The organism is Cupriavidus pauculus (assembly GCF_008801835.1).
Classification (GTDB): Bacteria; Pseudomonadota; Gammaproteobacteria; order Burkholderiales; family Burkholderiaceae; genus Cupriavidus; species Cupriavidus pauculus.
The window spans coordinates 1-57,097 of record NZ_VZOW01000019.1 but is presented as its reverse complement, the minus strand read 5'-3'; the positions used below and the strand labels follow the sequence as shown (position 1 = coordinate 57,097).

Annotated in this window: 50 protein-coding genes and 2 tRNA genes (1 of these 52 cut by a window edge); 37 read left to right on the top strand and 15 right to left on the bottom strand. The window is 63.9% G+C overall.

All coding sequences use genetic code 11. The annotated features are described in order from the left end of the window. Positions 1–4, bottom strand: partial view of a creatininase family protein gene (locus tag F7R19_RS18995; RefSeq protein WP_150981626.1) — the 5' portion only. The gene continues 746 nt to the left of window position 1, outside the view; only the first 4 of its 750 coding nucleotides appear in the window; it begins with the start codon at positions 2–4; the stop codon falls past the left edge of the window. 69 nt (positions 5–73) lie between these two features. Further along, entirely contained in the window at positions 74–1,360 is a 1,287-nt protein-coding gene (locus tag F7R19_RS18990; RefSeq protein WP_150981625.1) for an MFS transporter, read from the bottom strand. Positions 1,361–1,526: 166 nt separating this feature from the next. Here F7R19_RS18990 and F7R19_RS18985 point away from each other — a divergent pair, with 166 nt between their 5' ends. Next, positions 1,527–2,444: a LysR family transcriptional regulator gene (locus tag F7R19_RS18985; RefSeq protein WP_150981624.1), complete on the top strand. Its 918-nt coding sequence runs from the start codon at positions 1,527–1,529 to the stop codon at positions 2,442–2,444. A 72-nt stretch (positions 2,445–2,516) separates the two neighbouring features. On the opposite strand, the gene F7R19_RS18980 is transcribed toward F7R19_RS18985, so the two are convergent. Then, the gene (locus F7R19_RS18980; RefSeq protein WP_150981623.1) at positions 2,517–5,651 is read right to left on the bottom strand and encodes an efflux RND transporter permease subunit; all 3,135 of its coding nucleotides are present in this window, start codon (positions 5,649–5,651) and stop codon (positions 2,517–2,519) included. 434 nt (positions 5,652–6,085) lie between these two features. Here F7R19_RS18980 and F7R19_RS18975 point away from each other — a divergent pair, with 434 nt between their 5' ends. The 5 genes from F7R19_RS18975 (at position 6,086) to F7R19_RS18955 (ending at position 12,879) form a co-directional block, all read left to right on the top strand. Then, positions 6,086–7,378 carry a dicarboxylate/amino acid:cation symporter gene (locus F7R19_RS18975; protein WP_150981622.1) on the top strand — a complete coding sequence of 431 codons (1,293 nt, stop codon included), beginning with the start codon at positions 6,086–6,088 and terminating at the stop codon, positions 7,376–7,378. 4 nt (positions 7,379–7,382) lie between these two features. Next, positions 7,383–8,285: an amino acid ABC transporter substrate-binding protein gene (locus F7R19_RS18970; protein WP_150981621.1), complete on the top strand. Its 903-nt coding sequence runs from the start codon at positions 7,383–7,385 to the stop codon at positions 8,283–8,285. A gap of 252 nt (positions 8,286–8,537) precedes the next feature. Next, a complete protein-coding gene (locus F7R19_RS18965) occupies positions 8,538–10,844 on the top strand; it encodes an FdhF/YdeP family oxidoreductase (protein WP_061959521.1) in 2,307 nt (768 codons plus the stop codon). A 191-nt stretch (positions 10,845–11,035) separates the two neighbouring features. Further along, on the top strand, positions 11,036–12,463 hold the full coding sequence (locus tag F7R19_RS18960; RefSeq protein ID WP_150981620.1) for an aminotransferase-like domain-containing protein: 1,428 nt from the start codon (positions 11,036–11,038) through the stop codon (positions 12,461–12,463). Between the two features lie 5 nt (positions 12,464–12,468). After that, positions 12,469–12,879: a helix-turn-helix domain-containing protein gene (locus F7R19_RS18955; RefSeq protein ID WP_150981619.1), complete on the top strand. Its 411-nt coding sequence runs from the start codon at positions 12,469–12,471 to the stop codon at positions 12,877–12,879. A gap of 117 nt (positions 12,880–12,996) precedes the next feature. Here F7R19_RS18955 and F7R19_RS18950 read toward each other — a convergent pair whose 3' ends face one another. The 3 genes from F7R19_RS18950 to wrbA are packed head-to-tail and all read right to left on the bottom strand — an operon-like array spanning position 12,997 to position 15,427. Further along, positions 12,997–14,430: an FAD-binding oxidoreductase gene (locus tag F7R19_RS18950; protein ID WP_150981618.1), complete on the bottom strand. Its 1,434-nt coding sequence runs from the start codon at positions 14,428–14,430 to the stop codon at positions 12,997–12,999. A gap of 5 nt (positions 14,431–14,435) precedes the next feature. Then, complete coding sequence (locus F7R19_RS18945) at positions 14,436–14,834, bottom strand: DUF2069 domain-containing protein (protein ID WP_150981617.1); 399 nt, start codon at positions 14,832–14,834, stop codon at positions 14,436–14,438. After that, positions 14,831–15,427: an NAD(P)H:quinone oxidoreductase gene (gene wrbA, locus F7R19_RS18940; protein ID WP_061959524.1), complete on the bottom strand. Its 597-nt coding sequence runs from the start codon at positions 15,425–15,427 to the stop codon at positions 14,831–14,833. Before wrbA ends, F7R19_RS18945 begins: the two co-directional genes overlap by 4 nt. Before the next feature lie 200 nt (positions 15,428–15,627). Between wrbA and F7R19_RS18935 the strand changes: the two genes are divergently transcribed. Next, complete coding sequence (locus F7R19_RS18935) at positions 15,628–16,974, top strand: YihY family inner membrane protein (protein ID WP_150981616.1); 1,347 nt, start codon at positions 15,628–15,630, stop codon at positions 16,972–16,974. A gap of 40 nt (positions 16,975–17,014) precedes the next feature. On the opposite strand, the gene F7R19_RS18930 is transcribed toward F7R19_RS18935, so the two are convergent. The 3 genes from F7R19_RS18930 to F7R19_RS18920 all read right to left on the bottom strand — a co-directional run bounded on the left by F7R19_RS18930 (position 17,015) and on the right by F7R19_RS18920 (position 19,588). After that, positions 17,015–17,332, bottom strand: coding sequence for an Mpo1-like protein (locus tag F7R19_RS18930; protein ID WP_150981615.1), 318 nt, complete (start codon positions 17,330–17,332; stop codon positions 17,015–17,017). A 107-nt stretch (positions 17,333–17,439) separates the two neighbouring features. Then, positions 17,440–18,264: an alpha/beta fold hydrolase gene (locus F7R19_RS18925; RefSeq protein WP_150981614.1), complete on the bottom strand. Its 825-nt coding sequence runs from the start codon at positions 18,262–18,264 to the stop codon at positions 17,440–17,442. 13 nt (positions 18,265–18,277) lie between these two features. Then, entirely contained in the window at positions 18,278–19,588 is a 1,311-nt protein-coding gene (locus tag F7R19_RS18920) for an O-acetylhomoserine aminocarboxypropyltransferase (protein WP_150981613.1), read from the bottom strand. Between the two features lie 292 nt (positions 19,589–19,880). Between F7R19_RS18920 and F7R19_RS18915 the strand changes: the two genes are divergently transcribed. The 5 genes from F7R19_RS18915 to F7R19_RS18895 all read left to right on the top strand — a co-directional run bounded on the left by F7R19_RS18915 (position 19,881) and on the right by F7R19_RS18895 (position 25,637). After that, entirely contained in the window at positions 19,881–20,336 is a 456-nt protein-coding gene (locus tag F7R19_RS18915; protein ID WP_061959763.1) for a CBS domain-containing protein, read from the top strand. 131 nt (positions 20,337–20,467) lie between these two features. Next, positions 20,468–22,372, top strand: coding sequence for an MFS transporter (locus F7R19_RS18910; RefSeq protein WP_150981612.1), 1,905 nt, complete (start codon positions 20,468–20,470; stop codon positions 22,370–22,372). Between the two features lie 2 nt (positions 22,373–22,374). Then, positions 22,375–23,154 (top strand): glutathione S-transferase family protein, encoded by a 780-nt coding sequence (locus tag F7R19_RS18905; RefSeq protein WP_150981611.1) that lies wholly within the window; start codon positions 22,375–22,377, stop codon positions 23,152–23,154. Between the two features lie 183 nt (positions 23,155–23,337). After that, the gene (gene aroC / locus F7R19_RS18900; RefSeq protein WP_061959766.1) at positions 23,338–24,441 is read left to right on the top strand and encodes a chorismate synthase; all 1,104 of its coding nucleotides are present in this window, start codon (positions 23,338–23,340) and stop codon (positions 24,439–24,441) included. Then, positions 24,435–25,637, top strand: a complete 1,203-nt coding sequence (locus tag F7R19_RS18895; protein WP_150981663.1) for an MFS transporter — start codon at positions 24,435–24,437, stop codon at positions 25,635–25,637. The genes aroC and F7R19_RS18895 overlap by 7 nt, the downstream gene beginning before the upstream one ends. A 174-nt stretch (positions 25,638–25,811) precedes the next feature. Here F7R19_RS18895 and F7R19_RS18890 read toward each other — a convergent pair whose 3' ends face one another. Both F7R19_RS18890 and F7R19_RS18885 read right to left on the bottom strand, forming a co-directional pair. Further along, a complete protein-coding gene (locus tag F7R19_RS18890; RefSeq protein WP_150981610.1) occupies positions 25,812–26,915 on the bottom strand; it encodes an NAD(P)/FAD-dependent oxidoreductase in 1,104 nt (367 codons plus the stop codon). Positions 26,916–26,955: 40 nt separating this feature from the next. Continuing rightward, positions 26,956–27,657, bottom strand: coding sequence for a FadR/GntR family transcriptional regulator (locus tag F7R19_RS18885; RefSeq protein WP_150981609.1), 702 nt, complete (start codon positions 27,655–27,657; stop codon positions 26,956–26,958). Between the two features lie 304 nt (positions 27,658–27,961). Between F7R19_RS18885 and F7R19_RS18880 the strand changes: the two genes are divergently transcribed. The 3 genes from F7R19_RS18880 to F7R19_RS18870 all read left to right on the top strand — a co-directional run bounded on the left by F7R19_RS18880 (position 27,962) and on the right by F7R19_RS18870 (position 31,106). Beyond that, positions 27,962–28,867, top strand: a complete 906-nt coding sequence (locus F7R19_RS18880) for a flagellar brake protein (RefSeq protein WP_150981608.1) — start codon at positions 27,962–27,964, stop codon at positions 28,865–28,867. A 141-nt stretch (positions 28,868–29,008) separates the two neighbouring features. Continuing rightward, positions 29,009–30,073: an esterase/lipase family protein gene (locus tag F7R19_RS18875; RefSeq protein WP_150981607.1), complete on the top strand. Its 1,065-nt coding sequence runs from the start codon at positions 29,009–29,011 to the stop codon at positions 30,071–30,073. Beyond that, positions 30,060–31,106, top strand: a complete 1,047-nt coding sequence (locus F7R19_RS18870) for a lipase secretion chaperone (protein WP_223505686.1) — start codon at positions 30,060–30,062, stop codon at positions 31,104–31,106. Before F7R19_RS18875 ends, F7R19_RS18870 begins: the two co-directional genes overlap by 14 nt. Positions 31,107–31,281: 175 nt before the next feature. Here the strand turns inward: F7R19_RS18870 and F7R19_RS18865 are convergent, their stop codons facing one another. Beyond that, entirely contained in the window at positions 31,282–32,961 is a 1,680-nt protein-coding gene (locus tag F7R19_RS18865; RefSeq protein WP_150981606.1) for an electron transfer flavoprotein-ubiquinone oxidoreductase, read from the bottom strand. 415 nt (positions 32,962–33,376) lie between these two features. On the opposite strand from F7R19_RS18865, the gene F7R19_RS18860 reads away from it, so the two are divergent. The 5 genes from F7R19_RS18860 to F7R19_RS18840 all read left to right on the top strand — a co-directional run bounded on the left by F7R19_RS18860 (position 33,377) and on the right by F7R19_RS18840 (position 37,614). Continuing rightward, positions 33,377–34,162, top strand: coding sequence for an SDR family oxidoreductase (locus F7R19_RS18860; RefSeq protein WP_061959772.1), 786 nt, complete (start codon positions 33,377–33,379; stop codon positions 34,160–34,162). 91 nt (positions 34,163–34,253) lie between these two features. Continuing rightward, positions 34,254–34,844: a TRAP transporter small permease gene (locus tag F7R19_RS18855; protein ID WP_061959773.1), complete on the top strand. Its 591-nt coding sequence runs from the start codon at positions 34,254–34,256 to the stop codon at positions 34,842–34,844. Continuing rightward, positions 34,841–36,145: a TRAP transporter large permease gene (locus tag F7R19_RS18850; protein ID WP_200899102.1), complete on the top strand. Its 1,305-nt coding sequence runs from the start codon at positions 34,841–34,843 to the stop codon at positions 36,143–36,145. The genes F7R19_RS18855 and F7R19_RS18850 overlap by 4 nt, the downstream gene beginning before the upstream one ends. Before the next feature lie 39 nt (positions 36,146–36,184). Then, a complete protein-coding gene (locus tag F7R19_RS18845; RefSeq protein ID WP_150981605.1) occupies positions 36,185–37,213 on the top strand; it encodes a DctP family TRAP transporter solute-binding subunit in 1,029 nt (342 codons plus the stop codon). Next, positions 37,213–37,614: an acyl-CoA thioesterase gene (locus F7R19_RS18840; RefSeq protein ID WP_061959775.1), complete on the top strand. Its 402-nt coding sequence runs from the start codon at positions 37,213–37,215 to the stop codon at positions 37,612–37,614. Before F7R19_RS18845 ends, F7R19_RS18840 begins: the two co-directional genes overlap by 1 nt. 140 nt (positions 37,615–37,754) lie before the next feature. Here the strand turns inward: F7R19_RS18840 and F7R19_RS18835 are convergent, their stop codons facing one another. Continuing rightward, the gene (locus tag F7R19_RS18835; protein WP_061959776.1) at positions 37,755–38,300 is read right to left on the bottom strand and encodes a PAS and helix-turn-helix domain-containing protein; all 546 of its coding nucleotides are present in this window, start codon (positions 38,298–38,300) and stop codon (positions 37,755–37,757) included. A gap of 201 nt (positions 38,301–38,501) precedes the next feature. Here F7R19_RS18835 and F7R19_RS18830 point away from each other — a divergent pair, with 201 nt between their 5' ends. Continuing rightward, positions 38,502–39,200 (top strand): CoA transferase subunit A, encoded by a 699-nt coding sequence (locus tag F7R19_RS18830; protein ID WP_061959777.1) that lies wholly within the window; start codon positions 38,502–38,504, stop codon positions 39,198–39,200. A gap of 11 nt (positions 39,201–39,211) precedes the next feature. Further along, positions 39,212–39,850, top strand: coding sequence for a CoA transferase subunit B (locus F7R19_RS18825; RefSeq protein ID WP_150981603.1), 639 nt, complete (start codon positions 39,212–39,214; stop codon positions 39,848–39,850). Between the two features lie 128 nt (positions 39,851–39,978). Here F7R19_RS18825 and F7R19_RS18820 read toward each other — a convergent pair whose 3' ends face one another. Continuing rightward, positions 39,979–40,461 carry a DUF411 domain-containing protein gene (locus F7R19_RS18820; protein ID WP_150981661.1) on the bottom strand — a complete coding sequence of 161 codons (483 nt, stop codon included), beginning with the start codon at positions 40,459–40,461 and terminating at the stop codon, positions 39,979–39,981. 11 nt (positions 40,462–40,472) lie between these two features. Beyond that, entirely contained in the window at positions 40,473–41,249 is a 777-nt protein-coding gene (locus tag F7R19_RS18815) for a 3-hydroxybutyrate dehydrogenase (RefSeq protein WP_061960092.1), read from the bottom strand. A gap of 169 nt (positions 41,250–41,418) precedes the next feature. On the opposite strand from F7R19_RS18815, the gene F7R19_RS18810 reads away from it, so the two are divergent. From F7R19_RS18810 to F7R19_RS18740, 15 genes are all read left to right on the top strand, one after another. Then, complete coding sequence (locus F7R19_RS18810; RefSeq protein ID WP_150981602.1) at positions 41,419–42,300, top strand: alpha/beta fold hydrolase; 882 nt, start codon at positions 41,419–41,421, stop codon at positions 42,298–42,300. A 25-nt stretch (positions 42,301–42,325) separates the two neighbouring features. Next, positions 42,326–42,688 carry a RidA family protein gene (locus tag F7R19_RS18805; protein ID WP_061960094.1) on the top strand — a complete coding sequence of 121 codons (363 nt, stop codon included), beginning with the start codon at positions 42,326–42,328 and terminating at the stop codon, positions 42,686–42,688. Between the two features lie 16 nt (positions 42,689–42,704). After that, positions 42,705–44,936 (top strand): RelA/SpoT family protein, encoded by a 2,232-nt coding sequence (locus F7R19_RS18800; RefSeq protein WP_061960095.1) that lies wholly within the window; start codon positions 42,705–42,707, stop codon positions 44,934–44,936. Between the two features lie 21 nt (positions 44,937–44,957). Continuing rightward, positions 44,958–45,034 (top strand) — tRNA-Val (locus F7R19_RS18795). A 411-nt stretch (positions 45,035–45,445) separates the two neighbouring features. Further along, positions 45,446–47,353, top strand: coding sequence for a threonine--tRNA ligase (gene thrS / locus F7R19_RS18790; protein WP_150981601.1), 1,908 nt, complete (start codon positions 45,446–45,448; stop codon positions 47,351–47,353). A 47-nt stretch (positions 47,354–47,400) separates the two neighbouring features. Beyond that, the gene (infC, locus tag F7R19_RS18785; RefSeq protein ID WP_084004318.1) at positions 47,401–47,922 is read left to right on the top strand and encodes a translation initiation factor IF-3; all 522 of its coding nucleotides are present in this window, start codon (positions 47,401–47,403) and stop codon (positions 47,920–47,922) included. A 179-nt stretch (positions 47,923–48,101) separates the two neighbouring features. Continuing rightward, a complete protein-coding gene (gene rpmI / locus F7R19_RS18780) occupies positions 48,102–48,299 on the top strand; it encodes a 50S ribosomal protein L35 (protein WP_006575466.1) in 198 nt (65 codons plus the stop codon). Positions 48,300–48,327: 28 nt separating this feature from the next. Continuing rightward, positions 48,328–48,684 (top strand): 50S ribosomal protein L20, encoded by a 357-nt coding sequence (gene rplT, locus F7R19_RS18775; protein ID WP_008650487.1) that lies wholly within the window; start codon positions 48,328–48,330, stop codon positions 48,682–48,684. A gap of 237 nt (positions 48,685–48,921) precedes the next feature. Further along, the gene (pheS, locus tag F7R19_RS18770; protein ID WP_061960098.1) at positions 48,922–49,953 is read left to right on the top strand and encodes a phenylalanine--tRNA ligase subunit alpha; all 1,032 of its coding nucleotides are present in this window, start codon (positions 48,922–48,924) and stop codon (positions 49,951–49,953) included. A gap of 80 nt (positions 49,954–50,033) precedes the next feature. Continuing rightward, complete coding sequence (gene pheT / locus F7R19_RS18765) at positions 50,034–52,481, top strand: phenylalanine--tRNA ligase subunit beta (RefSeq protein ID WP_150981600.1); 2,448 nt, start codon at positions 50,034–50,036, stop codon at positions 52,479–52,481. A 77-nt stretch (positions 52,482–52,558) separates the two neighbouring features. Further along, a complete protein-coding gene (locus F7R19_RS18760; protein ID WP_061959708.1) occupies positions 52,559–52,975 on the top strand; it encodes an integration host factor subunit alpha in 417 nt (138 codons plus the stop codon). 194 nt (positions 52,976–53,169) lie between these two features. Continuing rightward, positions 53,170–53,601 carry a MerR family transcriptional regulator gene (locus F7R19_RS18755; RefSeq protein ID WP_150981599.1) on the top strand — a complete coding sequence of 144 codons (432 nt, stop codon included), beginning with the start codon at positions 53,170–53,172 and terminating at the stop codon, positions 53,599–53,601. A gap of 55 nt (positions 53,602–53,656) precedes the next feature. Continuing rightward, positions 53,657–53,733: transfer RNA gene (locus F7R19_RS18750), tRNA-Pro, on the top strand. Between the two features lie 761 nt (positions 53,734–54,494). After that, complete coding sequence (locus F7R19_RS18745; RefSeq protein ID WP_150981660.1) at positions 54,495–56,843, top strand: type VI secretion system Vgr family protein; 2,349 nt, start codon at positions 54,495–54,497, stop codon at positions 56,841–56,843. Between the two features lie 7 nt (positions 56,844–56,850). Then, positions 56,851–57,097: hypothetical protein (locus tag F7R19_RS18740; protein ID WP_150981598.1), on the top strand; the 247-nt coding region annotated here is incomplete at its 3' end.

Below are 57,097 nucleotides of genomic sequence, written 5' to 3'. Positions count from 1 at the left end.
GCATGAAAGGCTCCTTTTTGCGGGGGAGTGAATCGTTATTGGCGGCCGGCGCGCGGCCTTGAACGGGCGCGCTTCAGCGCCGCGTCGGCATCTTGTTTGCCAGCAGGATCAGCGCGGCCACCAGCGGCATGACCGCCATGATCAGTACGCCGGGATGGAGGCTGCCGGTGGCGGTCTTGGCCCAGCCGATGATGGCCGGCCCCCAGAATCCGCCCGACAGGCCGATGGTGTTGATCAGCGCAATGCCGCCAGCCGCGGCCGGGCCCTTGAGGTATTCGGAAGGCATGGCCCAGAACACGGTGTAGGTCATCCACAGCGACGCGGTGCCCAGTGTCAGCAGCGCGAGCGTGACGGCGAGATGGCCGTCGGCCAGCGTGGAGCCGGCCAGCAGCGCGGCCGCGGCCAGCGCAGGGATCGCGGCGTGATAGCGGCGTTCGCGCTTGCGGTCGGAGCGGCGTCCCATGTAGACCATGCCGATGGCGCCGCCGACATAGGGCAGGGCGGTGTACCAGCCGAGCTGCACGGTGTCGGCCACGCCCTGCGCCTTGATCAGCGTCGGCAGCCAGAAGCTCAGCGCGTAGATGGCCGCGATCACGCAGAAATAGGCGAACGCCAGCACGTAGATGCGCGGGTCGCGCGCCACGGCGCCGAACGAATGCTTGTGCGCGACGGGCACGGCCAGATCCTGTTCGAGTCGGCGCTTTTCGTCGGCGCTCAGCCAGTCGGCGTCGGCGGGCCGGTCCGGCACCAGCTTGAGCGCCAGCACGCCCAGCAGCAGGCAGGGCAACCCTTCGATCAGGAACATCCATTGCCAGCCGGCCAGGCCGCCGTGACCGGCTAGCGAAGTCATCAGCCACGCGGAGGCCGGGCCGCCGACGATGCCCCCGATCGGCCCCGCCAGGAACACGATCGCGATCGCCCGCGCCATGCGCTGCGGTCCGTACCAGCGCGACAGGTAATAGATCATGCCGGGCGCGAAACCGGCCTCGAACACGCCCAGCAGGAAGCGCATCGCGTAGAACGTCGGCACGTCGCGCACGAACAGCATGCTGGCCGATGTGATGCCCCACAGCACAAGAATGCGGCTAAATGTCTTGCGCGCCCCGACGCGCGGCAGCATCAGATTGCTCGGAATTTCGAACAACACGTAGCCGATGAAAAAGATGCCCGCGCCCACGCCGTAGGCGGCGTCGGAGAACCCGAGATCGCCCTGCATCTGCAGTTTCGCGAAGCCGATATTGACGCGGTCCAGATACGCAAACAGGTAACAGACCAGCAGGAACGGCAGCAGCCGCAGGTTGATCTTCCGATACAGCGCGGCCGTATCGTCGATCGCGACGGGGTTCGACATCACTAACATTTGCCAGTCTCCAGAGCGTTTTGTAATCGATGTGGATGAGCTCGATAGTGGCAGCGCGAACCATTTACACCAACAGCAACAAAGTCCACACTTCGTTCTTCCCAGGGCAACGCAGGTGCGGGTTTTCAGTGGAAAAGTGACTTTTGGTCGATAAAAAGGCGTTTCGATGCGAGAAATCAATCAGCAACGGCTGCGGTATTTCCGGGAAGTGCTGGCGCACGGCACGATCCGCGGCGCGGCGGAAAGCCTCAACACGTCGCCGTCGGTGATCACCCGGCAGATTCGTCTGCTAGAGGACGAACTCGGCACCACACTGTTCGAGCGGCAGGCGCGCGGTGTGCGCCCCACCGAGGCCGCCGTGCATCTGCTGGAGTTCTGGCGTGGCTACCGCTCGCACCAGGAAAAGCTCGAAGACCAGCTCCACGCGTTGAAGGGCCTGCAGCAGGGGCTCGTGCAGATCGCGCTCAGCGAAGGCTATGTCGACGCGCTGATCAACGAAGTCATCGCGCCGTTCTGCGCGCAATATCCGATGGTCGATATCCGCATGGAAACGCTGCCGGTTGACGATGTGCTCAACGAAGTGGCCGAAAGCCGCGCGCACATCGGGCTGGCGTACAACCCGCCACTGCATCCGCGCATCGAATATCGCGCCAGCGCGGCGCAGCCAATCGTGCTGCTGACGCGCCACGATCATCCGTTGGCGCTGCGCGGCACCGCAGTCAGCGTTCACGACCTGATGACCTATCCGCTGGCGCTGATGCCGGAGTCCTACGGCATCGGACACGCCGCCAAAATGCTGGAATTTGCCGAAAACGTCCGCATCCGGCCCACGCTCGTCACCAATTCGCTTGCGGCGCTCAAACAGTTCGTGGCGTACGACAATTTCGTCACCCTGATCGGGCAATTCGCGGCCTATCGAGAGGTGGCCGCCGGGACGCTCGCCACGGTGCCGATCGACCATCCGCTGTTTCGCGGCACGCAGGCGCGGCTGCTGGTCAAGGCCGGCCGCCCGCTGCCGGCCGCGGCGCTGGAAGTGCTGGCCTTCATCCGGCAGCGGATGGCGATGTTTGCCCAGGCCGCCTGAATCACGTAGCCGCCGTCGATGGTGCGGCGGTACTTCCTACGTGAGCGGCTCGAACGATCTCGCTGCCCGGGGTCACGCCGCGCCATTCGCGCTGTCCGTGCCTGCCGTTGCGGCGTCGGCCGACCGCGTTGCGGACCATCGCGCAATCCAGGCGTAGAGCAGCGGGATGGCCAGCGTGCCGAGGACGGTAGCGCCGAGCATGCCGCCCAGCACGCCGGTGCCGACCGCGCGTTGTGCACCCGCGCCCGGGCCGGTGCTGATGGCCAGTGGCACCACGCCGAGAATGAAAGCCAGCGATGTCATCACCACGGGGCGCAGACGTTGCCTGGCGGCCTGCGTGGCCGCTTGCACGCGGTCGAGGCCGTCGCGGCGCAACTGCTCGGCATATTCGACGACGAGGATCGCGTTCTTGGCGGCGAGTCCCATGATGACCACCACGCCGACCTTGAAGTACACGTCGTTGGGCAGGCCGCGCAGCCACACTGCCGCAGCGGCGCCGATCAATCCCGCCGGCACGATGGCCAGCACGGCCAGCGGCAGCGTCCAGCTTTCATAGAGCGCAACCAGGCACAGGAAGATGAACAGCAGCGACAGCGCGAACAGCCACGGCGCCTGCGATCCGCTCTGCTGCTGCTCGAAGGCCCGGCCGTTCCAGCGCACTTCGTAATCGGGCCCGAGCTCGCGCACCAGCGCCTCGAGCCGCGCCATGGCCGTGCCGGTGCTGACGCCCGGCGCGGTGTCGGCGTTGATGCGAACCGATGTCAGGCCGTTGTAGCGTTCCATCGTCGACTCGCCGTTGCCCCATTCCAGCGTGGCGAAGGCGCCCAGCGACACCATCTTGCCCTGGGCGTTGCGCACGTGAACGCGCGACAGATGCTCGGGCTGCATGCGGAAGCGCGCATCGGCTTGCAGGATCACGCGGCGTACGCGGCCTTCGCGCGCGAGTTCGTCGATATAGCGCGATCCGATCGTGGCCGACAGCGCATGGTGGATCGCTTCCGCATCGACGCCGAAGCTCTCGGCCTTGCGATAGTCGATCGCCAGATCCAGTGCCGGCGTTGGCAGGCCGGCGGGCGCGCGGACCTCGGCGAACAACGGATCGGCCTTGGCACGCTCGATCAGCTTGTCGCGCGCGGCGTAGAGCGCCTGGCGCCCGCCTTCCTGCCGCGTGACCAGTCGCATGTCCAGCCCGCTGGTGCTGCCCAGTTCCGGTAACGCCGTGCCGTTGTAGGGATAGAGCTGCGCATCGCCGCGGCCCGGCCAGTGTTCGAGACCCTTGGTCAGCCGCGCCAGCACGATGTCCGCCGAGGCGGCGCGCCCGCGCTGCTGCCAGTCTGTCAGCGAAAGAAATACGCTGGCGCGTTGCTCGCCCGAACCGCCGTTGTTCCAGCCAAGCAGCGAAAACGTCGTCCTGATCGGAAACTTCTCGTGCTGCAGCCACTGTTCGAGGCGCGCGATGGTGTCGCGCGTCAGCGCCTGCGTGCTGCCCGGGGGCAACTCGACGTCGATCACCAGCTCGCCGGTGTCCTCCTCGGGCAAAAAGCCGCCCGGCAATTGCCACAGCATCAGCGCGCACGCCGCCGTGATCGCCAGATAGACCGCCAGCCAGCGCAGGCGTCGGCGCTGCAGGCGCTGGATCCAGCCCGCGTAGCGCGCGGTGAACGCGGCGAAACGCGCCTCGAACCAGGCCAGCGGCCCGCGCGCCGGGGCTGCGCCATGGCGCAACAGGCTCGCGCACATGGCCGGCGCCAGCGACAGCGCGAAGAACAGCGAAAAGGCAATCGAGATGGCGAGCGTCATCGCGAAATGGCGATAGATCACGCCCACCGCGCTGTCCATGAATGTCATCGGCACGAACACGGCGCACAGCACCAGCGTGACGGCCAGCAGCGCGCCGGACACCTCGCGCATCGAGCGCGCCGCGGCGGTGAAGGCGTCGACGTGTTCCTCGCGCATGATCCGCTCGACGTTTTCCACCACCACGATGGCGTCGTCGACGAGGATGCCGATGGCCAGCACCACGCCGAACAACGTGATGACGTTCATCGACAGCCCGAACGCATACAGGCACGCCACGGTGCCCAGCAGCGAAACCGGCACCACGATGCACGGGATCAGCGTCGCCCGCAGGTTGCCCAGGAACAGGTACAGGATCAGGAACACCAGCACCGTGGCTTCGCCGAGCGTAAGCAGCACGCGTGTGATCGAGTTCTGCACGAAGTGAGCCGAGTCATAGGAGATCTCGTAGGCCACGCCGGCGGGAAAGCCGCGCGCGGCCTCGTCCAGCGCCGCGCGCACCGTGCGCGAGGTGGCCAGCACGTTGGCGCCATCGGCCAGCTTCAGCCCCATCGACGCCGCCTCGCGGCCATCGACCGTGGAGCTGTAGCGGAAGTCGGCCGCAGCCATTTCGACACGGGCCACGTCGCGCAGCAGCACGGCCGAGCCATCGGCCCCCGCGCGCAGCACGATGCGTTCGAACGCGTCGGCGTTGGCCAGCGGGGCCGGTGGACGCACGATGGCCTGAAACGATTGCCCGGTCCGGGCGGGCGCGCCGCCGAGCTGGCCCGGCGTGACGCTGCCGTTGCGGGCGCGGATGGCGGCCTCGACGTCGGCCGTGGTCAGGCCGTAGGCGTGGAGCTGATCCGGATCGAACCAGACGCGCAGCGCGTATTCGGCGCTGTAGGGTTCCACCTTGCCGATGCCGGGCAGGCGCCGCAGCATCGGCAGCACGCTGCCGGCCGAGTAGTCGGCCAGGGCGGTTTCGGACATCGATCCATCCGACACCAGCGACACATACATGAACGGGCTGGCGCTGGCCTGATCGACGTAGACGCCACTGCGGCGCACCACTTCGGGCAGCAGCGGCTCGGCCTGCGCCACGCGGTTGCGCACATTGACCTGCGCCAGTTGGGGATCGGTGCCCTGGCGAAAACCGATGGTGACCGTGGCCGTGCCGGCTTCGCTATTCGAATCGATATAAAGCAGGCCCGGAATGCCGTGCATCTGCTGCTCCAGCACCGCGGTCACGCGGTCTTCCACGGTGCCGGCGGTCGCGCCCGGGTAGTCCGCGTAAAGGATCACCATCGGCGGTGCCACCGCCGGGTATTGCGCCACAGGAATCCGTTGTAGCGCGACCAGGCCGGCGACCATGGTCAGGATGGCCAGCACCCACGCAAAGGCGGGGCGGCGGAGGAAAAATTGCGCCATGTGTTGACGATTGACGATTGACTGCTGGCGCCGGCGGGTCGCGCCGCATGCGGCGGCGCACCGAGGCTCGGCGCGGATGGATAGGCGGTTCTATTAACTGCCGCCGTGGGAGGGCGGCGGGCCGGTGTGGCCCTGTGCGACGCTAGGGGCGCGGTCGGCGGGCCCGATGGCTCGTCGGGCGGGCGCTGCGCGCGCTTGTGGGTATGTCGCCCCGGCCGCGCTGGATGGGCGGTGGGCGAGTGTGGCGGATTATAAACATTGCACGTCATTGGTGCAAAGCCGATGCATGTGTGAGCGGCCGGCATCGACATCGCTGCGCCGCCCGATGCGTGCATGACGTTTTCGGTTTGCGCAATCGCGCACTGGCGAACTATCGTTGTTGAGGTGCAGACCTCGGCGCAGGACATCGATCAGGCCGCCCCCAAGGAGACGTCATGAGCAAGAAGTCAAATATCACGACCTGGATCCTGATAGCCATGATCCTCGGCGCGGGAGTGGGATACGCCTGCAACACCGCTTTTCCCGATCCGAAGGTGGCCAAGGAAATCGCCGGCTATATCTCGATCATCACCGACGTGTTCCTGCGGCTGATCAAGATGATCATTGCGCCACTGGTGTTCTCGACGCTGGTGATGGGCATCGCGCACATGGGCGATGCCAGCACGGTCGGGCGCGTGGGGGTCAAGGCGCTGGGGTGGTTCATCACGGCGTCGCTGGTGTCGCTGACGCTGGGCCTGATCATGGCCACGCTGCTGCATCCGGGCGTGAATATCGGCTTGCCGCTGCCCGACGTCGGCGCCGCTACCAATCTGAAAACCAACGCCTTCACGCTCAAGGATTTTGTCGCGCATCTGGTGCCGAAATCGGTGGCCGAGGCGATGGCCAACAACGAAATCCTGCAGATCGTGGTGTTCTCGATCTTCTTTGGCACCGCGCTTTCCACGCTGGGAGAACGCGGCGCGCGCATGGCCGGCGTCATCGAGGATCTGGCGCAGATCATGCTGAAAATCACCGGCGCGGTGATGTGGATGGCGCCAGTGGCCGTATTTGCGGCGATCGCCTCGACGGTGACCACGCAGGGACTTGGCATCCTGATCACGTTTGCCAAATTCATGGGCAGTTTCTATCTCGCGCTGGTCGTGCTGTGGGGCTTGCTGACGCTGGCCGGCTTCGTCTTCCTGGGCCGGCGTGTATTCGATCTGGTCCGGCTGATCCGCGAACCGTTCCTGCTGTCGTTCTCGACCGCCAGCTCCGAGGCGGCGTATCCGAAGATGCTCGATTCGCTGGACCGCTTCGGCGTGAATCGCAAGATTTCGAGCTTCGTGCTGCCGCTCGGCTATTCGTTCAATCTGGACGGGTCGATGATGTACTGCACGTTTGCCGTGCTGTTTATCGCGCAGGCGTATGACATCCATCTGCCGCTGGCCACGCAGATCACCATGCTCCTGCTGCTGATGCTGACCTCGAAGGGCATGGCGGGCGTGCCGCGCGCATCGCTGGTGGTCATCGCCGCCACGCTGAACCAGTTCGGCATCCCCGAGGCGGGGCTGCTGCTGATCATGGGGGTGGATCAGTTCCTGGACATGGGGCGCTCGGCTACCAACGCGGTCGGCAATTCGATTGCGGCCGCCGTGGTGGCCAAGTGGGAAGGGCAGTTGACCACCGGGCCCGTACCGGAAACCGAGCCCGATATCCCCGGGCCCGGACCTGACGCCGCCAAGGCGTGAAGCCATGCGCGCCGCCATTTCGAAAATCCTCGCGGCATGGTTAATCGCCGCGGTGTGGGCGCCGCTGGCCATGGCGCAGGATGCCGGCGCGCTGCACGGCACGTTGCGCAAAGCCAAGGATTCGGGCGTGCTGATCATCGGCTATCGGGAATCGTCGTTGCCGTTTTCCTACCTGAACCAGGCCCAGCGTCCGATCGGCTATTCGATCGATATCTGCAAGGCCATCGTCGAGACCGCGGGTGCGGAAATCGGGCGTGACCTGACTATTCAGTGGGTGCCCGTGACCTCGGAGAATCGTTTCGATGCGATGACGTCGGGCAAGATCGATCTGGAGTGCGGATCCACTACGCGCAATGCCGATCGTATGCGCACCGTGGCGTTTTCGCCGGTGATCTTTATCGCCGGCACCAAGCTGATGGTGCCGCACGGATCGCGCATCAAGACATTCCGCGACCTGAAAGGCAAGACCGTTGTGGCAACCGCCGGCACGACCAACGCCGACGCCATCGAAAAGCTCTCGACCCGCTTCAGCCTCGACATCAAGCTGATCCGCGCGCGCGATCACGCCGATGCATTCGAGATCCTGCGGCGCGGCGGCGCCGATGCCTATGCGGGCGACGATGTGCTGCTGTACGGATTTCTGGCGCGCTACGCCGCCGCCAAAAGCTTCGACATCACCCGCGATTTCCTGTCCTATGACCCGTACGGCGTGATGCTGCGCAAGGATGATCCGCAGTTTGCCGCCGTGGTGGACCAGGCGGTGCGCGGCCTGATGACTTCGGGCGAAATAGAGCGGCTGTACAAGCAGTGGTTTCTGGACAGGCTGCCGACCGGCGAGCGCATCGGCATCCCGATGAGTCCGCAGCTGGAAGACATCATCAACGCCACCCCCGAGCAGCCCGATTGAGGCGTGCCAGAGGCCGGAGCCCGCAGGTGTGTCATGCGCCACACGCATCAATTCATCGAATATCGCCGAAAAATGAAAGTACAGTTTCATGATTGTGCACTGCGATAGTGCAAACTGTACTCTTCTTCGTCTTGCCGTTCTGTACGCCCACAGCATCACTTGGGCGACCTAGTCTGCAACCATCGCATCGAGTGGCCGGACACCACAAAAACGGGCCGGACGCTCGGGCTCCCGTTCAGAAAGTCGCCCCCGATGAGTACTCCGACGCCCGAAAAGGGCCATGTTGCCCCCTATACGCACGCCGCCGCCGGTTGGGGTGCGCTCAAGCAGGTCGCCATCAATCTGGTCAAGGAAAAGGTTGCCGGCGGCAAGTACAAGACGCTGTTCAAGCAGAATCAGCCGGACGGCTTTGACTGTCCTGGATGCGCGTGGCCCGATCGCCAGCACGCGTCGACCTTCGAATTCTGCGAAAACGGCGTCAAGGCGGTGGCCGCAGAGGCGACCAGCAAGCGCGTGACCAACGCGTTTTTCGCGCAATACACGGTCGCCGAGCTGATGCGGCAATCGGACTACGAACTGGAACAGCACGGCCGGCTCACGCATCCGATGAAGTACGACGCCGCCACCGACAAGTACGTGCCGGTGGACTGGGATGAAGCGTTCCGCCTGATCGCCGATCACCTGCGTCGTCTGGACGATCCCAACGCCGCCACGTTCTATACCTCGGGCCGCGCCAGCAACGAAGCCGCGTTCCTGTTCCAGTTGTTTGTGCGGATGTATGGCACCAACAATTTCCCCGACTGCTCCAACATGTGCCACGAGGCCACCAGCCGTGGCCTGCCGGTGACGGTCGGCGTGGGCAAGGCGACGGTGCTGCTCGACGATTTCCAGCTGGCCGACACGATCATGGTGTGGGGCCAGAACCCCGCTACCAACCATCCGCGCATGCTCAACGAATTGCGCGACGCGTCGCGGCGCGGTGCGACCATCGTGTCGATCAATCCGCTCAAGGAGCGGGGACTGGAGCGTTTCGTCAGCCCGCAGCACGTCACCGAGATGCTCGGCGGCGGCGGCACCCGGATCGCGTCGATGTTCGTGCGTCCGAAGCTTGCGGGCGACTTCGCGCTGCTCAAGGGCATCGGCAAGCGCGTGATCGAACTGGACGACGCGGCCGTCGCCAGCGGCGGCAAGCGCGTGATCGACGTCGATTTCATCGCGGCCCACACTGCGGATTTCGACGCTTTCGCCGCTGACCTGCGCGCCGAAAGCTGGCCCGACATCGTGGCCGAATCAGGCGTGCCGCGCGACGAGATCGATGCGCTGGCGAACGTCTATGTCAATAGCGAGCGCACCATCATGTGCTGGGGCATGGGTCTGACGCAGCATAAGGAGTCCGTGCGCACCATCCAGCTGTTGTCCAACGTGATGATGATGCGCGGCAATATCGGCCGGCCCGGCGCCGGGCTGATGCCGGTGCGCGGCCATTCGAACGTGCAGGGCGACCGCACGATGGGCATCGAGGAGCAGCCGGACGAGGCATTTCTCAAGCGGCTGGGCGAAGTGTTCGATTTCGAGCCGCCGCGCGAGCACGGCCAGGATGTGGTGGGCGCGATCAATGCGATGTTGGCCGGCAAGGTCAAGGTGTTTGTCGGGCTGGGCGGCAATTTCTCGATCGCCACGCCCGACACCCCGCGCACGTGGCAGGCGCTGCGCCAGTGCGATCTGACCGTCAATATCGCCACCAAGCTCAATCGCAGTCATCTGGTGATCGGCAAGGATGCGCTGCTGCTGCCCACGCTGGGCCGCACCGAGATCGACGAGCAGGACGGCGTGGCGCAAGGCGTGACGGTCGAGGACTCGGTGTGCATGGTGCATATTTCGTACGGCATGAACAAGCCGGCCTCGCCGCACCTGTTGTCCGAAACGATGATCGTGGCGCGCATGGCCGAGGCCACGCTGGGCACGGCTAAGGTGGACTGGCGCTGGTACGCGCAGGACTATTCGCGCATTCGCGATGCCATCGGCAAGGTGATCCCTGGCTTCGAGGGCTATAACGAGCGCGTGGCCGTGCCGGGCGGATTCCACCTGACGCCGGCGTCGCGCAATCGCGTCTGGCGTACGGCCAGCGGCAAGGCGCAGTTCCTGGTGCTGCCGATCGACAAGGACACGCCGATCAAGCGCGCCCGCGACAAGTATGGCGACGACTTGCTGGTCATGATGACCACACGTTCGCACGATCAATACAACACCACGATCTACGGCCTCGACGATCGCTATCGTGGCGTGTTCGGGTTGCGTCGCGTGGTCTTTATCAACCGCGCCGATCGCGAGCGGCTTGGGTTTGCCGACGGCGAGCGCGTTGACATCACCAGCGTCTGGGAGGATGGTGTGACGCGCCGCGTGCAGGACTTCCTGCTGGTCGACTACGACATCCCCGCCGGTTGCCTCGGGGCGTACTATCCGGAAACCAATCCGCTGGTGCCGCTGGAAAGCATCGGCGACCGCTCCGGAACGCCGACGTCGAAGTCGATCCCGGTGCTGCTGCAGCGCGCCGCCTGAGCGGCCATCACCAAGCGCCGCGCGCGCCAGCCGGCGCGGCCGGCATCGCCTTTGCCTTCGCCTTCGCCTCCGGAACGGTAGGGTCGAATACACTTCGGCTGTTCAAACCGTATTAGCATCGCATCCGCTGGTGGCGCAGGCTGACGCCTGGGTTGCCGGTGCGTTCCGGACAACCCTGAAAGCGAACCTTGGTGACCCTGTACGAAAAGCTTGCCGCCGATATCGAAGCGCTGGTGCAGCAGGGCGTGCTGCTGCCGGGCGAGAAAATTCCCTCGGTACGGCAGGCCGCGCAGCATCATCGGCTCAGTATCACCACGGTCATTCGGGCCTATCTGCTGCTGGAATCGCGCGGCATTCTGGAAAGCCGGCCGCAATCGGGCTATTTCGTGCGCGCACGGCCCGGCGAGCCGGCCATCGAACTGCAGCCCTCGCGCCCGGCCGCCCGGCCGTCGGCGGTCGATGTCAGCGCGCTGGTGCTCTCCACGCTGCGGTCGATCCGGGCCGACGACGCGGTGCCGCTCGGGTCGCCGTATCCGGATCCCAAACTCTATCCGTGGCAGCGCATCATCCAGTACGCCAATGCCATCGGCAAGCGCTTCGATACATGGAGCGTGCTCGACGATCTGCCGCCCGGATCGCCGCAACTGATACGGCAGATCACGCGGCGGTATCTGGAAAACGGCTGCACCGTGGATCCGCACGAGGTGATCGTCACGATTGGCGCCACGGAAGCGATCAACCTGTGCCTGCAGGCGGTGGCCCGGCCCGGCGACACGATTGCCGTCGAATCGCCGACCTACTACGCGATGCTGCATGCCATCGAACGTCTGGGCATGCGCGCGGTCGAGGTGGCCACCGATCCCGTTGAAGGCATCGACGTGCAGGCGTTGGCGCGGCTGCTCGATGAACGCCGTGTCGCTGCCTGCATGGTGATGCCGAATTTCCAGAATCCACTCGGTTTCCAGATGTCCGACGCGCGCAAGCAGGCGCTGGTGGAACTGCTGACGGCGCGCGATACCCCGGTGATCGAGAACGATGTGTATGGCGAACTGTATTACGGCGATGCGCACCCCACGTCGCTCAAAACCTACGATACGGCGGGTATCGTCCTGCATTGCTCGTCGTTCTCGAAGACGCTGACCAACGCATACCGTATCGGCTGGGCGTTGCCGGGGCGCTACAAGGAGCAGGTGGAGCGGCTCAAGTTCCTGAACACGTTGACCACGTCGACGGTGCCGCAACTGGCCATCGCCGAGTTCCTGCGCAAGGACGGCTACGACTACCATTTGCGGCGCGTGCGCAAGACCTATGCGCAGCAGGCCAGCATCATGGCGGCGGCGGTGCGGCGGTTTTTTCCTGCCGGCACGCGCGTGTCGCGCCCCGCCGGTGGGTATGTGCTGTGGGTGGAACTACCGGAAGAAGTCGACGCGATGATGCTCTATCACGCGGCATTGGAACGGCGCATCACCGTGGCACCGGGACACATATTCTCGCCGGTGCCCACCTATACCAATTGCATCCGCCTCAATTACAGCGGCGCGTGGTCGGCCGAAATGGAATCGGCGGTCATCACGCTGGGCAAGCTTGTGGCGACCTTGCAGCAACGGGAGGAGACATGACCGATATGACCGACGACGATGCGGCGCAAGCGGAAAACGAAGCCCTCGATCCGGTTCTGGCGGCGATCTTGCGCGTGCTTTGGGAGCATGCGCGGCAGCATCGCGCGTCGACACCGGAATCCGATGCCGAACCTGACCGGCGCCGCGCCCCGACGGCAGATCCGTCAGCCGAAGACGGCAAGGCCCCCGACAACGGCCTGTCGCTGGCCCGTATCAGCAAGCGCGCCGGCGTTCAGATGAGCGTGCTGCGACGTGTGCTGACGCAACTTGCCGACGCAGATCTGGCAAGGGTGGCAATGGAAGAGGACGGGCGTGGTGCGGCGCGTTTGACAGAAGAGGGCGGCGCGCTATGCGAGCAATTGTTTGACGCGCCCGACCCGGGTGACGCGCGGGGTCAGGCGCCGGTTCGCCATTAGGCTGGCATCGCCGAAGGTGAGCGCCGACTGGCTGGCCGGAGCCGCGCCGGGCGTGGTGCGGTGTCGCCAAGTGCGGAGCGGTGGTGCGGGATCGGCGCGTCGCTCGCGTCCTGCGCGTCAAACCACCTTTCCGGGATTCATTAATCCTTGCGGGTCCAGGGCCGTTTTGATGGCGCGCATCATGGCCAGTTCGACTTCGCTCTTGTAGCGCCGGTTTTCCTCTCGCTTGAGTTGCCCCAATCCGTGTTCGGCCGAGATCGATCCATTGTGGGCGTGCACGCTGTTGTGGACGATCAGGTTGATGGCGTCCTGATGCGACAGGAATTGCTCGTGATCGACGCCAACCGGCGGCGACACGTTGTAGTGCAGGTTGCCATCGCCAAGATGGCCGAACGTGACCATGCGCGCGCCGGGATAAGCATCTTGCAGCAGCGCGTCGGTGGTCTCGATGAAATCGGCCACGCGCGAAATCGGCACGGCGATATCGTGCTTGATGTTCTTGCCTTCCTCGACCTGCGCCAGCGGGATATGTTCGCGCAGATTCCAGAAGTCGCGCGACTGCTGCACCGATTCCGCCACGACCGCATCGGTGACGACTCCCGCCTCGAAAGCGGCCTCCATCATTTTCTCGAAGATCGCGCGGGCGTGCTGCTCGCTTTCGCTGTCGGACAGTTCCAGTAATACCAATTGCGGATGCTGCGCCGTGAACGGATAGCGCAATTGCGGGAAATGCTTTGTCACCAGGCCGATGCACATCGCCGACATCAGTTCGAAACCGGTCAACATGGCGCTGGCGTGCGATTGCGCGATGGCCAGCAGAGCCAGCGCGGCGCGCGGGCTTTCCACGGCGGCAAGTGCCGTCACGCGTGCGCGCGGCGCCGGGTACAGCTTCATTACGGCGGCGGTGATGACGCCAAGCGTGCCTTCCGCGCCGATAAACAGGTCGCGCAGGTCGTAGCCGGTGTTGTCCTTGCGCAGGCCGCGCAGGCCGTTCCAGATTTCGCCCCTGGCGTTGACCACTTCCAGCCCCAGGCAAAGCTCGCGGGTGTTGCCATAGCGCAGCACCGCCGTGCCGCCCGCGTTGGTGGAAAGATTGCCGCCAATCGTGCAACTGCCCTCGGCAGCGAGCGAAAGCGGAAACAACCTGCCATGCTCGGCGGCCGCTTCCTGCAACTGCTGCAGGATCACGCCGGCTTCGACGGTGATCGTGTTGTTGAGCGGATCGACCTGGCGGATACGGTTCATGCGCTGCAGCGACAGGACCACCGCGCCGCGCGCCGCCACATTGCCAGCCGGCGGCGTGGCACCGCCGCATAGCCCCGTGTTGCCGCCCTGGGGCACCACGGCCAGCTTGTGCACATGGCAGGCCTGCATGACGGCGGCGACTTCCTCGGTACTGCCCGGGCGCAGCACCGCTAGCGCGTCGCCGGTGTAGCGGCCGCGCCAGTCGGTCAGGTAGGGCGCCTTGTCGGCGGCGTCGGTCAGCACGTTGTTCGCGCCGACGGCGGCGCGGCAAAGATCGAGAAAGGATTCGAGGTGCGCAGCGGTCATGACGGTCAGGATGGTTGGGCCGGGCGGGCGGCGGCCTTGGCGCGGCGCTTGTAGGGCCGCAGGTAAAGGATCGTGCTGAGGAAGAACAGCAGCGTCAGTGCCACCTCGCCCCAGGCCAACCAGACCGACGGCCCGCGGTCACTGGTGGCGCGCACGATGCCTTCCGTGAAATAAAGCAGGATCAGCATCGACGACCACTGCATCGTGTAACGGTTGCGCGTCCACACGCCGCGCAGCACGGGCAGCAGCAGCACGCACTTCAGGATCAGCCAAGAGCCGCCTGGGCGCAGCGGCGCGAGAAACCATTCCCACGCGATGCACAGCGCAATCAGCGCGATGACGCTGGCCATGGCCAGGCGCCAGAGTGCGGGCTGATGCAGGTCGCGGTCCGTGGCGGCGATCATCGCGCGCTCAGTTTCAGGGCGGTCTGGGCCAGTCGGCGGCCCATTGCCATGGCCAGCGACGCTTCGTGGTCGGTGACCGGACCGTGATTGTCGACGTGCGCATGGTGGCTTGGGCCGTATGGCGTGCCGCCGGCGGTGGTGGTCATCAGCCCGGCTTCGGAGTAGGGCAGGCCGACGATCAGCATGCCGTGATGCAGCAGCGGCAGCATCATCGACAGCAGCGTGGTTTCCTGACCGCCATGAAGGCTGCCGGTCGACGTGAACACGCAGGCCGGCTTGCCGGACAGCGCGCCGGAGAGCCACTGGGCGACCGTGCCATCGAGGAAATACTTCATCGGCGCGGCCATGTTGCCGAACCGCGTGGGACTGCCCAACGCCAGGCCCGCGCATTCTTCGAGGTCGCGCAGTTCGGCGTACGGAGCGCCTTCGGGCGGGATGTCCGGCGCGGTGGCTTCGCAGACCGTGGAAACCGGCGGCACGGTGCGCAGCCGCGCTTGCGCGCCCGGAACGCTTTCAATACCGGTGCCGATCAGTTCGGCCAGCTTGCGGGTGCTGCCGTGGCGGCTGTAGTAGAGGACGAGGATGTCGATCATGGATGCGAGAAGCGCGGCGGGCAGGCGAAACACCGATACGGAACGGAACGCCGCGGCGGCACGGGCGCGGCGCCGCCTGGAAGGCGAGACGGCGCTGCAAATCAATCCGCGTATTATAGTTGTGGCCCTGCCCGAAGTGCTCCATCGAAGACGCCAGTCGGGCATTTTCAGAATTGTCGTATCCAGGAGCCCGCCCCAGCATGCCTTTCGCCCCCGCCGTCCGCATCGCCCGCCTGCGCCGGGAATGGAATCTGCAGAAGGTGCGCGCGCTGGCTCGCTATGCGCTGCGCCGCGCCGGGCAAGACCGCCTGCCGCAGGTGTCCGCCAGCCTCACATTCACGACCGTGCTGGCCGTGGTGCCGGTGCTGACCGTGGCGTTCGCGCTGCTGGCCGCGTTCCCGGTATTCCGCGATTTCCGCGGGCAAATCGAGGCGTTCCTGTTTCAGAACCTGATCCCGGGCGGCAATATCAGCGACTCGGTGTCGCGCTACATCGGCCAGTTTGCCAAAAGCGCGCGCGGGCTGACTGCGCTGGGTCTGGGCGGCCTGATGGTGACCTCGGTGCTGACGATGCTGACCGTGGAGGACGCGCTCAATGCGATCTGGCGCGTCAAGCGGCGCCGGCCGCTGGCACAGCGGATCCTGGTGTTCTGGGCGGTGCTGACGCTGGGTCCCGTGCTGATCGGTGCAAGCCTGTCGATCAGTTCCTATCTGTTGTCGGTCTCGCTCGGCTACGTCGGCAATCTGCCGTTCGGCGTGAGCCTGCTGGTGGCGGCAGTGCCGGTGGCGCTGTCGGCGCTGGCCTTTGCGTTTCTCTACATGGCGGTGCCGTATGCCTACGTGGACTGGCGCGACGCGATCGTCGCCGGCATCGTGGCGGCCGTGGCATTCGAGGTGGCCAAGCGCGCCTTCGGCTATTTCATCACCCATATCCCCACCTACACGGCGGTCTACGGGACCTTTGCCGTGTTGCCGTTGTTCTTGTTGTGGATGTATGTCAGCTGGCTCGTGACGTTGCTGGGCGCGACGATCGCGGCCAATTTGCCTGTGATTCGCGAAGGACACTGGCGTCGCCGCACGTTCGCCGGCAGCGAATTCTTCGACGCGCTGGGCGTGCTGTACCTGCTTTACCGCGCGCGCGATGAAGTGCCGCGCAGCGTCGGCGAACTCGACATGGGGCGCAAGCTGCGTGTGGAAGCCGATTACCTGGCCGGGCTGCTTGGCAAGCTCAAGGCCATGCATCTGGTTGGCAAGCTGCAGCAGGATCGCGGCCAGGCGCATTGGGCGCTGCTGTGCGACCCGTCCCAGGTCACGCTGCGCATGCTGCACGATCGTCTGGTGCTGAATTTGGCGCGGTTGCCGCGCACCGCGCTGGCGCAGCAGATGCAGGGCGTGGAAGTGCTGCGCGGAATTCTGGACAACCCGCAGCTCGCTCAGACGCTCGAGGCGGTGTTCCGCCAGCAGACCGCCGGCCCGGCCGCCAACGAGGAAGGCGACGAGCGCGCCATAATCGAAGCAATGCCGGCAGGCCGGCACGGACAGGCCTGAGTCCGCCCTTACCGCGGCTGCGCGCGCAGGCGGCGCGGCGTCAGAATTCGATGCGGCCGCGCAGTATGTCCGCGTACATCACCCAGTCGCCTATCAGGCTGTAAAACGGGTGCCGGAACGTGGCCGGACGGTTTTTCTCGAAGCCGAAATGTCCGACCCATGCGAATGCGTAGCCGGACAGCAACGCGGCCAGCAGCCACCAGCCGTTGCCGGTGACCGCCAGCGCAACCAGGCACAGCAGCGCCACCGTCGAGCCCGCAAAGTGCAGCCGCCGGCAGGTGAGGTTGCGGTGCTCGTTCAGATAGAACGGGTAAAAGTCGGCAAAACTGGCGAATTCCTTGGCTGGGGCCTGGGCCATGGCGGTCTCCTGATGGTCTTGTCCGGCCGTTCTGTGGGGCGTCCGGTGGCGCGTTCTTTGGGCCGTGCTGTCGTAGCGTTCCGAAGGCAAGTGTAGTGCGCCGCGCGCTACCCCGCAGCGACGACTTTTCTTGCAAAGGCCGCCAGCAGGTCGAGCACCTCGTCGGGCTTTTCTCCCATCATGGCGTGCCCGCTGGGCACCGCGCTTACGCTGGCCTTGGACATCCTGGCGGCCAACGCGTGGGCGGCCTTCGGCGAAGTCATCATGTCCTTGGTGCCCACCACGAACAAGGCCGGGCAAGCGACGGCGGCGGCCGCTTCGTCGCCATGCGCGTAGCCGTTGCACGCGGAAAAATCGTTGTGGAACACATGCGCACCGGGGTTGCGCGCCGACACGCGTTCCATCAGCCGCTGGCTGCCGCCATGCATCCACGCGCCCGGTCCCGGGGACGACGGCTTGCTGGCCAAGCTCGAGATCGACCATTGGTTGACCATCGCGATGGCATCGCTCTCGCGATTGAGCGCAGCGTCGAGCAGCGCGTCGGAAACCTTCATCGGATAGGCGGTGGCCAGCAGCGCGATGGCGCGCACCGCGGCGGCGTGCCTGGCCGCGCATTCGAGCGCGATCAGCGATCCCATGCTGTGGCCGAACACCAGCGCGGGCGCCGTGACGCCGGCCGCGGCGACCAGCGCCATGACCCAGTCGGCCATCGCTTCGACTGACGTCAGCGGCGCGCCGGTGCTGCGGTTGTGGCCGGGCAGGTCCACCGCCAGGACGGAAAAGCCGTGATTGGCGAACCAGCGCGTTTGCAACGCCCAGACGCTATGGTCGTTCTGCGCGCCGTGAACGAACACCACGCAGGGCAGGGTGGGGTCGAAACGTTTGCCGCCGGTATATGCGTAGGCCTTCTGGCCCGAAATGGTCAGTTCCATTGCTGTCGCTCCGTCACGCCTTGGCGCCCATCGCCTTCTCGGCGGCTTTCAGGCCGCGCTTGAGGTCGTCGATCAGGTCGTCCGGGTCTTCGAGCCCGATCGACAGGCGGATCGTGCCTTCGCCGATGCCGGCAGCCTTGAGCGCTGCCGCGTCCATGCGGAAGTGCGTGGTCGACGCGGGATGGATGACCAGCGAGCGCGCGTCGCCCACGTTGGCCAGATGCGAAAACAGCGCCAGGCTTTCGATGAAGCGCTGCCCGGCCTTGCGGTCGGCCTTCAGGTTGAAGCTGAATACCGCGCCGCAGCCGCGCGGCAGCAATCGTTTGGCCAGCGCATGGTCGGGATGCGATTCGAGTTCGGGGTAGGCCACCGATTCGACCATCGGATGCGCGGCGAGAAACTGCACCACGCGCCGCGTGTTGTCGACATGGCGGCCCATGCGCAGCGGCAGCGTCTCGATGCCCTGCAGCAGTTGCCATGCCGCCATCGGATTCAGGCACGCGCCGAAGTCGCGCAGGCCTTCGCGCCGTGCGCGCAGCAGAAATGGCGCCACCGTGCTTTCCTCGGTGAACACCATGTTGTGAAAACCTTCGTAGGGCTCGGACAATTCCGGAAAGCGCCCCGATTTTTCGAAATCGAACGTGCCGCCTTCGGCGAGCACGCCGCCGATGGTGGTGCCGTGTCCGCCCAGGAACTTGGTGGCCGAGTGGTAGAGCAGCCCGGCGCCGTGATCGAACGGACGGAGCAGATAGGGCGTGGTGAACGTGGAATCGACCAGCAACGGGATGCCATGGTCCTGGCCGATCTGGGCCACGGTTTCGATATCGAGCACGTCCAGGCCAGGATTGCCGAGCGATTCGCCGAACAGCAGCTTCGTTTGCGGACGAATGGCGGCGCGCCAGGCGTCGATGTCGCGCGGATTGACAAACGTCGTCTCGATGCCGAAGCGGCGCAGCGTGTAGTGCAGCAGGTTGTGCGACCCGCCGTACAGCGCCGTGGACGCCACGATATGCGAGCCGGCGCCCATCAGCGTGGCCACCGCCAGATGCAGCGCGGCCTGGCCCGAGGCCGTGCCGATCGCTCCAGCGCCGTTCTCCAGCGCCGCGACGCGTTCTTCGAATACGGCCACCGTCGGGTTGCTAATGCGCGAATAGACGTGACCGGCGCGTTCCATGTTGAACAGCGACGCGGCGTGCTCGCTATCGCGGAACACGAACGAGGTGGTCAGGTGGATCGGCGTGGCGCGGGCCCCGGTGGCGGGATCGGGCGCGGCGCCGGCGTGCAGGGCCAGCGTGTCGAAGCGGCTGCCGGACGAAGTGGACATGGCGGGATCGGCTCGTATGGTCGAGCTGTGGTGGTTGTCTCGTGTCCGGCATCCTAGCACCATGCGGCACTTGCGCGCCCTCGGGGTTTGTCCGCCGGGGCGGGGCGCCATATTGTCGTCCCGGCGCCGCGGATCGGCCTGTAAGGCAGGCGGCGAGCCGTGCTCGCTTTACTTGAGATGGCGGTTTGGGCTAGCATCGTCCATCGGGTTTTGCCCCATCCATCAAATCAGCCTGGCGCCCAGGCATTTGCCGGTATCGGCAAGCGCAACACAAGGCAGCGGAGACACCACCATGAAAGTCAGCGACATCCTGCAGATCAAGGGCAACACGCTCTACACCGTCACCCCGGATACGCCGCTGCAGCAGGCCATTCAAACCATGGCCGAGCACGATATTGGGTCGCTGGTGGTGATGGAATACGGCGATCTGGTGGGCATGCTGACCTTCCGCGAGGTCATCGAGACGCTAGCGGCCAACCAGGGCACGCTGGGCACCTACAGCATCCGCAAGATCATGGACGATGCGCCGCTGACCTGCACGCCGGAGACCGATGTCAACGAAGTGCGCCGCATGATGCTGGAGCGCCACACCCGCTACCTGCCGGTGCTCGACAGCCGCACCCTGATGGGCGTGATCTCGTTCTATGACGTCGCCAAGGCCGTGGTCGAAGAGCAAAGTTTCGAGAACCGCATGCTCAAGGCCTATATCCGCGACTGGCCGGAAGAAAAGGAAGAGCGCGCTGGCTGACCGCGCCGCGTCCGGCAAATCCGCGATTCTTCTTTTGAGAATTGTCCTGTAGCGGCCAATGTCGGCTGCTGGCATGATGGCGACGACTGATGCCCTGGCGGGTCACCGGGGTCCACCAACGTTTGCCTTTCATGAGCCAAGATAGTCAGTTTCGCCTGCTGGGAGTGCGCCGCTTCGCCCCGTTTTTCTGGACGCAGTTCCTCGGGGCGATGAACGACAACGTCTTCAAGGTTGCCTTCACGTCGCTGGTGACCTACCACGCCACACTGTTCGACGGCGTCGATCCGCACAGCGCGGCATTCCTGATCTCGGCCATCTTCATTGCACCGTTCGTGCTGTTCTCTGCCACCAGCGGGCAGATTGCCGACAAGATCGAAAAATCCAGGCTGATCCGGCTGGTCAAGTCGCTCGAGATTGGCATCATGCTGCTGGGCCTGGCCGGCTTCTATCTGCATTCGGCGCCGCTGCTGTACGTGGGCACGTTCCTGATGGGGCTGCATTCCACGCTGTTCGGTCCGGTCAAGTTTGCCTATCTGCCGCAGCATCTGGACCAGACGGAACTGGTCGGCGGCAACGGCCTGGTGGAAATGGGTACGTTCGTGGCCATCCTGGTCGGCACGCTGCTTGGCGGCGAGCTGGCGGGCCTGGCGCGCGCCGACGGCACGTTGGTCGGGCCGTTCTATGTCGGCATGGCATGCGTGGCATTGGCGGTTGCGGGCCGCGCGGTGTCGCAAGCGGTGCCGCTGTCGCCGGCGCCCCAACCCGACCTGCGAATCAACTGGAATCCGTTTACCGAGACCTGGCGCAATCTTGCGCTGGCGCGCGAGCGGCGCGTCGTGTTCCTGAGCCTGCTCGGCATTTCCTGGCTATGGTTTCTCGGCGCCACGTTCCTTACGTCGTTTTTCAGTTTCGCCAAAGACGTGCTGGGCGGCGATCAGAACGTGGTGACGCTGCTACTTGCGGTGTTTTCCATCGGCATCGGCATCGGGTCCTTGTTGTGCGAAAGGCTGTCCGGCCGCCACGTCGAAATCGGGCTCGTCCCGTTTGGCTCGATCGGCATGACGGTGTTTGCCGTCGACCTGTATTTCGCCACCCACGGCCACACCACCGGCGCGGCACTGAGCGGCGTCAGCGGTTTCCTGGCGCAATCGGGCCACTGGCGCGTACTGTTCGACCTGTTCGGGGTGGCAATGTTCGGCGGGTTCTACAGCGTGCCACTCTACGCGCTGATCCAGAGCCGCTGCGCGCCCACGCACCGGGCGCGCATCATCGCCGCGAACAATATCCTCAACAGCTTCTTCATGATCGGCGCGTCGCTGCTAGGCGTGGCGATGACCCAGGCGGGTTATTCGATCCCGCAGCTGTTTCTGGTGGTAGGGCTGCTCAATGCCGTGGTCGCCATCTATATCTACACGTTAGTGCCCGAGTTCCTGCTGCGCTTTATCGCCTGGCTGCTGGTGCATACGATCTACCGCCTGCGCCGCGTCAACGCCGAGCGCATTCCGGAAGAGGGCGCCGCCGTGCTGGTTTGCAACCACGTGAGTTTTGCCGATGCGGTGGTGCTGATGGCGGCCAGCCCGCGGCCTGTGCGGTTCGTCATGGACCACAACATCTTCAAGGTGCCGCTGTTGTCGTGGTTCTTCCGGCAGGCCAAGGCCATCCCGATTGCACCCGCGCGTGAAGATCCGGCGATGCTGGAGCGCGCGTACGATGCCGTGGCGGCTGCGCTCCAGGACGGCGAGCTGGTCTGTATCTTCCCCGAAGGCAAGATCACGGCGACCGGCGATGTCAATCCGTTCAAGAGCGGTGTGCAGCAGATCATCATGCGCACGCCGGTGCCGGTGGTGCCGATGGCGTTGCGCGGCCTGTGGGGCAGCTTCTTCTCGCGCAAGGGCGCGCCGGCCATGAGCCGTCCGTTCCGCCGCGGCGTGTTGAGCAAGCTGGAACTGGTGGTGGGCGAACCTGTGCCGCCGGAAACCGCAACGCCGGAAGGCTTGCAGCAAATGGTGCTTGCCCTGCGTGGCGATTGGAAATAGCGATGATTACGCTCTATACCTTTGGCCCGGCATTCGGTCTGCCCGACGCCAGCCCGTTCGTCATCAAGGCGGAGTTGCTGCTGAAGCTGGCCGGCCTGCCGTATCAGACCAGGCGTGGCAATGTGCGCCGCGCGCCAAAGAGCAAGTTGCCCTATCTCGACGACATGGGGCGGCTGATTGCCGATTCCACGCTTATCCGCTGGCATATCGAGAAGACCTATCACATCGATTTCGATGAGGGCCTGACGCCCGCACAGCGCGGCACGGCGTGGGCGGTGGAAAAGCTGCTCGAAGACAACCTCTACTGGGCGGTGGCGCGTGTGCGCTGGCTCGAAGGCGACAACTTCGAGCGCGGTCCGGCGCAATTCTTCGGTTTCGTGCCGGCGCCGCTGCGCGGAATGGTGAAGACGCTGGTTCGTCGCAAGGTGCGTCAGATGCTGTGGGCGCAAGGCTTGGGACGGCATACCCACGAGGACATGGCGGCCATTGCGATACAGGGTGTGAGATCGGTCACGGACATCCTCGGCGACAAGCCCTATCTCATGGGTGATCGGCCATGCGGCGCTGACGCCACGCTATTCGCCTTCGCGGCGAGCCTGCAGTCGCCGGTATTCGAAACGCCCATCCGTGCCGAGGCCGAATCGCATGCGAACCTGCAAGCCTATCTGGCGCGCATGAAGGCGCGGTTCTATCCCGATTTTGCAGGGAGCGGCGTCTTTGCCGCCGATTTCGGCGCGATCAAGGGCAGAGACGAAGTAGGGGCGTCGGTGGCCAGTCGATAATCCTGTTGCTCGGTCGCGGGCGCGGGCGAGGGTGCCGTGGGATGCAGCGGAGGTGGCCCGGCTGTGCGGCGCAGGCACGATGCGCCGGCCCGACGCTGCAGGCCGGGTTCCGTCGTAACGTCTCTGCAATGCGCTAATGGCCTTACAATGTAGGCCGTCCCCAATTTCTGTGCGGTTTCGATCATGTCTGGCAATACTCTCGGCCTGCTTTTCACAGTGACTACGTTCGGGGAGTCCCACGGCCCCGCCATTGGTGCGGTGGTGGACGGATGTCCTCCGGGCATGTCGCTGACCGAAGCCGATATCCAGATCGATCTGGACCGTCGCAAGCCGGGAACGTCGCGCCATGTGACCCAGCGTCAGGAAGCGGATCAGGTGGAGATCCTTTCGGGCGTATTCGAAGGCAAGACCACCGGTACGCCGATCTGCCTGCTGATTCGCAATACCGACCAGCGCAGCAAGGACTACGGCAATATCGTCGAAACCTTCCGGCCCGGGCATGCCGATTACACGTACTGGCATAAGTACGGCATTCGCGACTATCGCGGCGGCGGCCGGTCGTCCGCGCGTCTGACCGCGCCCGTGGTGGCCGCGGCCGCCATCGCGCGCAAGTGGCTGCGCGAACAGTTCGGTACGGAAATCCGTGGCTACATGTCGCAACTTGGCGAGATCGCGGTGCCATTCACCGACTGGAAGCATGTGCCCGAAAATCCGTTCTTCGCGGCAAACGCGGAGATCGTGCCCGAACTCGAAACCTATATGGACGCGCTGCGCAAGGATGGCGATTCCGTCGGCGCGCGCATCGAAGTGGTTGCCAGCGGCGTGCCGGTCGGCCTGGGCGAGCCGCTGTTCGACAAGCTCGATGCGGACATCGCGCACGCGATGATGGGCATCAACGCGGTCAAGGGCGTCGAGATTGGCGCGGGCTTCGACAGCGTGTCGCAGCGCGGCACGGTGCATGGCGACGAACTGACGCCGGAGGGCTTTCGCACCAACAATTCCGGCGGCGTGCTGGGCGGTATCTCGACCGGGCAGGACATCTCGGTGTCGCTGGCGATCAAGCCGACGTCGAGCATCCGCACCGCGCGCGAGTCGATCGACAAGGCGGGCAATCCGGCAAGCGTCGAAACGTTCGGCCGCCATGATCCTTGCGTAGGCATCCGCGCCACGCCGATTGCCGAAGCGATGCTCGCATTGGTATTGATGGACCACGCGCTGCGCCATCGGGCCCAGTGCGGCGACGTGCGCGTCGATACGCCCCGTATTCCGGCACAGGCAAAATCCTGAGCGCCGCCTCGTCTCGCCCCGGGTCGATCGATCCGGGGACCTATCTCCGTTTCGGACTGTTCTATCTCGGCTATTACGGCTACGTCGGCGTGATATCGCCCTACGTCAGCCTGTTTTTTGCCGATCGCGGCTTCTCGCCGGTGCAGATCGGCGTATTGATGGCCTGCTTTCAGCTAAGCCGCATCGTCGGTCCCTATCTGTGGGGTTGGCTTTCGGACGTCACGCATACGCGCGTGAAACTGTTGCGGCTGGCTGCGATTGCATCGCTGCTGGCGTTCCTGACCGTGCCCGGCGTGCACGGCTATGGCGCGATGATGGCGATGATGATCGGACTCAACCTGATCACCAGCGCGATGTCTCCGCTAGGCGACGCATTGACGATCTCCACGCTGCGACGCAATGGTGCGTTCGATCACCGTTACGGGCGCGTGCGCATGTTCGGCTCGGTCGGATTTATCGCGTCGGTGCTGCTTGGCGGCGCGCTGTTCGAATACGCCGGCATGTCCGCGTTTCCGTGGCTGGCCAGCGGCATGCTGGCGTTGTTTGCACTGGTGGTGTTTGGCTTGCGCGATGCACCCGACGAAGGGCCGCGCGTGCGGCCGCCGCCGGCGTTGCCCCTGTTGCGACGGCCCGACGTGGCGTGGTTTCTGGCTTCCGCGTTCCTGATGATGTTTGCGCACGCGGCGCTGTATGTCTTCTATTCGCTGTACCTGGAGCAATTGGGCTACAGCAAACTCGCCATCGGCGTGATGTGGACGATCGGCGTGGTTGCCGAAATCGTCTTCTTTTTCTATCAGGGCAAGTTGTTTGGCGCGCTGGCATTGCGCACGATACTCGCCGGCACTTTCGTGCTTGCCGCGCTGCGCTTCGGCTTGACCGGCTATTTTGCCCGGTACGTCTGGTTGATGGCCGTCGTCCAGATCCTGCACGCGGCCACCTTCGCGGCGCACCATAGCGCCAGCCTCAAGCGGCTGCAGCGCTGGTTCGCGGGGCCGCTGCAGGGCCGGGGCCAGGCGCTTTATACGGGGATTTCCTACGGCGTCGGCGGCACCCTGGGCGGGCTGGCGATGGGGTGGACCTGGAAGACGCTGGCGCCGATGCACACATTCGGTCTGGCCGCGCTTGCCGCGGTGATCGGGGCAGGATGCGCCGCGATGAGCTTCCGCGGCGAGCGCCGGGACGCACAGGGTGCGTAATCGCGGCGCGTGGATTCCCGCGCATTGATCCCGAAACGTTGATTTCGAAACGTTAATTCCGGCGCGTAAGCGCCGCATCGAATCCTGGCATGTGAACTGGGTGCGCAGTGAGCTTGGCCCCGAGCGTTGCACCGGACGCTGCGCTGCGCAGCCTGATCCGCGCAGTGCTCCCCGTCAGGCCAGGAGTGTCGTCACGCGCTCCGCAATCGCCAGCGACGACGTCAGTCCCGGCGATTCGATCCCGAACAGGTTGACCAAGCCCGGCACGCCATGTGTTTGCGGTCCATCGATGCGGAAATCGGCCGCCGTCTCTGTCGGGCCGCTGATTTTCGGCCGGATTCCTGCGTAACCGGGCTGCAACGCGCCATCGGCCAGTCCCGGCCAGTAGCGTCGCACCTCGTCATAGAAGCTATCCGCGTCGTGTGGCGGCACGCTGTATTCGATTTCGTCGATCCACCGTACGTTCGGTCCGAAGCGAGCCTGGCCGCCCAGGTCCAGTGTCAGATGGACGCCGAGCCCGGCCGCTTCGGGCACGGGATAGATCAGGCGCGAGAACGGCGCGCGGCCCGCGAGCGTGAAATAGCAGCCCTTGGCGTAGTACTGCGGCGGAATGTGTTCGGGCGGGATCCCGGCGATACGCCGGGCAAGTTCCGGCGCGGTAAGGCCGGCCGAATTGACCACCGTGCGCGCCAGCAGCGTGGTGGCGCCTTCGTCGCCGCCCACTTCCAGGCGGATTCCCTCGGGCGTGACCGCGCCCGACAGCACCGGCGACTGGACGGCCAGCATGGCGCCGGCCTGCTCGGCATCGCCAAGCAGCGCGGTCATCAGGCCGTGGCTGTCGATGATGCCGGTCGATGGCGACAGCAGCGCCGCGTGGCATTCGAGTTGCGGCTCGAGCGCCCGCGCCTCGTCGCGCGTCAGCCATTGCATGTCGTGCACGCCGTTGGCTTCCGCCTTGGCGCGGATGCCGGCCAGCGTGGCCATCTGCGCTTCGCTGGTGGCGACGATCAGCTTGCCGCAGCGCTGGTGCGTGACATGATGGCTGGCGCAGTAGTCGTACAGCATTGCCTTGCCGCGTACGCACAGTTCGGCTTTCAGCGAACCGGCCGGATAGTAGATGCCGGCGTGGATCACCTCGCTGTTGCGCGCGCTGGTGATCGTGCCGAAGGCGTTTTCGGCTTCGAGAATAATCACCTCGCGGCCTTGCTGAGCGAGCGCACGCGCCACGGCCAGCCCCACCACGCCAGCGCCGATCACGACGCAATCCACTTTTTCCATCTGTCTCTCCTGTTTTCTTTCCGCCGGTCTGTACCGGGACTTATGCAAGGCCCATCCGTGTTGCCGCCGCGCTCAGGTGCGCGCTGGCCGCCGCGCGTGCGGCAACGGGATCGCCGCTGGCGATGGCTTCGACCAGCGCCATGTGTTCTGCATCCGCCGCGCGCGGGGTGCCCTCGCGGGCGTGCAATTGCGCACTGTTTTCCCACGCATGCTGGCGGGCCGCGAGCAACTGCTGGCCAACGAAATCGGTCAGGCCGGTAAAGCAGGGGTTGTGCGCCGCCCGCGCAATCGCGTGATGAAAGGCGATATCGGCTGCCGCCGCCGTCGCGAAGTCATCGGCGTGGCGCAGCATCGCGGCCAGCGCCTGTCGAATCCGCGCGAGATCGGCGTCGGTGCGTCGCAATGCGGCCATTTCAGCGCAAGCCGTTTCCACGAGGCGACGCAGCTCGAATAACTGGGCCAGCGTCGGGCCGCCATCGGGCGCACTGGCCACGCGCCAGACCTGTCCGCCCGGCGTCTCCGACACATAAGCGCCCGAGCCCTTGCGTGTCACGAGTACGCCATCGGCTTTCAGTAAGGCAATCGCTTCCCGGACGATGGGACGACTGACGTCGAATGCCTCGGCCAGCGCGGCCTCCGCGGGCAGGCGCGCGCCGACGGTATAACGGCCCGCACCGATGTCGTCGCGCAGCGATTGGGCGATGCGGGTCGCGAGCGAGGCCGGGCGGGGCAACGGATCCATGAGTATTGATATATGTCAGGCTGTCTGACAGATTTTGCGGATGAGTGGCGATTCTGCGTTGCTGTTCCATCCCAGTCAAGTATTGCATTGTCAGAGGGTGCGCAATGATCCACTTCGTGTTGGCTCCTGCGTACGCCAGCGGCGCCTTCCTCGAAGGTGGGGTCAAGGTTTTGTCACATTTTGTCGATAGCCCTCGCATTGAGCTCAGTGCCGGTGCGACAGCCCCGGCGGCTGCCATTCATCCCGATTTCCCGTGCGGGGCCGTCATCGCACCGCACGTGTTTCATGGAGAGTCAATCGCGCCATGATTCCGCTTTCTCCCCAAGACCTGCCCGTGGGGCAGCCGCTGCCATGGTCGCTACTCGACGGACAGGGCAATCTGATGTTGGGCAGCGGCAGCATCATCCCGGACGCGCGCGATCTGGCGCTGGTGTTCCGGCACGGCACGGTTTGCCGGCCCGATGAAATGCCCGAGGCGGGCAACGAGGCCGATGCGCAGGGCGGGTCGCGCCTCAGCAATGGGCCGCTGGGCCTGCAGGTCGGCACGCTGCTGCACGTGAAAACCCCCGGCGACAGTTCGCGCGCGGCCGCCAGCCGGCTGATCGGATTTATCGAGCAGGGGCTGTTCGTGACGTGGCCAACGCTGGGCGGGCGGGAGTTGTCGGTGACCGCCGGCGAGTCGCTGCTGCTGCGCGGGTTTTCGGGGCACGCGATCCACAGCTTTACATCGACGATCACCGCGGTGTGCCGCAGCCCGTTCCGGTATCTGGTGCTCTCCGCGCCGGCGCAGACCGAGCAGATGCCGGTGCGTCGCGCCGCGCGCGTGGCCACCCGGCTGGCCGCATATCTGCTCGACAACATCGACGAAGCAAGCCCGACCACGAGCGATGCCACCACCGAGGCGCAGGTGGGCGAGGGGCTGGCGCGGCTCGGTCTGCTTTCCGATCTCAGCACGGGCGGCGCGCTCGTGCAGACCTCGTCGCCGGCGCCCGCGGTCGGGCAGAAGGTGCGATTGCGATTTCATCTGCGCACCGCCTCGCTCGATGCGGAGGTCACCGTTGACGCCACCGTGCGCAGCGCGCCCGCGCAGGACGACGATGATTTTCCAGCGTTCGGCGTCGCGTTCGACGCGCTCGGCGAGCGCGAGCTGACGCTGCTGCAGTGCTTCATCTACGAGCAATTGCTGGCAACGACCTGCATGCCGGTTTGATGCGATGCGCATCGCATGTTTGAAACGGATCCTGCGTCCGCGTTAGTGCGTTGCCTCTAGCAACGCGCCTTGCCTTGCCGGCGGTTGGCATCTTTAGTTGTGCAGACAAAGACAAGACCAACCGTCGAAGAGGAGACATCGATGACGCCGACTCCCTGGCGCCGTGCCGCCGCATGGCTTTGCGCAGTGGTTGCAATAATTTTTTCGATGCTGCCGCCGCCCGTGCAGGCCGCCAGCGACTACGCAAGAACGCGCTATCCGATCGTGCTGGTGCACGGCCTGACCGGGGCCGAGAAGATGGGCGGCGTGCTCGATTACTGGTACGGCATTCCCGAACTGCTGCGCGCCAATGGTGCGACGGTTTATGTGGCCACGGTGCCGGCTTTCAACAGCGACGAAGCGCGCGCACTGCAGCTTGCCGAATATGTGCGCAGCGTGAAGCTGGCTACCGGAGCAGACAAGGTCAATCTGATCGGCCATAGCCAGGGCGGACCGACCTCGCGTGTGCTGGCCGCCATGTCGCCACAGGATGTGGCGTCGGTCACCACCATCGGCAGTCCGCATCGCGGCAGCGAATTCGCCGACCTCGTGCTCGATGTGATCAACGGCGTCAACCAGGTGCCGGTGGTCGGGTCCGTGCTCGTTGGCTTGGTCGCCGATGTGGCCAATGCGGTCGGCTGGTTCCAGGGCATCAGCAATGGCGTGGGCAACGGCGCAGCCATCGATCAGGACGCACTGGCTTCGCTGAAGATTCTGACCACGCGCGCGGCGGCCGCGCAGAATGCGCGGTTGGACGCGACGTTGAAGCCGGGCACACCGTCGGCGCTGGGCGCCAATTGTGCGACGGCGGGTGCGGCAATGGAGCAGCGCCAGGCGCGCGATGCGTCGGGCAATCTGGTGACCTATACACAGGCCGCGTATTCCTGGACGGGGCGAGGCGGCGCGATCGACCTGTTCCGATCCAATCTGCTCGATCCCACCACCGCGCTGATGGCCGCGACGGGCGGCCTGATGAGTCTGAAAGGTTCCGGGCCGAACGATGGGCTGGTTTCTGTATGCAGTAGCCAGTGGGGCAGGGTGCTGGCCACCAATTACTACTGGAATCACCTCGACGAGGTCAACCAGATTGCCGGCTTGTTCCAGGACGTCGATCCGCGCACGGTGATCCTGCAGCACGCCAACCGGCTGCGCAATGATCGGCTCTGAGCCGCGCCGCTTGCCGGTCTGGTCGTGGATCTGGCTGCCTGGGGTAGTGCTGGGCGCTGCGGCGTGGTTTGCATTGAGGCCACCGGAGGCGCTTGACAGTGGACCGTCCGCCATCCCGCCACACGCGCCGGGGATCGCCGACATGGCCGCAGCGCCGCCCGCGCCAGCGACGCGATTGCCCACGTTGCCCGACGTCGACGTGCCGCCCGGGCCGGAACTCGATGCGCACGGCAATCTCCGGCTGACACGCGCCTTGCGCAGTTACTACGACTATTTTGATGCGCTCGGAGCGGACGTCGCCATCGACCGCGCGGTGCGCGACGATATCGCGGCGCGCGTGCCGGAACCGGCGGCGTCACAGGCGTTTGCGTTGTGGCAGCGCTATCGTCAATATCTCGCCGCCGCGCGGTCGCTGGCCGCAGGGCGCACGCAGTTGTCGGCATCGGTGCAGCAGGCGTCGCTCGAACAAATTGAACGCCTGCGCACGCAATTGGCTGAGCGTCGCGCAATGCGACAGCAATATCTCGCCGATGTCGCAACGCTCTGGTTTGCCGACGACGATGCGTATGACGATGCGATGCTTGATCGCCTGGCGGTGGCGGCGCAGCCTGATCTCGATGCCAACGAACGCCAGCGCCGCTTGAATGCCGCCGAGGCCAGACTGCCGGCGGCGATGCGCGAGGCGCGCGCGTCGGGCGAGCAGCCGCTGCGGATTTCGGAAACCGTCGCCAGCATGCGGGCGCAAGGCCGCAGCACGCAGGACATCGCCGCGGCGTTGGCGCAGGACTTTGGCGGCGATGTGGCGCAGCGCTACTCGTTGCAGGCGCAGGCCGAGCAAGGCTGGAACGACCGGTATGCGGATTACGCGCGCCAGCGTCGGCAAATCGAACAGTCGACGGGACTGACCGAGGCAGATCGTCAGCAGCAGGCGGCGCAATTGCGTGCACAAATGTTTGCCGATCCGAGCGAGGCGCTGCGCGCGTATGTCACCGATGTGGCGGCGACAGCGGGCCGGGCCGAGGCGAATCGCTGATAGCTCGACACCAAGACTGCATGACGCAGGCGTCGCCAGTGGCGCGTCCGGTCGTAGAAGCAGAAACGCCGGCAGTCGTGGCGACATGCCGGCGTTTGTGTTGGCACTTCTGCGGGCACTTCTCTTGCGTTCACGTCGCCGCGCGGACCGGAAGTCCGGCCGACTGCGGCGGCGCTTACATGCCTACGTAATTCGGGCCGCCGCCACCTTCCGGCGTAACCCACACGATGTTCTGCGTCGGATCCTTGATGTCGCAGGTCTTGCAGTGCACGCAGTTCTGCGCATTGATCTGCAGGCGTTCCTTGCCTTCATCGTTCTGCACGAATTCGTACACGCCAGCCGGGCAGTAGCGCGACTCGGGGCCGGCGTACTTTTCCCAGTTGATGTTGACGGGCACGCTGGCGTCCTTGAGCGTCAGGTGCGCAGGCTGGTTTTCTTCGTGGTTGGTGTTGCTGATGAACACCGACGACAGGCGATCAAACGTCAGCTTGCCGTCCGGCTTCGGATATTCGATCTTCTGGCAGTCGGCGGCCGGCTTCAGGTAGACGTGGTCCGGCTTGGTGCGATGGATCGTCCACGGCGGATTGCGGATGCCGAGCTTGGGCAGCAGCCATTGCTCGATGCCGGTCATCAGCGTGGCCGTGGTGCGGCCCTTCTTGAACCACTGCTTGAAGTTCTTGGCCTGGAGCAGTTCCTTGTGCAGCCAGCTTTGTTCGAATGCGGCCGGGTAGGCGGTCAGCTCGTCATGCTGACGTCCCGCCTGCAGCGCGTCGAAGGCGGCTTCGGCGGCCATCATGCCGGTCTTTATCGCCGCGTGGCTGCCCTTGATGCGCGATGCGTTCAGGTAACCGGCGTCGCAGCCGACCAGCGCGCCGCCCGGGAACACCGTCTTGGGCAGCGACAGCAGGCCGCCGGCCGTGATGGCGCGTGCGCCGTAGCCGATGCGCTTGCCGCCTTCGAAGTACTGGCGGATTTGAGGGTGCGTCTTGAAGCGCTGGAATTCCTCGAACGGCGACAGCCACGGGTTGGTGTAGTCCAGGCCGACCACGAAGCCCACGGCCACCTTGTTGTCCTCCATGTGGTAGAGGAACGAACCGCCGTAGGTGGCCGGATCGAGCGGCCAGCCGGCCGTGTGCACGACCAGGCCAGGCTTGTGCTTGGACGGGTCGATTTCCCACAGCTCCTTCAGCCCGATGCCGTAGCTTTGCGGATCCTTGCCTGCGTCGAGCTTGAACTTTGCGATGAGCTGCTTGCCAAGGTGACCGCGCGCGCCTTCGGCGAAAATCGTGTACTTGGCATGCAGTTCCATGCCGAGCTGGAAGTTCTCGGTGGGCTCGCCTTCCTTGTTGATGCCCATGTTGCCGGTGGCCACGCCCTTGACCGAGCCGTCGTCGTTGTAGAGCACCTCGGCCGCCGGGAAGCCCGGGAAGATTTCCACGCCCAGCGCTTCGGCCTGCTGGCCGAGCCAGCGCACGAAGTTCGACAGGCTGACGATGTAGTTACCTTCGTTGTGGAAGCACTCGGGCAGCAACGGAGCGCCCTTGGCACCGGATTCGTCGAGGAACAGGAATTTGTCTTCGGTGACCGGCTGATTCAGCGGTGCGCCAAGCTCCTTCCAGTTCGGGATCAGCTCGTTCAGCGCGATCGGGTCCATGATGGCCCCCGACAGGATATGCGCGCCGGGCTCGGAGCCCTTTTCCAGCACGCAGACATTGACGTCGCCGCCCTTTTCCGAAGCCAGTTGCTTCAGGCGGATGGCCGTGGCCAGGCCGGCGGGACCGCCGCCGACGATGACGACGTCATATTCCATGGCTTCGCGCGGGCCGAACTGCTCGACGAGCTGTTGCTGATCCATTGTCTCTAACCCTCAGTGTCTTCTGGGCGGCAATACTGCCGCATGGTTGCAGCCCGTGGTGCGGGCTTGCGGTTTGTGGGATGCGGTGATTTTGCTCTGTGGAACCGGCACCGGGGCGGGGGGAGGCGGGCCCGGATGGGGCGCACGCGCGGCACGGGTCTGGTACCGTGCGGCATGCTCTGCGATCGGGCTATCGGCGGGTAACCGGCCTGACCTAGGCGTTTTTCCTCTTTCCCTTTGGGGGCCAAGTTCTTAGAATCTTCGGCATTGTCCGGGACTCGACACCCTCAGGCAAGTCATTTTTTGGAACGACCGTTCTTTTTTTGCTAAGCTGCGGCCGCGCCGCCTTACAGGCTGCTGTACGGTGCCCGGCGCGCCATCCGGCCGCGCCGGATGCCCAAATACCGAGGTAAATATGGGTTTGTCGATCAATCTGGAAGGTAAGGTCGCGCTGGTGACCGGTGCGTCGAGCGGGCTGGGTACGCGTTTTGCCAATGTGCTGGCGTCCGCCGGTGCCAAGGTGATACTGGCTTCGCGCCGCGTCGAGCGGCTCAAGGAACTGCGCGCCTCGATCGAGGCCGATGGCGGCAGCGCCCATGTGGTGCGCCTCGACGTCACCGATCCGGACAGCATCCGCGCCGCGGTGGCGCACGCCGAAACCGAGGCCGGCGCCATCGATATCCTGGTGAACAATTCGGGCGTTTCCACCACGCAGAAGCTCACCGACGTCACCGCCGACGATTTCGATTTCGTGTTCGATACCAACACGCGCGGCGCGTTCTTCGTGGCGCAGGAAGTCGCCAAGCGGATGATCGCGCGGGCCAAGGGTGCGGAAAAGCAGGGCAACCCGCTGCCACAGGCGCGCATCGTCAATATTGCGTCGGTGGCCGGTCTCAAGGTACTGTCTCAGATTGGTGTCTACTGCATGAGCAAGGCCGCCGTGGTTCACATGACCAAGGCCATGGCGCTGGAGTGGGCGCGTCACGGCATCAACGTCAACGCGATCTGCCCCGGCTACATCGACACCGAAATCAACCACCACCATTGGGATACCGATGCCGGGCAGAAGCTGATCCAGATGCTGCCCCGCAAGCGCCTGGGCCGACCCGAAGACCTCGACGGCCTCTTGCTGCTGCTGGCGTCCGACGCATCGCGCTTCATCAACGGCGCGGTGGTCACCGCCGACGATGGCATGGTCTGACCGCCGACCTTTCCGGGGGAGGGGGCTGGCCAAGAAGTAGAACAACGTAAAAAGAGACTTCTCGGAACCGGACCGGAGGCCGGGCGCAGAAATGGATCAAAACAACAAGGCACGGCGCGAAGCCGTGCCGCAGCACGTCGTCGACTCGACAATCATTGCCGAGGCGGCCGACGAAGCGCGCGACAGCGAATTCCGCATTTCACCGCGCATTGAGGACTGGATCGGCGTGATCGTCATGGTGTTGCTGGTCGGCATCACGTTCGCCAATGTGGTGGTCCGCTATTTCACCGACGAATCGTTTGCCTGGACCGAGGAATTCTCGGTGTTCCTGATGATCGTGCTGGCGCTGGTGGCCGGCAGCGCCGCGGTGGCGCGCGATCGCAACATTCGCATCGAATTCTTCTTTGAACGTGGCAGCGCCGCGCGGCAAAAGCGGCTGGCCATCGTGTCGGCCCTGGCCGTGGCGGCGATGTTCCTGGCGCTGGCCGTGCTGGGCGTGCGCATTGCCTGGGACGAATACACGTTTGGCGAGACCTCGCCAGGCATCGGGGTGCCAAGCTGGTGGTACTCGGTGTGGCTGCCGGTGTTTTCCGTGGCGATCGCGCTGCGCGCGCTGGCGCTGGCGCTGCGCAACGCCCGCGCGCTCAAGGCCCTGAAGCAGGGCGGGGAGCGTGCGCAATGACGATCGTCGCCATTATCCTGTTCGTGGTCTTTATTGGCCTGATGCTGCTTGGCGTGCCGATCGGCGTGTCGCTGGGGCTGGGCGGATTGGTCGCCATCGGGCTGTCCAATCTCGATACGCAGATGTTCGGTCTGCTGGCCGTGCCGCAGAATTTTTATGCCGGCCTGGCCAAGTATCCGTTGCTGGCCATCCCGATGTTCGTGCTGGTGGGTTCGATCTTCGACCGTTCCGGCGTGGCGCAGCGGCTGGTGACGTTTGCGATCGCCATCGTCGGACGCGGCCCGGGCATGCTGCCGCTGGTAGCGATCCTGGTGGCGATGTTCCTCGGCGGCATTTCCGGATCGGGGCCCGCCAATGCGGCGGCCGTGGGCGGCGTGATGATCGCGGCGATGTCGCGCGCCGGCTATCCGGGCGCCTACAGCGCGGCGGTGGTTGGCGCGGCGGCGGCCACGGACATTCTGATCCCGCCGTCGGTCGCGTTCATCATCTACAGCGTGCTGGTGCCGGGCGCGTCGGTGCCGGCGCTGTTCGCAGCGGGCATGATCCCGGGCATCCTGGCCGGCGTGGCGCTGATCGTGCCGGCGGTGTGGCTCGCGCGCAAGCACAACATGGGACACATCGAAGCCGCGCTGCCGCGCCCGCCGTTCTGGCGCAGCCTGCGTGAGGCGGCCTGGGGGCTGGTGGCGCCGTTCCTGATCCTCGGCGGCATGCGCGCGGGCTGGTTCACGCCAACCGAAGCGGCCGTGGTGGCGGTGGTCTACGGCCTGTTCGTCGGCATGGTGATCTACCGCAGCATCGGCATGCGCGACCTGTTCACGATCTTCCAGGAAGCGGCCGAGACATCGGCGGTCATCCTGCTGGTGGTGGCGCTGGCCGGTATCTTTGCCTATGCGCTGTCCACGCTCGGCGTGATCGATCCGCTGGCCAATGCGATCGCCCATTCGGGCCTTGGCGAATACGGCGTGCTGGCGCTGATCGTGCTGCTGCTGATGACCGTCGGCATGTTCCTCGACGGAATTTCGATTTTCCTGATCTTCGTGCCGCTGCTGCTGCCGATTGCCACGGCGTTCCACTGGAATCCGGTGTGGTTTGGCGTGGTGTTGACGCTGAAGGTGGCGCTGGGCCAGTTCACGCCGCCGCTGGCCGTGAACCTGATGGTTTCCTGCCGCATTGCCCGCGTACGCATGGAGGAAACCGTGCCCTGGGTGATCTGGATGTTGCTGGCGATGTTCATCGCCATGCTGATGGTGCTGGCTTACCCGCCACTGGCCACCTGGCTGCCCGATTATCTGGGCTACTGATTTGAATTGAACAACAAGATGAAACGAGGAGATTCCCGCATGAAACGCCGTGCCCTGCTGTTGTCCGTTGCCGCCACGATTGCCGCCGCCGCATTTGCCGCGCCGGCCGCCATGGCCCAGACCTACAAGTCCGAATACAAGATGTCGCTGGTGCTGGGGCCGGCGTTTCCGTGGGGCAAGGGCGGCGAAATCTGGGCCGATCTGGTGCGGCAGCGTACCAATGGGCGCATCAACATCAAGCTCTATCCGGGCACGTCGCTAGTGGCCGGCGACCAGACGCGCGAGTTTTCCGCGATTCGCCAGGGCGTGATCGACATGGCTGTCGGCTCGACCATCAACTGGTCGCCGCAGGTGAAGGAACTGAATCTGTTCTCCCTGCCTTTCCTGATGCCCGACTACAAGGCGCTCGATGCGCTGACGCAGGGCGAAGTCGGCAAGTCGATCTTTGCGACGCTGGAAAAGGCGGGCGTGGTGCCGCTGGCCTGGGGCGAAAACGGCTTCCGCGAGGTGTCGAATTCCAAGCATGAAATCCGCAAGCCGGAAGACCTGAAGGGGCTGAAACTGCGCGTGGTGGGGTCGCCGCTGTATATCGAAACCTTCAATGCGCTGGGCGCCAACCCGACGCAGATGAGCTGGGCCGATGCGCAACCGGCAATGGCCTCGGGCGCCGTCGATGGCCAGGAGAATCCGCAGAGCGTGTTCGCGGCCGCCAAGCTCTACACGGTGGGCCAGAAATACGTGACGACCTGGGGCTATGTGGCCGACCCGCTGATTTTCGTGGTCAACAAGCAGATCTGGGAAAGCTGGACGCCGGCTGATCGCGAGATCGTCAAGCAGGCTGCCATCGACGCGGGCAAGCAGGAAATCGCGCTCGCCCGCAAGGGCCTGGTCGAGGCGGGCGCGCCGGCCTGGAAGGACATGGAGCAGCATGGCGTCAAGGTGACGACGCTGACGCCGGCCGAGCACGACGCATTCCGCAAGGCCACTGCCAAGGTCTACGACAAGTGGAAGAAGCAGATCGGCGGAGATCTGGTGACCAAGGCCGAAGCGTCGATCGCCAAGCGCTGATGAAGCACGTATTCACCTGCGTGATGCCGATACGGTGGGGTGACATGGACGCCATGGGCCATGTCAACAACACCGTCTATTTCCGCTATCTGGAGCAGGCGCGGATCGAGTGGTTCGAGTCGATCGGTCGCAATGGCCGCGATGCCAATGGCCATGGGCCCGTGCTGATCAACGCCCACATGACCTTCCTGAAGCAACTGCGCTACCCCGGCAACATCGAATGCCGCGTGTACGCGGGCCAGCTCGGCCGATCCAGCTTCGAAACCCGCATCGAGGTGATCCGCACCGATCTGCCCGATGTGGTGTGGGCCGAGGGCGGCGCGAAGGTGGTGTGGTGCGACTACGCGCAGGAAAAATCGGTCCCGGTCCCGGACGAGATCCGACGGCTGATCGAGGCGTAACGGCGCTGGGCCTTCCGGGCCCCGGTCCTCTCCCGCGGCGATTGCGGGGTGTCCATCGTCATCGATCTGGCGATTCGCGCGGTGTTGTGGTGCGCCTGCCGTCGGCGCCGCGCGAGGCGCGCCAGGCGGGCGAGCCGCGCTCAGTGGTTCACCAGCCGCTGCACCAGATCGACGGCGGTATGGGCGCCGTATTTCTTCATCAGCCGCGCACGGTAGATATCCACTGTGCGCGGGCTGATCGACAACAGCTTGCCGATCTGCTTGCTGGTCTTTCCCTCCACCAACTGCGCCGCGATATCGCGCTCGCGTGCGGTCAGTTCGGCAGTGACGGGCCGTTTCTGGGACAGGTCCTCGAAGGTCCAGATTCCGGCGCCCAGCGGGTCCTTGCGATCGAGCGAGCGCCCCGTGACATGGCACCAGAACAGCTCGCCGCTGGCGCGCTTCATGATCCGTTCATCGGAATACAGCCCCTTGGTGTTCATCACTGGCACGATGCGCGCGCCGGTACGTTCGAACTCGTCGGCCGTCGGGTATAGCACCTGGAACGATTCGCCCACCAGCGCTTCGCGCGACGTGCCGAAGATCCGGCAGACTTCGTCGTTGCAATCCTCGATCACGCGGGCGCGGGACAGCACCAGGCCAACGGGGGCCAGATGAAAGGCGGTCTGGTAGTCGATGGACGGCATTATCCCTTATGTACTTTTACGTAATGGCGTTGCGGGGGCGCGTTGACGTATGCTGTCGGTCGGCAACAGGCGGCGCTGACCGCCGATTGTACCGTTACAATTTCCGCGCGTGGCCCTGGGTCATACGCGGGTCAAAACGTCGCCGGACAACCCGCACGGTATTGGGTGAGTCCGCATGAGACTACCGAGGAAGGAGCAACTATGAACAAGGTCTTCGCCAGCGCCGCCGAGGCGCTCGCGGGCGTGGTGCATGACGGCCAGACGATCGCCGTGGGCGGTTTCGGGTTGTGCGGCATTCCCGAGGCATTGATTGCGGCGCTGCGCGACAGCGGTGCCAAGCAGCTTACCTGCATCTCGAACAACGCCGGCGTGGACGGCTTCGGGCTGGGCCTGCTGCTCGCCACGCGGCAGATCAAGAAGATGATTTCCTCGTACGTCGGCGAAAACAAGGAGTTCGAGCGCCAGTACCTGGCCGGCGAACTCGAGCTCGAATTCACGCCGCAAGGCACGCTGGCCGAAAAGCTGCGCGCCGGCGGATCGGGCATTCCCGCGTTCTTCACCAAGACCGGCGTGGGCACCATCGTCGCCGAGGGCAAGGACGTACGCGAATTCGACGGCCAGCAGTATGTGATGGAGCGGTCGCTGGTTTCCGACGTGGCGCTGGTCAAGGCGAAGAAGGCGGACAAGGCCGGCAACCTCGTGTTCCGCCGCACCGCGCGCAACTTCAATCCGGTGTGCGCGATGTCCGGCAAGATCACCGTGGCCGAGGTGGAAGAGATCGTCGAAATCGGCGAAATCGATCCGGACGACGTGCATCTGCCCGGCATCTTCGTGCACCGCATCGTGCTGAACGCCAGCCCCGAAAAACGCATCGAACAGCGCACCGTGCGTGCCAAGTAAGGAGACAGATCATGGCATGGACACGTGATGAAATGGCCGCGCGCGCCGCGGCGGAACTGCAGGACGGCTTTTATGTGAACCTGGGCATCGGCCTGCCTACGCTGGTGGCCAACCACGTGCCGCAGGGCATGGAAGTGTGGCTGCAGTCGGAGAACGGCCTGCTCGGCATCGGGCCATTTCCGACCGAAGATGAAGTGGACGCGGACATGATCAACGCCGGCAAGCAGACGGTCACGACGCTGCCGGGTTCGTCGATCTTCTCGTCGGCGGACTCGTTCGCGATGATTCGCGGCGGCAAGATCAATCTGGCCATTCTGGGCGCGATGCAGGTCAGCGAGCGCGGCGATCTGGCCAACTGGATGATTCCGGGCAAGATGGTCAAGGGCATGGGCGGCGCGATGGATCTGGTGGCGGGCGTCGGCCGCGTGGTGGTATTGATGGAACACACCGCCAAGAAGAAGGATGGCAGCGAGGACATCAAGATCCTCAAGGAATGCAATCTGCCGCTGACGGGCGTGGGCGTGGTGAACCGCATCATTACCGATCTGGCCGTGATCGACGTGACGCCGGAAGGGCTGAAGCTCGTCGAGACCGCGCCGGGCGTGAGCCGCGAGGAAGTGCAGGCCAAGACCGGTGCTGCGCTGATCTGAGCGGCCGCGCAGGACAGCGTCGCAAAAAAGCCCCTGTCGGTGATTGCCGGCAGGGGCTTATTGCTTGCGGCCCGGACCATGCGCCCGGCGCGTGACGTAAGGCGCGAGGCATTCGGAGGAGTGCGCCGTCAGGTCTTGGCTTTGTTGTAGCTCGAAAACACCGCAGCTGCGCCGTCCGGCTTCACGATCAGTACATCGAACGGGTCCTTGCGTGGGCCATATTCCATGCCCGGCGAACCCGCCGGCATGCCGGGCACCGCCAGCCCGGCAGCCTTGGGCTTTGCGGCGATCAGCTTCTTGATGTCCGCGGCGGGTACGTGCCCCTCGATGCCGTAGCCATGGATGACGCCGGTGTGGCACGAGCCAAAACGTTCCGGGATACCGAATTTCGTGCGGTACGGCGCGGTGTCCTCGACATCGTGCGTGGTCACCTTAAAACCGTTGTCACGCAGATGCTTGACCCAGTCTTCGCAACATCCGCAGGTAGGAGTCTTGTAGACATCGATAGCCAGCGGCCTGGGCGCCTGCGCCAGGCTCGCCAGCGGCGACATCATCAATGCACCGCTGCCCAGCGCAAAGAGGGCAGCGCGGCGCGATGGACGACGCGTCATCATCGGGCTCCTTATTGCGCGACCCAGCCGCCATCCATGTTCCAGATCGCGCCGCGCACCTGCCTTGCAGCGTCGCTCGACAGGAACACGGCCAGCGCGCCGAGTTCTTCCGGCGTGACGAACTCTCCCGAAGGCTGCTTTTCGAGCACGAGCTCGCGTTTGGCCTGTTCGACGGGGATACCTTCCTTCTGCGCGCGCGCTTCGACCTGTTTCTGCACCAGCGGTGTGAGCACCCAGCCCGGGCAGATGGCGTTGGCGGTCACGCCGGTCTGCGCCGTTTCCAGTGCAGTGACCTTGGTGAAGCCGACGATGCCATGCTTGGCGGCGACATAGGCCGATTTTTCCGCCGATGCGACCAGCCCGTGCGTCGATGCCACGTTGATGATGCGGCCCCAGTTTTTCGTCTTCATCGACGGCAACGCGAGGCGCGTGGTGTGGAAGGCCGAGGTCAGGTTGATGGCGATGATCGCGTCCCAGCGATCCACCGGGAACTCCTCGATCTTGGCCACGAACTGGATGCCAGCGTTATTGACCAGGATATCCACGCCGCCGAAGTCTTTTTCCGCGTAGCGCATCATGTCTTCGATTTCGGCCGCCTTGCTCATATCGGCGCCGTGATAGCCCACCTGGATGCCGCTGCCGGCCCGCGCGATTTCCGCCTTTGCGCCGTCTGCGTCACCGAAGCCGTTGACAATAATGTTCGCGCCTTGCGCGGCCAGGGCCTGCGCGATGCCGAGTCCGATTCCACTGGTCGAGCCCGTGACCAATGCCGTCTTGCCGTTGAGCATGTAAGCCTCCGTCGGGAGTGTCAGGATGTGCTGTGGCATTGTACTCGCTGGGCGTACAATCCGGCTTTGGTTGATCGCCTGCGCATGCCGCTTTGCAGGCTTTTCCGAAGTCCCGCTTCGAATTACTGACACGCCGCAGGGAATGCGGCGGAAATCGCAGGGAGTACAGATGTCTTCCAGTCCGCGTCTTGGTTTCGTACAGTGCATCAGTCCCGCGGGCCTGCATCGCATGGCTTATCACGAATGGGGGGATCCGGCGAATTCGCGCGTGCTGGTCTGTGTGCACGGGCTGACGCGCACCGGGCGCGATTTCGATGCGCTGGCGCGAGCGATGTCGGACGAGTATCGCGTGGTCTGCCCCGATGTGGTCGGGCGCGGCCGTTCGGACTGGCTGGCCGATCCGCATTTCTACACGGTGCCGCAGTACGTGTCCGATATGGTCACGCTGATTGCGCGGCTCAACGTGGAACGGGTCGACTGGTTCGGCACGTCGATGGGCGGCCTGATCGGCATGGGCCTGGCGGGGCTGCCGAATTCGCCGGTGCGCAAGCTGCTGCTCAATGATGTCGGCCCGCGCATCGCGGCCCAGGCGATGGAGCGCATCGGCGCGTACCTGGGTCTGCCCGTGCGGTTCAAGACCTTCGAAGAGGGCCTTGCTTATCTGCAGACGATCAGTGCGTCGTTCGGCCGTCATACGCCCGAGCAATGGCGCGAACTGAACAGCGCGATCCTCAAGCCTGTACAGGGCGCCGAATCGCTGGAGTGGGGCTTGCATTACGATCCGGCGCTGGCCGTGCCGTTCAAGGAAACGCCGCCGGAGGCGGTGCTGGCGGGCGAAGCGATGTTGTGGAAGATGTTCGAGGCCGCAACGGGCCCCACGCTGATCGTGCGTGGCGCGCAATCGGATCTGCTGCTGCGCGAGACCGTCGCCGAAATGGTGGCACGCGGCAAGCAGGTCTCGACGGTGGAAATCGCCGACGTCGGGCATGCGCCGACGTTTGTCGATCCGGCGCAGATCGCGATCGCACGGAATTTTTTTCTTGGCACCTAAGCAATTTTCAGTTGAAGACAGCGATATGAGCACCAACACCCTGAAGCGCGCCCATGTGGGCAAGCGTCTGTCCGAATATGCCGTGCATAACGGCGTGGTCTATCTGGCCGGACAGGTGCCCGAAGTCGATCCCAAGGCCGATCTGCGCGGCCAGACGCGCGAAGTGCTGGGGCATATCGATCGCCTGCTGGCAGAGGCTGGCAGCGACAAGACGCGCATCCTGATGTGTCAGATCTTTCTGACCGACGTGACCCGCATCGGCGAGATGAACGAAGTGTGGGATGCATGGGTGCCGCAGGGTAATACGCCGCCGCGTGCGACCGTGGAGGCAAAACTGGCCAACCCCGATTATCTGATCGAAGTGGTGGTCACCGCCGCCCTGAACTGATGCCGGATGCTGTGAAATGGTGACGTCGACTGAGCTGACCGGTCAGACGGCCGGCGTTCCGGACGCCGGCTTGGTCGAACGGGCCCTGGCTTTCGTGCGCGAGGTGGCCGACGGCGCCACGCCCACGCTGCTGCCGACCGGCGAAAGCGTGCTGTCGCATGCCGAAGGGATGCTGCGCATTCTCGATGGCCTGCGTGTGGACGATGCGGCCCGTGCGGCCGCCTGCCTGTTCGCGGCCGAAGCATTCGTACCGGGCGTCGAAGACCAGATCGCATCGCGCTTTGGCGACGAAGTCACACGGCTGGTGAAAGGCGTACGCCAGCTGCTGCGGATCGGCGCGATCGCCGTGACGCAGGCGGACGTATCCGAGGCGTCCAAGTCGCAGGTGGCTGCACGGCAGGAGCAGGTCGAGGCGCTGCGCAAGATGCTGCTGGCATTTGCGCAGGACATCCGCGTGGTGCTGGTGCGGTTGGCGTCGCGGCTGCAGACGCTGCGCTGGCTGGCGCAGACCAAGAACCCGCCGCTGCCAGGCGTGGCGCGCGAGACGCTGGATATCTACGCACCGCTGGCAAATCGTCTCGGTATCTGGCAGATGAAATGGGAACTTGAGGATCTCGCGTTCCGTTTCGAGCAGCCCGATACCTACAAGCGCATCGCAAAACTGCTCGACGAAAAGCGCATCGAGCGTGAAGGTTTCATCGCCCAGGCCATCGAACGCCTGCAGTCGGAACTGGCCGCGGCGGGCATTCGCGCCGAGGTGTCGGGACGGCCCAAGCACATCTACAGCATCTGGAAGAAGATGCGCGGCAAGGAGCTTGATTTTGCCGATCTGTACGATGTGCGAGCGTTCCGCGTGATCGTCGACGATATCAAGGATTGCTATACGGTCCTTGGCATCGTGCACCACATCTGGCAACCCATCCCGCGTGAGTTCGACGACTACATTTCGCGGCCCAAGGCCAATGGCTACAAGTCGCTGCATACGGTGGTGATCGGCGACGACGGCCGGGCTTTCGAGGTGCAGATCCGCACGCACGAAATGCATCACTTCGCCGAATACGGCGTGGCCGCCCACTGGCGCTACAAGGAAGCCGGCGGCAAGGGCTACAGCGGACAGTTTGCCGCCGACAATGCCTACGACGAGAAGATCGCATGGCTGCGCCAACTGCTGGCGTGGAAGGACGATGCCGATCACTCCGTCGCGCACGAGGACTCGCCGTGGGAGCAGCTCAAGCATGCGGCGATCGACGATCATATCTATGTGTTGACGCCGCAGGCGCGCGTGGTCGCGTTGCCGCAGGGCGCCACGCCGGTGGATTTCGCCTATTACCTGCACAGCGATCTGGGGCACCGCTGCCGTGGCGCGCGCGTGGACGGCGCGATGGTGCCGCTGAACACGCCGCTGAAGAACGGCCAGACTGTGGAAATCGTGGCCGTCAAGCAGGGCGGTCCGTCGCGTGACTGGCTCAATGCCGAACTTGGCTATCTGGCCAGTAGTCGTGCGCGCGCGAAGGTGCGGGCGTGGTTCAACGCGCTGGATTCGCAGGAAACCATCGCGCAAGGCCGTGCGCTGATCGAAAAGACTCTGCAGCGCGAGGGCAAGACCGCGGTCAATCTCGACGACCTGGCGACGCGCCTGAATTTCAAGTCGACCGACGATCTCTACGCGGCGGTGGCCAAGGAAGAGTTCAGCCTGCGGCATGTGGAGCACGCGCTGCGCCACCCAGAGGGCGAGGCGCAGCCTCAGTTCAGCGAAGAGGATGCGGTCACCAAGAAGAGCCGCGCCACCAGCGTGGCGCGCGGCGCCAAGAGCGGCGTGCTGGTGGTTGGCGTGGATTCGCTGATGACGCAGATGTCGCGGTGCTGCAAGCCGGCGCCACCCGACGATATCGTCGGCTTCGTCACGCGCGGCCGGGGTGTGTCGATCCATCGCCGCAACTGCAGCACCTTTCTCCAACTGTCCGGGCGCGCTCCAGAACGGGTGATCCAGACCGAATGGGGCAAGCGCAGCGATGCCGTCTATCCCGTCGACATCCAGGTCGAGGCGATCGACCGGCAGGGTTTGCTGCGCGATATTTCCGAAGTGCTTTCGCGCGAGAAGATCAACGTGACCGGCGTGAAGACGCTATCCAGCAAGGGTGTGGCGCGCATGCAGTTCACGGCGGAAGTTGCCGAGGCCACCCAGTTGCAGCGCGCGCTGTCGATCATCGAGGATGTGCAGGGGGTGTTGCACGCCCGGCGAAAATAAGTTTATAATCTGCGCTTCGCTAGGCTCGTAGCTCAGCTGGTTAGAGCACCACCTTGACATGGTGGGGGTCGTTGGTTCGAGTCCAATCGAGCCTACCAACGAACAGGAAGTACCCTGCATCTGTCGGCAGTCGAAGGCCGCGGCATTCAGTTTCAGGCAGCAGATCCGATCAACCTTATCAGGGCACGGAAAAGCATCATGAACATGACAACTCGAACTACTACCGCTGGTTAGCGACAGTAGTCGAGGTGCGCCTTCGACCCGCAGAATAAAGCGGGGATTCAAAGAAAAACGCGGCCTTGGCCGCGTTTTTTTTCGTCTGTCGTCTACCAGCCTCCTGATAAGCTGCCGCGTTGCCCGCGACTGCGCGGGGCGGCAAGAAAGATTCGTAGCTGTTTCGTCCGGTGCATGCGTTGTCGCATCTGACGGATCGGCGCCACAAAAGTTGCTATGCTGCCGCGCCTAGGCCCCCAAGAAGCCGGCGTGGCGGAATCCAGAAGAGGTTCAAGATGATCGCAATCACGTTGCCTGACGGTTCCCGTCGTGAGTTTCCCGGTCCCGTCACGGTGGCCGAAGTGGCGCAAAGCATCGGCTCGGGGCTGGCCAAGGCCGCGCTCGCCGGCAAGGTCGATGGCCGCCTCGTCGACACGAGCCATACGATCGACCACGATGCGTCGCTAGCAATCGTCACGGACAAGGATGCCGACGGCGTCGATGTGATTCGCCACTCGACGGCGCACTTGCTGGCCTACGCCGTGAAGGAGCTGTATCCGGACGCGCAGGTGACGATCGGGCCGGTGATCGACAACGGTTTCTATTACGACTTTTCCTATAAGCGTCCCTTCACGCCCGAGGATCTGGCCGCTATCGAGAAGAAGATGATGGAGCTGGCGCGCAAGGACGAGAAAGTCACGCGCGAAGTCTGGAATCGCGACGAAGCGGTGGCGTTGTTCGAATCGATGGGCGAGAAATACAAGGCGGAGATCATCGCGTCCATTCCCGCCGATCAGGAAATTGGCCTGTATCGCGAGGGTAACTTCGTCGATCTGTGCCGTGGTCCGCACGTGCCGTCGACGGGCAAGCTCAAGGTCTTCAAGCTGATGAAGGTGGCGGGCGCGTACTGGCGCGGCGATTCGAACAACGAGATGCTCCAGCGCATCTACGGTACGGCGTGGGCCCGCAAGGAAGACCAGGACGCGTACCTGACGATGCTCGAGGAGGCCGAGAAGCGCGACCACCGTCGCCTGGGCAAGACGCTGGACCTGTTCCACCTGCAGGAGGAAGCGCCGGGCATGGTGTTCTGGCACCCGAAGGGCTGGAGCGTCTGGCAGGCCGTCGAGCAGTACATGCGTGGTCGTCTCACGGACGCCGGTTATCAGGAAGTGCGCACGCCCCAGGTGATGGATCGTTCTCTTTGGGAAAAATCCGGCCATTGGGACAATTACAAAGAGAACATGTTCGTCACGGAATCGGAGAAGCGCGACTACGCGATCAAGCCGATGAACTGCCCGGGCCATGTTCAGATCTTCAATCACGGCCTGCGCTCTTATCGCGACCTGCCGTTGCGCCTGGCCGAATTCGGCGCCTGCCATCGTAACGAGCCGTCGGGTGCGTTGCATGGCCTGATGCGCGTGCGCGGTTTCGTGCAGGACGACGCCCATATCTTCTGCACGGAAGAGCAGATCGTGGAAGAGGCGAAGGCTTTTAATGAACTGGCGTTTTCGGTCTATGAAGACTTTGGCTTCAAGGACGTCAAGGTGAAGCTGTCGTTGCGCCCGGAAAAGCGCGCCGGCTCGGATGCGATCTGGGACCACGCCGAAGAGGGTCTGCGCTTGGCGCTGCGCGCCTGCGGCGTGGAGTGGGAAGAGCTTCCTGGCGAGGGCGCGTTCTACGGTCCGAAGGTCGAATATCACATCAAGGATGCGATCGGCCGGTCGTGGCAATGCGGCACGCTCCAGCTCGATCTGGTGCTGCCGGAGCGTCTGGGCGCCGAATACGTCTCCGAGGACAATTCGCGCAAGCGTCCGGTCATGCTGCACCGTGCGATCCTCGGTTCGTTCGAGCGCTTCCTGGGTATCCTGCTCGAAAACCACGCCGGTGCGCTGCCCGCGTGGCTTGCGCCGGAGCAGGTAGTGGTCATGAACATCGCCGACTCGCAGGCGGAATATGCCGAAAGCGTCGTGCAACTCTTGCAAAAACAAGGGTTTAGGGCCAAGGCGGATTTGCGTAACGAGAAAATTACGTATAAAATCCGCGAGCACTCGCTTCAGAAGATCCCTTACCTGCTGGTGGTAGGCGACAAGGAGCGGGACGCCAATCAAGTGGCCGTGCGTGCCCGTGGCAATGTGGATCTGGGTGTCATGCCCGTCTCCGCGTTTGTGGATCGTCTGCAAAACGACGTCTCCAGCAAAGCCTGAGGGTGGAAAGCACGGCTTGTTTTTTTGTCTTCTTGAGGTAACGGAACATCGCTACAGACAAAGGTCACCGTATCAACCGAGAAATCAGCGCGCCTGAGCTGCGCCTGGTAGGGGTTGATAACGAACAGCTCGGCATCGTCAAGTTCATGGACGCACTGCGCATGGCCGAGGACAAGGACTTGGATCTCGTGGAGATTGCGCCCAACGCAGTTCCACCCGTGGCCCGCATCATGGACTACGGCAAGTTCAAGTACGAGGAAGCCAAGCGCGCCCACGAGGCCAAGCTCAAGCAGAAGATCATCCAGGTCAAGGAAGTGAAATTCCGTCCTGGCACGGATGATGGAGACTACAACGTCAAGCTGCGCAACCTGAGGCGTTTCCTGGAGGATGGGGACAAGACCAAGATCACGCTGCGTTTCCGCGGTCGTGAAATGGCCCACCAGGAAATCGGCGCGCGCATGCTCGAGCGTCTGAAGGCTGACCTGGAGGAACTGGGTCAGGTCGAGCAGATGCCGAAGATGGAAGGTCGCCAGATGGTGATGGTGCTGGCCCCCAAGAAGAAGAAGTAATTCTTGTGCGAAGCGACGGCCGGGATGCCACGTGCATCCCGGCGTTGTTTTGCGCAGAACCCGTGCGTGACCGGCAGGCATCGCCTGCTGTGCTGCGTACAAAAACAAGTGGATGCGGGTCTTGCAAGCGATGGCGTGAGCCGTCCACCTGCATGCATGTCATAGAGCTGGAGTTTTTCATGCCTAAGATGAAGACCAAGAAAAGCGCTTCCAAGCGCTTTACGGCGCGCCCGAACGGTTCGTTCAAGCGTGGCCAGGCCTTCAAGCGTCACATCCTGACCAAGAAGACCACCAAGAACAAGCGTCAACTGCGCGGCACCCAGGACGTCCATGAGACGAACCTGAAGTCTGTCCGTGCGATGATGCCTTACGCATAACCCCAAACGATAACGAAAGGAGTTTTACATGCCTCGAGTCAAGCGTGGGGTCACTGCACGGGCCCGTCACAAGAAAGTCATCGACGCTGCCAAGGGTTACCGCGGCCGTCGCAATAATGTCTACCGTATCGCCAAGCAGGCGGTCATGCGTGCTGGTCAGTACGCGTACCGCGATCGTCGCAACAAGAAGCGCGTGTTCCGCGCACTCTGGATTGCACGTATCAATGCCGCGACGCGTGAGCATGGCATGACGTACAGCGTGTTCATGAACGGCCTGAAGAAGGCTTCGATCGAACTGGACCGCAAGGTGCTGTCGGACATGGCCATCCATGACAAGCCTGCCTTTGCCGCCATCGTCAACCAGGTGAAAGCCACCGTTGCCTGATGCCGGTTTCGGAAGCGCCGGATGGCGTTTCCGGGCAAGCACCGACCGTAAGGTCTGATGAAACGGGGCTCCTTACCGAGCCCCGTTTTCATTTCGAATGCCGCGTCGACAAGACGGCGTGAGACACGTTGAGACGAGTCTCAAGCGAAATCCGACGCAGCATCCGAAATGCCTCACTGCACGTAACATTGCGCGCGTAGTGCCATCCCTTCCACGTACTGTCCACGTATTGCCGTCATGTCCCAGGATCTGGATCAAATCGTCGCCGACGCACAGGCCGCCTTCGCTGCCGCCAACGACAACGCCACGCTGGAAAACGAAAAAGCACGCTTCCTCGGTAAGACGGGCGCGCTGACCGAACTGCTGAAGGGGCTGGGCAAGCTGGACCCCGAAGCGCGCAAGACCGAAGGCGCCCGCATCAACCAGGTCAAGCAGCAGGTCGAGGCCGCACTGCAGGCGCGTCGCCAGGCGCTGGCCGATGCGCTGATGAATGCGCGCCTGGCCGCCGAAGCCATCGACGTCACGCTGCCCGGCCGCGCCGTGTCGCGCGGCAGCACCCACCCGGTGATGCGCACATGGGAACGTGTCGAGCAGATCTTCGGTTCGATCGGTTTCGACGTGGCCGATGGTCCGGAAATCGAGACCGACTGGATGAACTTCACCGCCTTGAACAACCCGGACAACCACCCGGCGCGTTCGATGCAGGACACGTTCTATGTGGATGGTCGCGACAGCGAGGGCAAGTTGTTGCTGCTGCGTACGCACACCAGCCCGATGCAGGTCCGCTACGCACGCATGCACGTGCAGAAGTACGCAGGCAAGCCGATGCCGCCGATCAAGGTCATCTGCCCGGGCCGCACCTATCGCGTCGACAGCGACGCCACCCATTCGCCGATGTTCAATCAGGTGGAAGGCCTGTGGATCGGCGAGGACGTGAGCTTTGCCGATCTGAAGGGCGTCTATACCGATTTCCTGCGTAAGTTCTTCGAGCGCGACGACATCCAGGTGCGCTTCCGCCCGTCGTACTTCCCGTTCACGGAGCCGTCGGCCGAAATCGACATGGCGTTCGGCAACGGCAAATGGCTGGAAATCTCCGGCTCCGGCCAGGTGCACCCGAACGTCCTGCGCAACATGGGGCTCGATCCCGAGCGCTACATCGGCTTCGCGTTCGGCTCCGGCCTGGAGCGCCTGACGATGCTGCGCTATGGCATCAATGACCTGCGGCTGTTCTTCGAAGGCGATGTGCGCTTTCTGCGCCAGTTCGCCTGATTGCCGCTGATGGCCTGACGCCCAGCACAGAACGCATATCGTCACAGACATTACAGAATACCTACCGGATCAGAAGCGCCATGCAATTCTCGGAATCCTGGCTTCGCACGTTCGCCAATCCTGCAAAGATCTCCACCGACGTGCTGTCGCACACCCTGACTATGGCGGGGCTGGAAGTGGAGGAGGTGGGCCCGGTTGCGCCGCCGTTCAACAAGATCGTCGTGGCCAGCGTGCTTGCGACCGAACGCCATCCCAATGCCGATCGACTGAACGTGTGCCAGGTCGATGCGGGCACCGGTGAGACGCTGCAGATCGTTTGCGGCGCGCCCAATGTCAAGCCTGGCATCAAGGTGCCGTGCGCGCTGGTGGGCGCCGTGCTGCCGCCGGCCGAAGCCGATGGCAAGCCCTTCGAGATCAAGGTGGGCAAGCTGCGCGGTGTCGACAGCTACGGCATGCTGTGCTCGGCGCGTGAACTGAAGCTCTCGGAAGATCATGGCGGGCTGATGATCCTGCCGGAAGACGCGCCGGTGGGGCAGGACATCCGCCAGTATCTCGATCTCGACGATCAGGTCTTCACGATCAAGCTGACGCCCAACAAGGCGGACTGCCTGTCGATCCACGGTGTGGCGCGCGAAGTATCGGCCCTCACCGGCGCCGAGCTTGTACTGCCCGACATGACGCCCGTGGCGGTGACGCTGCAGGACAAGCTGCCGGTCAGGATTTCCGCCCCCGACCTGTGCGGCCGTTTCTCGGGCCGCATTATCCGCGGCGTCAACGCGCGTGCCGCCACGCCGGCGTGGATGGTCCAGCGCCTCGAGCGCTCGGGGCAGCGCAGCGTGTCGGCCCTGGTCGATATCTCGAACTACGTCATGCTCGAACTCGGCCGTCCGTCGCATGTGTTCGACCTGGACAAGATCCATGGCGGGCTGGACGTGCGCTGGGGCCGCAAGGGCGAACAGCTCAAGCTGCTGAACGGCAACACGGTGGAAGTCGACGAGCAGGTCGGCGTGATCTCCGACGACAAGGAAATCGAGAGCCTGGCCGGCATCATGGGCGGCGATAGCACCGCGGTGTCACTCGACACGACCAATATCTATCTGGAAGCGGCGTTCTGGTGGCCGAATGCGATCCAGGGCCGCGCGCGTCGTTACAACTTTTCGACCGACGCGGCGCACCGCTTCGAGCGTGGCGTGGATTACGCCACCACGGTGGAGCATATCGAGCGCATTAGCGCGCTGATCCTGCAAATCTGCGGCGGCCAGGCTGGCCCAGTCGACGATCAGATCGTCAATCTGCCGCAGCGTCAGCCGGTCAAGCTGCGCGTGGCGCGTGCCGAACGCGTGCTGGGCATCGAACTCTCGTCGGCGGAAATCACCGATGTGTTCCAGCGACTGCAACTGCCATTCACGCGCACGGTTGGCGCCGATGGCGAGGTGTTCGAGGTGACGCCGCCCAGCTACCGTTTCGATCTCGAGATCGAGGAAGACCTGATCGAGGAAGTCGCGCGGATTTATGGTTTCGAGCGGATTCCCGCGCGCCCGCCGGTGGCGGAAAGCGAAATGCGTCCGACCAACGAAGGGCGCCGTTCGCAGCATGTCGTGCGGCACGCGCTGGCGGCCCGCGACTTCAACGAGGTGATCAATTTCGCGTTCGTCGAGGAGAAGTGGGAACGTGACTTCGCCGCCAACGACAACCCGATCCGCCTGCTTAATCCTATCGCCAGCCAACTGGCGGTGATGCGTTCGACGCTGCTTGGTGGGCTGGTCGACAAGGTGCGCTACAACCTCAACCGTAAGGCGTCGCGGGTACGCCTGTTCGAGGTGGGTCGTGTATTCCATCGCGACGCGAATGTTGCCGATGGCGGTCTGACCGTGGCCGGCTATCACCAGCCGATGATGGCAGCGGGGATTGCCTATGGTCCGGCCTTCGAAGAGCAATGGGGCGTGGCCACTCGCCCGGTCGACTTCTTCGACATCAAGGGCGACGTGGAATCGCTGTTTCATCCGCGCACGCCGCGCTTCGAGCCGGTTGCGCATCCCGCGTTGCACCCGGGCCGTGCGGCTCGCGTGATTGTCGACGGCAAGCCGGTCGGCGTGGTCGGCGAATTGCATCCGCGCTGGCTGCAGGAGTACGAACTGACCAACGCACCGGTGGTGTTCGAACTGGAGCTCGATGCGCTGCGTGACGTCGGTCTGCCGGCATACTCGGAAATCTCGAAATTCCCTGCCGCCGTGCGCGATCTGGCGGTGGTGGTCAAGCAGCAGGTGCGCGTGCAGGACATGCTGGACGCCATGCGCGCCGCGCTCGATAACGCCGGCCTGGGCCATTTCGTCCAGAGCCTGGCATTGTTCGACGAGTTCCGTCCGAAGGCCGCTTCGGCCGCCATCGGCGTGGATGAGAAAAGCCTTGCGTTCCGCCTGACCTTGCAAGATACTGGGGCGACCCTCCAGGACGAGACAGCCGACAGTGCGGTACGCTGCATGATCGATGCGCTGACGGCAGGCTTCGAAGCCCGGCTGCGCGGTTAAGCAGAACGCCAGCCATTGGAGCGCCCGGGCACAGCTCCCGGGCGGATCGCCACACAGAGTTAACAGAGCGATCAAGGATGAACGATCGAGACGCGATTTCCATGAATGCTGCAGATTTGGGCGAGGTGAGCGACCGGCACACTGCCTCCCTCGACGATGCATCGCCGGAAGCCCGCGCAACCGAGGTGCCGACCCTGACCAAGGCCGAACTCGCAGAGATGCTGTTCGACCAGGTTGGCCTGAACAAGCGCGAATCGAAAGATATGGTCGAAGCGTTTTTCGACGTGATTCGCGAAGCGTTGGAGCAGGGCGATAGCGTCAAGCTGTCGGGCTTCGGCAATTTCCAGTTGCGCGACAAAGCCCAACGTCCTGGCCGCAATCCTAAAACGGGTGAGATCATTCCGATCACGGCGCGCCGGGTGGTGACGTTCCATGCCAGCCAGAAACTCAAGAGCCTGGTCGAGGAGCGCGCCGATCAGGCGCATCCGGGCTGACGCATCGGCCGATATTTGAAGCGCCATGTTCGCGCGTCAGATTGCAGTCCGCCGTAGCGTCGCCCATACACCCCCCTCCTTTTCGCTCGACAAGCGGATTGCCCGCGGCGTTTGCTATAGGTATCCTGCAATGCTGCGCGCCGGACGCGCCAACCGAGTCTCGCCCTACGGCCTGACATCAGTCTCTTGATCGCATGACGGAAAAATCCAGCGAGCGCGTCGCGCTGCCGCCGATTCCCGCAAAACGCTACTTCACCATCGGTGAGGTCAGCGACCTTTGCGCCGTCAAGCCACACGTGTTGCGCTACTGGGAGCAGGAGTTCACGCAGCTCAAGCCGGTCAAGCGCCGTGGAAATCGCCGCTATTATCAGCACCATGAAGTGCTGTTGATCCGGCGAATCCGCGAACTGCTGTACGAACAGGGCTTCACGATCAACGGCGCGCGTAATCGTCTCGACGAAGGACGTCACCATGGCGCCGCCATGCCGTTGGAAAAGGATGACGCGCAAGTTGCGTCCGGCAACGCTGCACAAGTACTGTCGGTGGACCTAAACACGCTGCGCCGCGACCTCGTAGAGGTGCAACATCTGCTGGCACAACTCAAAGAGATTGCGCGACACGAATAAATTGCCTGCAACCCCTAGCCATCGGCAATGGCTCTGATATAATCTCGTTCTTCTTCGGGGCGTAGCGCAGCCTGGTAGCGTACCTGCATGGGGTGCAGGTGGTCGGAGGTTCAAATCCTCTCGCCCCGACCAGATATAGCCCGCACAATCACTAGGTTGTGCGGGCTTCGTCTTTTCTGATTCCCGCTTTTCTAATCCCGGATGTTGGAGAGTGTCCAATATCACGCGGCAGGCGGCGTCAATTTCACCACCGAGAGAGCGGCACGTCGTGCTGCTTACTGTATCCCTCGGTCGTCGACCTATCGGCATACGCGCCGGCCATCCGCAGCGCTTCGACGTCAAAGCCCGCGTCTGACATTCGTCAGTGCTTTCGTGCGAATGCCTTTCCTCACATAGTCAATCTCGCCCAGCTTCGAGTGGTCCAGCGCGTCGCCGTGTCTCTCGGCTCCGCATACCGCGGCGTTCGTTGCCTTTCCATGGCGGTTCACGTAGCCCTTGACCAAGTGCGACAGGCCGCCTTCCAGCCCGTCGACCTCCACCCACGATCCGGGCATTGGGTAGTAGTCGGCGAGGATGGAGTTGAAGTCGTTCTTGCAGATCGACTATTGGAAATTCTCAAAAGCATCTCGATTAACGTTTATAAGAATTAAAAAATTCTTATATCGGTATGTAATGTATTTTTGTTTGTGATTTAAATAAAAATAAATATCTGTAAATCATAAAAATATTATTTAAGATTTTATTCAGTTTCTGTTGTTTGCGCGACGCATTGGCTGTTCTCGCTTGTCGGATAGCGGCGTAAGGTTTTGACGCACGAGAATGTCGGCCTCGCGTCGCAAGCGACGGCCTGTTCGGAGAACGCGATCACGGCTGGTAAGGAGCAAGCAACAGTGATGGATGTGACGGATGAACTGAAATCATGGGGCGACGGGCTGCCAAGGTCCGTGACCAGGCTGCAGCCCTATCACCTGAAGGTGCTCGGAGCGAATAGTGCGGCCGGCCTCTCCGTGGTGTCATTCGAGGCTGTAGAGCGCCTGGGCGAGCCCTACAGCGTCAAGATCCGATTGACCCATCCAATGGATCTGGACCGGATGGAGTACGTGCGCCGTGACGCCACTTTCTCGATCGAACCCGGCGACGGCGTGGAGCCCCGGCAATTCTCCGGCTGCATCTTCCGCTTTTCAAAAACCCGTCAGACCCGCGACTTCTGCGCCTATGAAATGGAGTTGCGCCCGAAGGTCGCCTTGCTGACGCTGACCAAGGCAAGCCGTGTCTATCAGAGAAAGACCGCGCCGCAGATTATCGAAGCCATTCTTCGCCGCCACGGCCTGGAAGGCCACCAGTTCGCTTTCAAGATTCGTCGCCAGTATCCGGAGCACCCATTCCGGCTCCAGTACCAGATGTCCGACTGGGACTATATCCGGCTGCTTATGGAACAGGAGGGGCTATACAGCTATTTCCTCCCGAGTCCGCATGGCGCTGTCTTTGGCGATGTGTTTCAGGTCTGCGACGACATCGACCACTATATTTACCAGCCGGAGTTGCGGGTTCCCTATCGGGAAACGGCTGGTCTGGAATCGGGTATTGAGACGGTATTCGATATTCAGACGCACGTGCATACGGTGCCTGAATCGTTTCGCACGGCCGACTACAACCCGGCGGATTCGTACGAGCGCAAGGCAGGCGAGGCCAATGTCGCCCGCAAGGAAACGGGCAATTACGGCCAGTCCTATGTCTACGGCACGCACCACCTCGATATGGCGGGCGCCAAGTGGGAAGCGCAACTGCGCCACGAGGCGGCGCTGGCTGGACAAATCGTCTATGAAGGCCAGAGCAATGTCCTGGGCCTGCGGCCTGCGCGCATCCTGCGCATGGACATCGACCTGCCCGATGCGCCGCACGGTCAGGTGATCATGGAAGTCGTCCATATTGGGGCGCGAGACCAGGCTTACCGCAATACCTACCAGGCCATTCCTTCGGATCGACGCTTCCGACTGCCGATCGATGAGAGCAAGTGGCCGCGCATCGCGGGCACCCTGAGCGGGCGCGTGACGTCTCCTGGCAAATATAAGTACGCCTATCTGACGCAGCATGGCCTGTATGTCGTGCGCCTGGATCTGGATTTCGAGGATTGGCCCAACGGCGGCGAGAGTGTGCCGATGCGTCTGGCGAAACCGTTTGCCGGAGCGCGGCAGACCGGTTTCCACTTTCCGCTGATCGATGGCACGGAGGTCGCCATCGCCTTCCGGGACGGCAATCCGAACAAGCCATACATCGCGCACGCCCACCATCACAGCCGGCACGAGGACCTGATCACCAATCGGGATCGCTGGCTGTCGCGCAACGTCATTCGCACGCAGGCAAACAACAAGCTGCGATTCGAGGACTGGGAGGGGCAGGAGGGCGTCAAGCTGTCCACCGACTACGGTGGCAAGACGCAGCTCAACATGGGCTATCTGGTCGATCACAAGCGCCAGAAGCGTGGGGAAGGTTTTGAGTTGCGGACGTCGGGGTGGGGGGCTTTGCGGGCCGGCAGGGGGATGTTCATCTCGGCGGATGACCAGCCGAACGCGAACGGGCAGCAACTCGACATGCAGGGTGCCGAAGCCACACTACGGCACGCGATGGACATGCTGCGCTCGCTCAATGACTCGGCCAATGCAGCGAAGACCTGGCTCGCAGAGGTTGACCAGCAGCGTGCGCTGATCGAGCAGTGTCTGGTGGGCCTGAAGAAGCCCGCGATTCTCGCCAATGCCCCGGCGGGCGTTGGCATCGCGAGTGGCACGGATATGCAACTGACCGCGCGCAAGCAGATGTTCGTGACGGCAGGCAATGGCCTCGACATTGGCGTTCTCAAGCGCATGACTGCAGCGGCGGGCGAGGCGATCTCGCTCTTTGCCGCAAAACTTGGTATCCGAATCTTCGCCGCGAAAGGCAAGGTCCAAATTCAGGCCCAGGGCGATGATCTGGAACTGATGGCCCTCAAGAACGTTGTGGTCAGCTCATCGTCGGGCGAAGTCATGATCACCGCGTCCAAGGGCATCACGCTTGGGGATGGTTCGGGAGCTTACCTGAAGATCGCCAACGGAACGATCGAGCTGGCAAGCCCCAGCGGCAAGATCGACGTCAAGGGCAATCTCAATATCGATGACCCCGCCGGTGGCAGCTTTGTCTTCCCCAACTGGTCCGCTGTGCCCGTCAAAGATATCAAGGGCGATATGAGTTTTGGTTTCTCGGAATAGGCAGAACATGGCAAATACGACACCGACAAACACGCCCGATACCAAGGTCAAGCTGCTGGCCTTTGCCTTTCCGTTCCGAAAGAAAGGAGAAGGGAATGCAGCAGGTAAGAACATAACCGACGAGCACGAATTCCACGCGCTGCTGAAAAAGGAAGCATCTGGCCACTACGCCGTCAGTGCCAAGGGCATGTGGCACGGCGGCATTCATATCTCGGAAGGCGGTGCGGGTGCCTCCCTGGACCTGAAGTACGGCG

What these genes read in the sequence shown, in the direction of transcription:
- F7R19_RS18990 (WP_150981625.1), bottom strand. Translation starts at nt 1,360, where the DNA reads ATGTTAGTGATGTCGAACCCCGTCGCGATCGACGATACGGCCGCGCTG.
- F7R19_RS18985 (WP_150981624.1), top strand. Translation starts at nt 1,527, where the DNA reads ATGCGAGAAATCAATCAGCAACGGCTGCGGTATTTCCGGGAAGTGCTG.
- F7R19_RS18980 (WP_150981623.1), bottom strand. Translation starts at nt 5,651, where the DNA reads ATGGCGCAATTTTTCCTCCGCCGCCCCGCCTTTGCGTGGGTGCTGGCC.
- F7R19_RS18975 (WP_150981622.1), top strand. Translation starts at nt 6,086, where the DNA reads ATGAGCAAGAAGTCAAATATCACGACCTGGATCCTGATAGCCATGATC.
- F7R19_RS18970 (WP_150981621.1), top strand. Translation starts at nt 7,383, where the DNA reads ATGCGCGCCGCCATTTCGAAAATCCTCGCGGCATGGTTAATCGCCGCG.
- F7R19_RS18965 (WP_061959521.1), top strand. Translation starts at nt 8,538, where the DNA reads ATGAGTACTCCGACGCCCGAAAAGGGCCATGTTGCCCCCTATACGCAC.
- F7R19_RS18955 (WP_150981619.1), top strand. Translation starts at nt 12,469, where the DNA reads ATGACCGACGACGATGCGGCGCAAGCGGAAAACGAAGCCCTCGATCCG.
- F7R19_RS18950 (WP_150981618.1), bottom strand. Translation starts at nt 14,430, where the DNA reads ATGACCGCTGCGCACCTCGAATCCTTTCTCGATCTTTGCCGCGCCGCC.
- F7R19_RS18945 (WP_150981617.1), bottom strand. Translation starts at nt 14,834, where the DNA reads ATGATCGCCGCCACGGACCGCGACCTGCATCAGCCCGCACTCTGGCGC.
- wrbA (WP_061959524.1), bottom strand. Translation starts at nt 15,427, where the DNA reads ATGATCGACATCCTCGTCCTCTACTACAGCCGCCACGGCAGCACCCGC.
- F7R19_RS18935 (WP_150981616.1), top strand. Translation starts at nt 15,628, where the DNA reads ATGCCTTTCGCCCCCGCCGTCCGCATCGCCCGCCTGCGCCGGGAATGG.
- F7R19_RS18930 (WP_150981615.1), bottom strand. Translation starts at nt 17,332, where the DNA reads ATGGCCCAGGCCCCAGCCAAGGAATTCGCCAGTTTTGCCGACTTTTAC.
- F7R19_RS18925 (WP_150981614.1), bottom strand. Translation starts at nt 18,264, where the DNA reads ATGGAACTGACCATTTCGGGCCAGAAGGCCTACGCATATACCGGCGGC.
- F7R19_RS18920 (WP_150981613.1), bottom strand. Translation starts at nt 19,588, where the DNA reads ATGTCCACTTCGTCCGGCAGCCGCTTCGACACGCTGGCCCTGCACGCC.
- F7R19_RS18915 (WP_061959763.1), top strand. Translation starts at nt 19,881, where the DNA reads ATGAAAGTCAGCGACATCCTGCAGATCAAGGGCAACACGCTCTACACC.
- F7R19_RS18910 (WP_150981612.1), top strand. Translation starts at nt 20,468, where the DNA reads ATGAGCCAAGATAGTCAGTTTCGCCTGCTGGGAGTGCGCCGCTTCGCC.
- F7R19_RS18905 (WP_150981611.1), top strand. Translation starts at nt 22,375, where the DNA reads ATGATTACGCTCTATACCTTTGGCCCGGCATTCGGTCTGCCCGACGCC.
- aroC (WP_061959766.1), top strand. Translation starts at nt 23,338, where the DNA reads ATGTCTGGCAATACTCTCGGCCTGCTTTTCACAGTGACTACGTTCGGG.
- F7R19_RS18890 (WP_150981610.1), bottom strand. Translation starts at nt 26,915, where the DNA reads ATGGAAAAAGTGGATTGCGTCGTGATCGGCGCTGGCGTGGTGGGGCTG.
- F7R19_RS18885 (WP_150981609.1), bottom strand. Translation starts at nt 27,657, where the DNA reads ATGGATCCGTTGCCCCGCCCGGCCTCGCTCGCGACCCGCATCGCCCAA.
- F7R19_RS18880 (WP_150981608.1), top strand. Translation starts at nt 27,962, where the DNA reads ATGATTCCGCTTTCTCCCCAAGACCTGCCCGTGGGGCAGCCGCTGCCA.
- F7R19_RS18875 (WP_150981607.1), top strand. Translation starts at nt 29,009, where the DNA reads ATGACGCCGACTCCCTGGCGCCGTGCCGCCGCATGGCTTTGCGCAGTG.
- F7R19_RS18870 (WP_223505686.1), top strand. Translation starts at nt 30,060, where the DNA reads ATGATCGGCTCTGAGCCGCGCCGCTTGCCGGTCTGGTCGTGGATCTGG.
- F7R19_RS18865 (WP_150981606.1), bottom strand. Translation starts at nt 32,961, where the DNA reads ATGGATCAGCAACAGCTCGTCGAGCAGTTCGGCCCGCGCGAAGCCATG.
- F7R19_RS18860 (WP_061959772.1), top strand. Translation starts at nt 33,377, where the DNA reads ATGGGTTTGTCGATCAATCTGGAAGGTAAGGTCGCGCTGGTGACCGGT.
- F7R19_RS18855 (WP_061959773.1), top strand. Translation starts at nt 34,254, where the DNA reads ATGGATCAAAACAACAAGGCACGGCGCGAAGCCGTGCCGCAGCACGTC.
- F7R19_RS18850 (WP_200899102.1), top strand. Translation starts at nt 34,841, where the DNA reads ATGACGATCGTCGCCATTATCCTGTTCGTGGTCTTTATTGGCCTGATG.
- F7R19_RS18845 (WP_150981605.1), top strand. Translation starts at nt 36,185, where the DNA reads ATGAAACGCCGTGCCCTGCTGTTGTCCGTTGCCGCCACGATTGCCGCC.
- F7R19_RS18840 (WP_061959775.1), top strand. Translation starts at nt 37,213, where the DNA reads ATGAAGCACGTATTCACCTGCGTGATGCCGATACGGTGGGGTGACATG.
- F7R19_RS18835 (WP_061959776.1), bottom strand. Translation starts at nt 38,300, where the DNA reads ATGCCGTCCATCGACTACCAGACCGCCTTTCATCTGGCCCCCGTTGGC.
- F7R19_RS18830 (WP_061959777.1), top strand. Translation starts at nt 38,502, where the DNA reads ATGAACAAGGTCTTCGCCAGCGCCGCCGAGGCGCTCGCGGGCGTGGTG.
- F7R19_RS18825 (WP_150981603.1), top strand. Translation starts at nt 39,212, where the DNA reads ATGGCATGGACACGTGATGAAATGGCCGCGCGCGCCGCGGCGGAACTG.
- F7R19_RS18820 (WP_150981661.1), bottom strand. Translation starts at nt 40,461, where the DNA reads ATGACGCGTCGTCCATCGCGCCGCGCTGCCCTCTTTGCGCTGGGCAGC.
- F7R19_RS18815 (WP_061960092.1), bottom strand. Translation starts at nt 41,249, where the DNA reads ATGCTCAACGGCAAGACGGCATTGGTCACGGGCTCGACCAGTGGAATC.
- F7R19_RS18810 (WP_150981602.1), top strand. Translation starts at nt 41,419, where the DNA reads ATGTCTTCCAGTCCGCGTCTTGGTTTCGTACAGTGCATCAGTCCCGCG.
- F7R19_RS18805 (WP_061960094.1), top strand. Translation starts at nt 42,326, where the DNA reads ATGAGCACCAACACCCTGAAGCGCGCCCATGTGGGCAAGCGTCTGTCC.
- F7R19_RS18800 (WP_061960095.1), top strand. Translation starts at nt 42,705, where the DNA reads ATGGTGACGTCGACTGAGCTGACCGGTCAGACGGCCGGCGTTCCGGAC.
- thrS (WP_150981601.1), top strand. Translation starts at nt 45,446, where the DNA reads ATGATCGCAATCACGTTGCCTGACGGTTCCCGTCGTGAGTTTCCCGGT.
- rpmI (WP_006575466.1), top strand. Translation starts at nt 48,102, where the DNA reads ATGCCTAAGATGAAGACCAAGAAAAGCGCTTCCAAGCGCTTTACGGCG.
- rplT (WP_008650487.1), top strand. Translation starts at nt 48,328, where the DNA reads ATGCCTCGAGTCAAGCGTGGGGTCACTGCACGGGCCCGTCACAAGAAA.
- pheS (WP_061960098.1), top strand. Translation starts at nt 48,922, where the DNA reads ATGTCCCAGGATCTGGATCAAATCGTCGCCGACGCACAGGCCGCCTTC.
- pheT (WP_150981600.1), top strand. Translation starts at nt 50,034, where the DNA reads ATGCAATTCTCGGAATCCTGGCTTCGCACGTTCGCCAATCCTGCAAAG.
- F7R19_RS18760 (WP_061959708.1), top strand. Translation starts at nt 52,559, where the DNA reads ATGAACGATCGAGACGCGATTTCCATGAATGCTGCAGATTTGGGCGAG.
- F7R19_RS18755 (WP_150981599.1), top strand. Translation starts at nt 53,170, where the DNA reads ATGACGGAAAAATCCAGCGAGCGCGTCGCGCTGCCGCCGATTCCCGCA.
- F7R19_RS18745 (WP_150981660.1), top strand. Translation starts at nt 54,495, where the DNA reads ATGGATGTGACGGATGAACTGAAATCATGGGGCGACGGGCTGCCAAGG.